41 protein-coding genes, 3 tRNA genes and 1 pseudogene (1 of these 45 running past the window's edge) are annotated in these 57,671 nt (G+C 46.7%); 20 read left to right on the forward strand and 25 right to left on the reverse strand.

Annotation, left to right across the window (positions count from 1 at the left end; all coding sequences use genetic code 11):
* On the reverse strand, window positions 1-267 hold a 267-nt coding region (locus F7D73_RS00425), incomplete at its 3' end, for an Arm DNA-binding domain-containing protein (RefSeq protein WP_262884862.1).
* Window positions 268-1,000: 733 nt separating this feature from the next.
* Window positions 1,001-1,075 (reverse strand) — tRNA-Arg (locus tag F7D73_RS00430).
* A gap of 382 nt (window positions 1,076-1,457) precedes the next feature.
* Here F7D73_RS00430 and F7D73_RS00435 point away from each other — a divergent pair.
* Both F7D73_RS00435 and F7D73_RS00440 read left to right on the forward strand, forming a co-directional pair.
* Entirely contained in the window at window positions 1,458-3,101 is a 1,644-nt protein-coding gene (locus F7D73_RS00435; protein WP_153121782.1) for a Gfo/Idh/MocA family protein, read from the forward strand.
* A gap of 163 nt (window positions 3,102-3,264) precedes the next feature.
* On the forward strand, window positions 3,265-7,152 hold the full coding sequence (locus F7D73_RS00440) for a glycoside hydrolase family 2 TIM barrel-domain containing protein (protein WP_437182271.1): 3,888 nt from the start codon (window positions 3,265-3,267) through the stop codon (window positions 7,150-7,152).
* A gap of 168 nt (window positions 7,153-7,320) precedes the next feature.
* Here F7D73_RS00440 and rpiB read toward each other — a convergent pair whose 3' ends face one another.
* The 16 genes from rpiB to F7D73_RS00520 all read right to left on the reverse strand — a co-directional run bounded on the left by rpiB (window position 7,321) and on the right by F7D73_RS00520 (window position 29,081).
* A complete protein-coding gene (gene rpiB, locus F7D73_RS00445; RefSeq protein ID WP_153121784.1) occupies window positions 7,321-7,764 on the reverse strand; it encodes a ribose 5-phosphate isomerase B in 444 nt (147 codons plus the stop codon).
* A 274-nt stretch (window positions 7,765-8,038) separates the two neighbouring features.
* Window positions 8,039-10,060, reverse strand: coding sequence for a transketolase family protein (locus F7D73_RS00450; protein ID WP_153121785.1), 2,022 nt, complete (start codon window positions 10,058-10,060; stop codon window positions 8,039-8,041).
* Between the two features lie 147 nt (window positions 10,061-10,207).
* Window positions 10,208-11,779 carry an alpha-N-arabinofuranosidase gene (locus tag F7D73_RS00455; RefSeq protein WP_153121786.1) on the reverse strand — a complete coding sequence of 524 codons (1,572 nt, stop codon included), beginning with the start codon at window positions 11,777-11,779 and terminating at the stop codon, window positions 10,208-10,210.
* A gap of 83 nt (window positions 11,780-11,862) precedes the next feature.
* Complete coding sequence (locus F7D73_RS00460) at window positions 11,863-13,455, reverse strand: xylulokinase (protein WP_153121787.1); 1,593 nt, start codon at window positions 13,453-13,455, stop codon at window positions 11,863-11,865.
* 91 nt (window positions 13,456-13,546) lie between these two features.
* Window positions 13,547-15,088 (reverse strand): L-arabinose isomerase, encoded by a 1,542-nt coding sequence (gene araA, locus F7D73_RS00465; protein WP_153121788.1) that lies wholly within the window; start codon window positions 15,086-15,088, stop codon window positions 13,547-13,549.
* Between the two features lie 92 nt (window positions 15,089-15,180).
* On the reverse strand, window positions 15,181-15,879 hold the full coding sequence (locus tag F7D73_RS00470; RefSeq protein WP_153121789.1) for an L-ribulose-5-phosphate 4-epimerase: 699 nt from the start codon (window positions 15,877-15,879) through the stop codon (window positions 15,181-15,183).
* A 68-nt stretch (window positions 15,880-15,947) separates the two neighbouring features.
* Entirely contained in the window at window positions 15,948-16,628 is a 681-nt protein-coding gene (locus F7D73_RS00475) for an NUDIX hydrolase (RefSeq protein ID WP_153121790.1), read from the reverse strand.
* 230 nt (window positions 16,629-16,858) lie between these two features.
* Window positions 16,859-18,583, reverse strand: coding sequence for a sodium:solute symporter (locus tag F7D73_RS00480; protein ID WP_153121791.1), 1,725 nt, complete (start codon window positions 18,581-18,583; stop codon window positions 16,859-16,861).
* Between the two features lie 168 nt (window positions 18,584-18,751).
* Window positions 18,752-19,939, reverse strand: coding sequence for an aldose epimerase family protein (locus F7D73_RS00485; RefSeq protein WP_153121792.1), 1,188 nt, complete (start codon window positions 19,937-19,939; stop codon window positions 18,752-18,754).
* Between the two features lie 211 nt (window positions 19,940-20,150).
* Window positions 20,151-21,311, reverse strand: a complete 1,161-nt coding sequence (gene galK / locus F7D73_RS00490) for a galactokinase (protein ID WP_153121793.1) — start codon at window positions 21,309-21,311, stop codon at window positions 20,151-20,153.
* A 101-nt stretch (window positions 21,312-21,412) separates the two neighbouring features.
* On the reverse strand, window positions 21,413-22,759 hold the full coding sequence (locus tag F7D73_RS00495) for an MFS transporter (RefSeq protein WP_153121794.1): 1,347 nt from the start codon (window positions 22,757-22,759) through the stop codon (window positions 21,413-21,415).
* A gap of 166 nt (window positions 22,760-22,925) precedes the next feature.
* Complete coding sequence (locus F7D73_RS00500; RefSeq protein WP_153121795.1) at window positions 22,926-24,011, reverse strand: aldose epimerase family protein; 1,086 nt, start codon at window positions 24,009-24,011, stop codon at window positions 22,926-22,928.
* A gap of 121 nt (window positions 24,012-24,132) precedes the next feature.
* Window positions 24,133-25,365 carry a bifunctional folylpolyglutamate synthase/dihydrofolate synthase gene (locus F7D73_RS00505; RefSeq protein ID WP_153121796.1) on the reverse strand — a complete coding sequence of 411 codons (1,233 nt, stop codon included), beginning with the start codon at window positions 25,363-25,365 and terminating at the stop codon, window positions 24,133-24,135.
* Window positions 25,366-25,490: 125 nt separating this feature from the next.
* Entirely contained in the window at window positions 25,491-26,651 is a 1,161-nt protein-coding gene (gene dnaJ / locus F7D73_RS00510) for a molecular chaperone DnaJ (protein ID WP_153121797.1), read from the reverse strand.
* A 54-nt stretch (window positions 26,652-26,705) separates the two neighbouring features.
* Window positions 26,706-27,350, reverse strand: a complete 645-nt coding sequence (locus tag F7D73_RS00515; RefSeq protein ID WP_153121798.1) for a nucleotide exchange factor GrpE — start codon at window positions 27,348-27,350, stop codon at window positions 26,706-26,708.
* A 111-nt stretch (window positions 27,351-27,461) separates the two neighbouring features.
* Window positions 27,462-29,081: an ABC-F family ATP-binding cassette domain-containing protein gene (locus tag F7D73_RS00520; protein WP_153121799.1), complete on the reverse strand. Its 1,620-nt coding sequence runs from the start codon at window positions 29,079-29,081 to the stop codon at window positions 27,462-27,464.
* 246 nt (window positions 29,082-29,327) lie between these two features.
* On the opposite strand from F7D73_RS00520, the pseudogene F7D73_RS00525 reads away from it, so the two are divergent.
* Together F7D73_RS00525 and F7D73_RS00530 are read left to right on the forward strand one after the other, a co-directional pair.
* Window positions 29,328-30,263, forward strand: a pseudogene (locus F7D73_RS00525) (RluA family pseudouridine synthase); the annotation flags it as partial.
* 76 nt (window positions 30,264-30,339) lie between these two features.
* Window positions 30,340-30,492, forward strand: a complete 153-nt coding sequence (locus tag F7D73_RS00530) for a sulfate transporter (RefSeq protein ID WP_153121800.1) — start codon at window positions 30,340-30,342, stop codon at window positions 30,490-30,492.
* 508 nt (window positions 30,493-31,000) lie between these two features.
* Here the strand turns inward: F7D73_RS00530 and F7D73_RS00535 are convergent.
* The 7 genes from F7D73_RS00535 to rsmG all read right to left on the reverse strand — a co-directional run bounded on the left by F7D73_RS00535 (window position 31,001) and on the right by rsmG (window position 36,610).
* Window positions 31,001-32,482 carry a tagaturonate reductase gene (locus F7D73_RS00535; RefSeq protein ID WP_153121801.1) on the reverse strand — a complete coding sequence of 494 codons (1,482 nt, stop codon included), beginning with the start codon at window positions 32,480-32,482 and terminating at the stop codon, window positions 31,001-31,003.
* 211 nt (window positions 32,483-32,693) lie between these two features.
* Window positions 32,694-32,764: transfer RNA gene (locus F7D73_RS00540), tRNA-Gly, on the reverse strand.
* Between the two features lie 32 nt (window positions 32,765-32,796).
* Window positions 32,797-32,869: transfer RNA gene (locus tag F7D73_RS00545), tRNA-Thr, on the reverse strand.
* A 200-nt stretch (window positions 32,870-33,069) separates the two neighbouring features.
* On the reverse strand, window positions 33,070-34,554 hold the full coding sequence (locus tag F7D73_RS00550) for an ATP-binding cassette domain-containing protein (protein WP_153121802.1): 1,485 nt from the start codon (window positions 34,552-34,554) through the stop codon (window positions 33,070-33,072).
* Window positions 34,555-34,566: 12 nt separating this feature from the next.
* Window positions 34,567-35,202, reverse strand: a complete 636-nt coding sequence (gene ruvC, locus F7D73_RS00555; RefSeq protein ID WP_194256801.1) for a crossover junction endodeoxyribonuclease RuvC — start codon at window positions 35,200-35,202, stop codon at window positions 34,567-34,569.
* Window positions 35,203-35,223: 21 nt separating this feature from the next.
* Window positions 35,224-35,868, reverse strand: a complete 645-nt coding sequence (locus F7D73_RS00560; RefSeq protein ID WP_153121804.1) for an MBL fold metallo-hydrolase — start codon at window positions 35,866-35,868, stop codon at window positions 35,224-35,226.
* A 118-nt stretch (window positions 35,869-35,986) separates the two neighbouring features.
* Window positions 35,987-36,610 (reverse strand): 16S rRNA (guanine(527)-N(7))-methyltransferase RsmG, encoded by a 624-nt coding sequence (gene rsmG, locus F7D73_RS00565; RefSeq protein ID WP_153121805.1) that lies wholly within the window; start codon window positions 36,608-36,610, stop codon window positions 35,987-35,989.
* A gap of 258 nt (window positions 36,611-36,868) precedes the next feature.
* On the opposite strand from rsmG, the gene F7D73_RS00570 reads away from it, so the two are divergent.
* The 16 genes from F7D73_RS00570 to F7D73_RS00645 form a co-directional block, all read left to right on the forward strand.
* On the forward strand, window positions 36,869-37,555 hold the full coding sequence (locus F7D73_RS00570; RefSeq protein ID WP_153121806.1) for an HAD family hydrolase: 687 nt from the start codon (window positions 36,869-36,871) through the stop codon (window positions 37,553-37,555).
* Between the two features lie 29 nt (window positions 37,556-37,584).
* Entirely contained in the window at window positions 37,585-38,403 is an 819-nt protein-coding gene (panB, locus tag F7D73_RS00575; RefSeq protein ID WP_153121807.1) for a 3-methyl-2-oxobutanoate hydroxymethyltransferase, read from the forward strand.
* Between the two features lie 48 nt (window positions 38,404-38,451).
* Entirely contained in the window at window positions 38,452-39,672 is a 1,221-nt protein-coding gene (locus F7D73_RS00580; protein ID WP_153121808.1) for an MFS transporter, read from the forward strand.
* 254 nt (window positions 39,673-39,926) lie between these two features.
* The gene (locus F7D73_RS00585; RefSeq protein WP_153121809.1) at window positions 39,927-40,922 is read left to right on the forward strand and encodes an AAA family ATPase; all 996 of its coding nucleotides are present in this window, start codon (window positions 39,927-39,929) and stop codon (window positions 40,920-40,922) included.
* A 134-nt stretch (window positions 40,923-41,056) separates the two neighbouring features.
* Window positions 41,057-41,926 (forward strand): DUF58 domain-containing protein, encoded by an 870-nt coding sequence (locus F7D73_RS00590; RefSeq protein ID WP_153121810.1) that lies wholly within the window; start codon window positions 41,057-41,059, stop codon window positions 41,924-41,926.
* 83 nt (window positions 41,927-42,009) lie between these two features.
* On the forward strand, window positions 42,010-43,089 hold the full coding sequence (locus tag F7D73_RS00595; protein WP_153121811.1) for a hypothetical protein: 1,080 nt from the start codon (window positions 42,010-42,012) through the stop codon (window positions 43,087-43,089).
* A gap of 57 nt (window positions 43,090-43,146) precedes the next feature.
* Window positions 43,147-44,145 (forward strand): vWA domain-containing protein, encoded by a 999-nt coding sequence (locus F7D73_RS00600; protein WP_153121812.1) that lies wholly within the window; start codon window positions 43,147-43,149, stop codon window positions 44,143-44,145.
* A gap of 12 nt (window positions 44,146-44,157) precedes the next feature.
* Window positions 44,158-45,189, forward strand: a complete 1,032-nt coding sequence (locus tag F7D73_RS00605; RefSeq protein ID WP_153121813.1) for a VWA domain-containing protein — start codon at window positions 44,158-44,160, stop codon at window positions 45,187-45,189.
* A gap of 8 nt (window positions 45,190-45,197) precedes the next feature.
* Window positions 45,198-45,941: a tetratricopeptide repeat protein gene (locus F7D73_RS00610; RefSeq protein ID WP_153121814.1), complete on the forward strand. Its 744-nt coding sequence runs from the start codon at window positions 45,198-45,200 to the stop codon at window positions 45,939-45,941.
* 62 nt (window positions 45,942-46,003) lie between these two features.
* Window positions 46,004-48,604 carry a BatD family protein gene (locus F7D73_RS00615; RefSeq protein ID WP_153121815.1) on the forward strand — a complete coding sequence of 867 codons (2,601 nt, stop codon included), beginning with the start codon at window positions 46,004-46,006 and terminating at the stop codon, window positions 48,602-48,604.
* Complete coding sequence (locus F7D73_RS00620) at window positions 48,604-49,308, forward strand: phosphatase PAP2 family protein (RefSeq protein ID WP_153121816.1); 705 nt, start codon at window positions 48,604-48,606, stop codon at window positions 49,306-49,308. The genes F7D73_RS00615 and F7D73_RS00620 overlap by 1 nt, the downstream gene beginning before the upstream one ends.
* Before the next feature lie 37 nt (window positions 49,309-49,345).
* A complete protein-coding gene (locus F7D73_RS00625) occupies window positions 49,346-50,620 on the forward strand; it encodes an S-adenosylmethionine:tRNA ribosyltransferase-isomerase (RefSeq protein ID WP_153121817.1) in 1,275 nt (424 codons plus the stop codon).
* A 124-nt stretch (window positions 50,621-50,744) separates the two neighbouring features.
* Window positions 50,745-52,715 carry an ABC-F family ATP-binding cassette domain-containing protein gene (locus F7D73_RS00630; RefSeq protein ID WP_153121818.1) on the forward strand — a complete coding sequence of 657 codons (1,971 nt, stop codon included), beginning with the start codon at window positions 50,745-50,747 and terminating at the stop codon, window positions 52,713-52,715.
* Window positions 52,716-52,741: 26 nt separating this feature from the next.
* The gene (locus F7D73_RS00635; RefSeq protein ID WP_153121819.1) at window positions 52,742-54,775 is read left to right on the forward strand and encodes a M13 family metallopeptidase; all 2,034 of its coding nucleotides are present in this window, start codon (window positions 52,742-52,744) and stop codon (window positions 54,773-54,775) included.
* Window positions 54,776-54,892: 117 nt separating this feature from the next.
* A complete protein-coding gene (gene metA / locus F7D73_RS00640; protein WP_153121820.1) occupies window positions 54,893-55,810 on the forward strand; it encodes a homoserine O-acetyltransferase MetA in 918 nt (305 codons plus the stop codon).
* A gap of 25 nt (window positions 55,811-55,835) precedes the next feature.
* Window positions 55,836-57,671, forward strand: the 5' portion of a protein-coding gene (locus F7D73_RS00645; RefSeq protein ID WP_153121821.1) for a peptidase U32 family protein. 102 nt of this gene lie beyond the right edge of the window; only the first 1,836 of its 1,938 coding nucleotides appear in the window; its start codon is at window positions 55,836-55,838; its stop codon lies beyond the right edge, outside the window.

A 57,671-nucleotide genomic window follows, 5' to 3' on the forward strand; every position in this document is an offset into this window, starting at 1 on the left:
CGTTCTCTTTTCCACAAGCACATCGAAAGCCTTTTGGATGGAAAGCAACAACTGCTCGATGTCCTTGTTGGTTTCCACGGCTTCCTTGCTCTTGCCCTCCAATCGGCTGGCACGAGGATTCCAAAGCGATGGAGTGCAAGACAACTTGCAGGAGAACTGCGCCATAGTCCTGTTCACCGTGATGCGTCCCATGATGGGAGCTTTTCCATTCTTGTCCATTCCGCTCTTTTTTAGGTAGAGCAACACCTTGAATTTTTCGATTTTCATAACGCTTACATTTTGAGTGTGCAAATATAATCATTTTGTAAGCGTTCCTTGATACGCAAAACATTGAGAATCAGCGCAATAAAATCCGTTGATGCACAAAGTCGCCTTTCCGCATTGTTACCTGTTTTGCATAGGTAACTGTGGCTCACGATTTAGTAACTGAACTACTTCAATATTCCTCACTCGCTTGCTTTATGCCGATTTGGCAACTTTGTGCAAATCTACTCATTCCCAACTGTTTACGTTCCAACCTCTCTTATTCTCCTTTGGCTGCTTTAGAGCTTTATGTTAAGAAAACTAACTCTATATTTTATGGGGCGCATCTCTATGTTTTGCGGTATGGAAAACTATGTTTTGTCATATAAATCAGCATATTACAAAGTAATAACCGTTTTCGGGAAACTTATTCAGTATTCAGTTATTCAGTTTTTTTTGCTGTTGTTACCATTCTCTGTATATATAGTATATTATATATATATAAATATATATATATAATATAAAGTAATTACTTACAATTTATAACTACAAAATGGGTAACTATCGCGAAAAAAACTGAATAACTGAATACTGAATAACCCTTTAGGCACCATACGTCCTTTTTCTTCGGCCGTTGAGTGTGAGTAAATGTTCCAGAAGTTGTTTATAAAAAAATACAGCCGCAAGTAATTAAACTTGCGGCTGTAAATAACAACCATGACTCTTCACAGAGTCTCCTAAAAAAACTAAAACTGAGTGATTCCGTTGGGGTTCGAACCCAAGACCCACAGCTTAGAAGGCTGTTGCTCTAATCCAACTGAGCTACGGAACCATTTTCCTTAGTCCTTTTTCTTGTTTGCGGCTGCAAAGGTAATACTTTTTCTTGGAACTACCAAATTTTTTTTCAACTATTTCTTAAAAACTCGTTTTTTATAAAGCTTTTGCCCTTCCATCTTCGACCGGTTGGTCAGCTTTATAAACGTCTACGTTTTTAAAATAATTGCTTTATCACCTATTAATTCATAAAAAATCTATAAAAAAAGTTTGTGGTTTCAGAAATTATTTGTAACTTTGTACTGTCATTCAGATTTTTGCCTTGTCTCTTAATGCGACACAAAGACAGACGGAACATCTGAGATGATAAACTGGGGCTTTCAGATGCTCCGAAACCTAATATAAAATATTGCTAACTAACTGTGTCGCAGAATTTAGGGATGAAAATTAAGAGTTTTTTGATTGCGTCTTTGGCTGCATTTTCTCTGACAGCTGGCGCACAGTCTTTGTCACCAAGTACTAAATGGCATTGGGACAAGGGTACAATCGTAGTTGACACACCTGAGCGTCCTGCCGGACAGGAGAACGTATTAGGCTTGAAGGCTCCAAAGTTGCAGACGGTACGTGTGGGCTTTGTGGGTCTGGGAATGCGTGGTCCATGGGCAGTGATGCGTTTCTGCCACATTCCTGGTGTAGAAATCGTTGCCCTTTGTGATTATGAGGAGGCTAGAGCTGAGAAATCTCAGGAGTATCTCCGCAAGGAGGGATTGAAGCCTGCCGACATCTACAGCGGAGCTAAGGGCTACGAGGAGCTGTGCAAGCGCAAGGACATCGACCTGGTTTACATCGCTGCCGACTGGAATCACCATTTCCCAGTGGCTAAGATGGCGATGGAGAACGGCAAGCATACTGCCATCGAGGTGCCTAGTGCAATGAACCTGGAACAGTGCTGGAGCCTGATTGACCTCAGCGAGAAGACACGTCAGCATTGCTTCATTCTGGAGAACTGCTGCTATGACTATTATGAGATGAACGCCCTGGCTATGGCGCAGGACGGTGTTTTCGGAAACATCATCCGTGCTGAGGGTGCTTACATCCACTGTCTGGAGGACTTCTGGAATGCTTACTGGCAGGATCCTAATGACAATGACAAGGACAATCTGCACTGGCGCATGAAGTACAACATGGAGAACCGTGGTGACGTTTATCCTACTCACGGCTTGGGTCCTGTGGCTCAGTGTCTGAACATCCACCGTGGCGACCGCTTTACTACATTGGTTGCAATGGATACGGAATCATTCGTCGGCAAGGACTGGGTTTCAAAGAAGAGCGGCAAGGAGTGCAAGGAGTTCCGCAATGGCGACCACACTACTACCTTGATGCGTACAGCCAAGGGTAAGGTAGTAGAGATTCAGCACAACGTGATGACTCCTCAGCCATACAACCGATTGTTCAAGTTGACCGGAACCAAGGGTTATGCTACCAAGTATCCTACCGAGGAGTTTGCTCTCTCTGGTGATGCTTTGAAGGGTACAGGTGCTCCTCAGATGGACAACCTCAATGCTCACGGATTCATGAACAAGGAGCAGAAGGAAGCGTTGGTGAAGAAGTATTATCATCCTATCCTGAAGAAGTATGGTGAGCTGGGCCGTCAGATGGGTCACGGCGGTATGGACTTCATCATGGATTCTCGATTGGTTTACTGTCTGCAGAACGGTTTGCCATTGGATATGGACGTTTACGACCTGGCTGAGTGGTGCTCACTGGCAGAGTTGGGAGCCATCTCTATGGACAACAACTGTGCACCCGTAGCCTTCCCAGACTTCACCCGTGGTTTCTGGAACAAGGTGCAGGGTTACAAGCACCAGTATGCTTCTCCTGAGGACGAGGCTGCTACCGAGGCAGCTGCCGCTGCTTACACCAAGGCTCAGAAGGCTGCAACAGCCAAGTATAATCTGTGGAAGCTCTACGACGCCGTAGCTGCTGCCAAGAAGGCAAACAATGTAAAGGCAGTGAAGAGCGCAACAGCCAAGTACAAGAAGGCGGTAGTTGCAGCTAAGAAGGCAATGGTTGCCAAGAAGTAAGGATGATCAAGAAATAAAGATAATCATCAGAAAATAAAAATCATTAGAAAATAAGCATCATCAAGAAAAGTTTGCTTCTTGGAAGTATTTGGCTTCCAAGAAGCAAATTTTATAATAACAACATAACTAAATGAATAGATCTTATTTATTACTATTGGCTGGAATGCTCTGTGCTCCAGCTGCCTGGGCAGATGGCACGCTGGGAGGATATTTCTACCAGCAGCAGGAAGCACCAACGGGATGGGAATGGCAAAGTCCTGATTCCGTGGCAGTTAACAAGCTACAGCCACATGCCTGGTTCTTCTCGTTCAGAAATATTGACGAGGCGAGAAAGGTATTGCCGGAAAACAGTTCCTATTGGAAATCACTCGACGGAATGTGGAAATTCCATTGGGCGCCGAATCCTGATGAACGGCCAAAGGACTTTTTCCGTACAGACTATGACGTTTCGAAATGGGACGACATCAAGGTGCCGATGAACTGGAACATGGCTGGACTGCAGAGAGATGGAAAGAACAAGTACGGAGATCCGCTTTACTCCAACCAGCGCGTCATCTTCCAGCACTCCTGGCAGCCGATGAACGACTGGAAGGGTGGAGTGATGCGTACACCGCCAAAAGACTGGATGACCTACCGTAACCGCAACGAGGTGGGCTCCTATCGCAGAACCTTCACCGTGCCAGCCGACTGGAAGGGACAGGAAATCTATCTCAACTTCGACGGAGTGGATTCCTTCTTCTATCTCTACATCAACGGCAAATACGTAGGATTCTCGAAGAACTCCCGAAATCTGGCTGAATTCAATATTACACCTTATTTAAATAAGGAGGGTGAAGAGAATACGGTGGCAGTAGAGGTTTACCGCCATTCTGACGGTTCGTTCCTCGAAAGCCAGGACATGTTCCGACTGCCAGGTATTTTCCGTACCGTGGCGCTGACGGCAAAGCCTCAGGTGCAGGTGAGAGACTTCAAGGCAATTCCTGACCTGGACGAAACCTACAGCAACGCCAAGCTCCACATCACAGCTCAGCTTCAGAACCTATCGAAGAAGGCTATCAAGGGCTACACTATCCAGTATTCGCTCTATGCCAACCGTCTTTATTCTGACGAGAATACCCTGCTCAACGGTGTAACCGCATCGGCTAAGCTCGCAGGCAAGCTGAATGCCAAGGGAGAAATCAGTCTTGAAGCTACGCTGGATGCTGCCAACAAGGTGAACCTTTGGAGTGCAGAAGCGCCTCATCGCTACACGCTGGTGGGCGAGCTGAAGGACGGAAAGGGCAGAACCGTGCAGACTTTCTCTACCTTCGTTGGTTTCAGAAAGGTGGAAATCAAGGAAACTCCGGCAGAAAAGGACGAGTTCGGACTGGCGGGAAGATACTATTATCTGAACGGTCAGCCTATCAAGTTGAAGGGTGTGAACCGTCATGAGAACAATGTCAAGGCAGGCCACACCGTGAGCCGCGAACAGATGGAGCATGAGGTATTCCTGATGAAGCGTGGCAACATCAACCACGTGCGCAACTGCCACTATCCTGATGCTCCATACTGGTATTATCTCTGCGACAAGTACGGAATCTACCTGGAGGACGAGGCTAACATCGAGAGCCATGAGTATTACTATGGCAAGCAGAGTCTGTCTCACGTTCCTGAGTTCCGCAACGCCCACATCGCAAGAAACATGGAGATGGTTCACGCTACAGTCAATCATCCTTCCGTGGTGATCTGGAGTCTGGGTAACGAGGCTGGTCCGGGCAAGACCTTCGTGGACTGCTACAATGCCATCAAGGCTTATGACACCAGTCGCCCGGTTCAGTATGAGCGCAACAACGACATCGTGGACATGGGTTCCAACCAGTATCCATCCATCGCATGGGTGCAGGGAGCCGTTCAGGGCAAGTACAAGCTGAAGTATCCGTTCCACATCTCAGAATATGCGCATTCCATGGGAAATGCCTGCGGAAACCTCATCGACTACTGGGACGCAATAGAGAGCACCAACTTCTTCATGGGTGGCGCCATCTGGGACTGGGTAGACCAGGCACTGGACAAGCAGGATCCTGCTACAGGCAAGACCTACTGGGCTTACGGCGGTGACTTCGGAAAGGACAACAAGCCTAACGACGGAATGTTCTGCATGAACGGAATCATGCGTCCTGACCTCACTCCAAAGGCTCAGTATTTCGAGGTGAAGAAGGTTTACCAGAACGTAGGCGTCAAGGCAATCGACATGAAGCAGGGACAGATTGAAATCTTCAACAAGAACTACTTCGAGCCTCTGAAGAACTATCAGATAGTATGGTCGCTCTATAAGGACGGAGTCTGCGTGAAGAAGAACCAGCCATTGCAGGGAGCCAAGAACATCGTGGGTCCTCGCGAGAAGGGAATCTACACCTTGCCATACGACTATGCAAGTCTTGATGCTAACAGCGAGTACTTCGTGACCGTCCAGTTCCTTCTGGGCAAGGACATGCCTTGGGCCAAGAAGGGTTATCCTCAGATGGAAGAGCAGCTGAGAGTGAAGGGAGCTGATGTTGCCGCACCTACTATCGCTGCTGTTGCCAAGAACGGCAAGGCGATGAAATATCAGCTGGATAAGGCTGCTAAACGTGCCAGCATCACGGGCGAGAACTTCCAGGTGGCTTTCGACCTGAACACCGGAGCCATCTACAGTCTGAAATATGGCAACCAGGAAATCATCAAGGATGGCAATGGTCCTCAGCTGGATGCTTACCGTGCGCCTACAGACAATGATGCAGGAATCGGTTACCACAACGCATGGTTCAAGAACGGACTCTATGACCTGCAGCACGTAGTGAAGAGCTGGACGTGCACTCCTAACAAGAAGGATGGAACCTACAAGCTCGACTTCACCGTGGAGAGCCAGGGCAAGGAAGGCTGCGACGTGAACTATGGCAACCGTGACCGCGACCCAGAGTCTTGTTACAATTTCGAGAAGAACAAGCACGCCCTGACAGATGCTGACCTGAAGTTCACTTCCCGTCAGATCTACACCATCTACAAGGACGGTTCCATCGAAATGCAGAGCGCCATCGGAGCCAACCGCTCTAAGGTAATCCTGCCTCGCATCGGTTACTCTATGGTATTGCCAAGCGAGCTGAACCAGTATGATTACTACGGCCGTGGACCGGTGAACAACTATAACGACCGCAAAACCAGCCAGTTTATCGGTTGGTACCACAGTCCGGTGGCTGAGCAGGGCATTATGCTTCCTAAGCCTCAGGCACAGGGCAACCGCGAGGAGGTTCGCTGGTGCGCAGTTACCAACAGCCAGCAGCAGGGCGTGGTGTTCATCTCCGACAGTACGATGTCGGCTTCGGCTCTCCCTTGGAGCCAGCAGGAGTTGACCTTGGCTGCTCATCCTTATCAGTTGCCAAAGAGCAGCGGAACTCATCTGCACCTGGATGCAAAGGTTACCGGTCTGGGTGGCGCAAGTTGCGGACAGGGTGGTCCTTTGACTCCTGATCAGGTTCGCAGCACTCCAACCACCTTCGGATTCATCATCCGTCCAGCCGTGAAATCAGAGCTTCCAAATCTCGTGAAGGTTTCAGCTACGGGCAGAAAGATGGTGAAGGACATCATGCAGCAGATGAAGCAGAACCAACAGAACACCGGTTTGCAGATTGCCTTTGCTTCCAGCCAGGAGCCTGATGAGGGCGACGCTTCTTATCTGGTAGACGGTGACCCATCAACCATCTGGCACACGATGTATTCCATCACCTTGGCGAAGTATCCTCACTGGGTTGACTTCGATGCTGGTAAGCAGAAGGTAATCAAGGGCTTCACTTACCTGACCCGTCAGGACGGTTCGCTGAATGGTTGCATCAAGGATTACGAAATCTATGTAAGCAACGACAACAAGACTTGGGGTGAGCCTGTTGCAAAGGGCAGTTTTGAGAAGACCGCCAAGCTGCAGAAGGTAATGTTCGGAAAGCCAGTCAAGGCCCGCTATGTACGTTTGCGTGCACTGAATGAACAGAGCGGTCAGGACTATGCTTCCGGAGCTGAGTTCACTCTTGTAACGGAATAAAAAGCCCACATGCCCAGAACCAACGGTCACCGGCCGAAGGGAAAGGTAAAGGGCAGAAGCTTTAAATTACCCCATATATACAAATCGCCCTGAAATGAGTTGAGTTTCATTTCAGGGCGATATTTTTTTGAAAACCTTTTTTAAAAATCCTTTCAATTCAGACTGGGATTAGTGCTGAACAGGGATTTTCTTAACGCGGCGCTCATGACGACCACCTTCGAATGTGGTGCTGAAGAACTCGTCGAGAATAGTCTCAGCGGTCTTGTTGTCAACGAAACGGCCAGGAAGAACCAAAACATTGGCATCATTATGCTGACGAACAAGATGAGCAATCTCCTTGCACCATGCCAAACCGGCACGCACACCTTGATGCTTGTTCAATGTCATGGCAATACCTTCACCACTGCCACAAATACCAATACCAGGATAAACCTCACCGCTCTCAATGCCTTCAGCAAGAGCGTGACCAAAGTCTGGATAGTCTACACTAGCATCGCTATAAGTACCGTAATCCTTTACAGGATAACCCTTCTTTTCCAAATATTCCAAAACGAACTGCTTCAATGGAAAACCTGCATGGTCGCATGCAATACCAACTGTCTTTACTTCCATAATACTTAAGTTTTTTGATTGAAGAACGAAGAGTGGGGAGTGAAGAATTCAAATCCTTTTTCTCTCGCATACCTGCTTCATCGCTTCACCAGGTTAATAAAATATATAGAGGGATAAGATTCTGTATTCATCTTACATGAAACACGAAACACAACCCTCCTGATAAATATGAAAAGGAGAGTGAAGAGCGAATAGCTGAAGATGATTCAAAAGATTATCCGAAAATAAAAACTATTGAATTCTTCACTCTTCGTTCTTCACTCTTCACTTAACTTTATGCTTCAGCCAAGAAAGCCTTTACCTGCTTGTAAACGTTCTCGCCTGTATAGCCGAGCTTCTCATCAAGTACCTTGTAAGGAGCTGAGAAACCGAAGCTCTCCATACCCCAAACCTTACCGTTGGCGCCTACGAGACCCTGGAGTGTTACAGGAAGACCGGCAGTCATACCGAAGATCTTAGCGTTCTTTGGCAATACGCTCTCCTGATATTCCTTGCTCTGACCGCGGAACAAGCCCTCTGATGGAGCACTTACCACGCGAACCTTGATGCCATCAGCACGCAAAGCCTCGCAACCAGCCTCCAATGTAGAAACCTCAGAACCGCTAGCTACCAGGATAACGTCTGGATTCTCGTCGCTGCCTGCTACGATGTAAGCACCCTTGGCTGCCTGCTCATAGTCTGTTCCCTCTGGCAACTTAGCGATGCCCTGGCGAGAGAAGATCAAAGCTGTAGGAGTCTCAACATTCTCCATAGCGAGCTTCCAGCAAACGGTAGTCTCGTCAGCATCAGCTGGACGGAATACGCGGACGCTGTCCTTACCTGCGTGGTTCTTCAACTTCTCCATCAAGCGGATCTGTGCCTCCTGCTCAACTGGCTCGTGAGTTGGTCCATCCTCACCAACGCGGAATGCATCGTGAGTCCAGATGAACTTCACAGGAACCTGCATCAGGGCTGCGAGACGTACAGCTGGCTTCATATAATCAGAGAATACGAAGAATGTACCCATTGCTGCAACCACACCACCGTGGAGCATCATACCGATACACATATCAGCCATTGTCAACTCAGCAACACCTGCCTGGAAGAAAGCACCTGAGAAATCACCACGAACGATGCTCTTGGTCTTCTTCAAGAAACCATCTGTCTTATCTGAGTTAGAAAGGTCAGCAGATGCACAGATCATGTTAGGAACCTGCTCTGCCAAAACACCGAGACAAGCAGCAGAAGCAGCACGTGTAGCTGAACCAGCCTTCTGCTCAACCTTGCTCCAATCTACCTTAGGAGCCTTGCCGCTGAACCACTCATCCATCTGAGCAGCCTTCTCTGGGTTAGCCTTGCGCCACTCAGCCTCTGCAGCCTTGCGCTCAGCAACGATCTTCTTCAACTCCTCAGCACGCTTTGCGTAGATCTCCTTTACATCGTCGAAGATAACGAATGCATTCTCAGGATCACCACCGAGGTGCTTGATAGTATTTACGTATGCGTCGCCACCGAGAGGAGCACCGTGAGTGTTGATGCAAGCCTCGTAGCTTGTGCCGTCTGCGCGGAGGGCACCCTTACCCATTACAGTCTTACCGATGATGAGGGTAGGGCGATCCTGCTCCTTCTGGGCAGCATCGAGAGCCTCACGAATCTGAGCCACGTCGTTACCGTTGATCTTGATGACATTCCAGCCCCAAGCCTTGTACTTCATCTCTGTATCCTCGTTCATTACAACGCCACACTCTGTAGAGAGCTGGATGTCGTTAGAATCGTAGAACATGATAAGGTTGTTCAAACCGAGGTTACCAGCGATACGACCAACACCCTGAGAGATTTCCTCCTCTACAGCACCATCAGAAATGTATGCGTAAATCTTGTGCTGCATCATAGTAGAACCCAGACGAGCCTCGAGGAACTTCTCAGCAACAGCTGCACCAGCTGCGAGGGCGTGACCCTGACCGAGAGGACCTGATGAGTTTTCAATACCACGCTCAAGGTCGAGCTCTGGGTGACCTGGAGTTACAGAACCCCACTGGCGGAACTGCTTGAGGTCTTCCATAGAGAAGAAACCACGCATAGCCAAACCAGCATAGAGCATTGGGCTCATGTGACCTGGGTCGAGGAAGAAGCGGTCACGACCAGTCCATGTTGGATCTGCTGGATCATAAACCAAGTACTCAGCGAAGAGTACGTTGATGAAATCAGAACCACCCATAGCACCACCTGGGTGACCAGAGTTTGCCTTTTCTACCATTGAAGCAGCCAAAATACGGATATTATCTGCTGCATGATTCATTACTTTAATGTCGTTCATAACACAAATTACTTTATTTTGTTATTATTGATTATTTTCTGCTGAAATATTCCTTTGACAATTCTGTTTCAGAATGTCGAACAGTTTGTTCATCAGCTCCTTATATGAAAAGAGCTGATGAAATTTAGATTTTACCCTACAAATATACTACTTTATTTTCAAAACTACGATAGATTTTGCAGGAATTTTAACCTTGAGGGTATTTTTCTTGACTTTTGCATCCTTGAACACGGCAGGCTTCACTACCTCAGGGTGCTCAAAATCATTATAGTCGGTCACCTTCTTGCAAGATAGAATCTGTCCGTTTACAGCCTTTGGAGCAGCTGCGCCATCCAGTTTGAACTCAACTTCCTGAGCCTTGTCAAGACTTACATTTGCAAGAGAAACCACGATGGTTCCGTCTGCCTTCTTGGCAGCAGATGTAGAAACCAGAGGAATCTTTCTGCCGTCCTTCGCATGGCTGTCACCACGAACGTCCATAGAGTCGCACTTCACGTCCATTGGGAGATAGGTAGCCTCCTGGAAGTCCTTGTACATGTTGAAAACATGATAGGTAGGAGTCAGAACCATGTGACCGGTTCCCTTGGTGTCGGTGAGAATCATAGACTGGAGCACGTTGACCACCTGAGCGATGTTTGCCATCTTGATGCGGTCAGCATGGCGATGGAAGACATTGAGCGAGAGGGCTGCCACGAAAGCATCGCGCATGGAGTTCTGCTGATAGAGGTGGCCCTTGATGGTTCCTGGTTCCTCATCCCACCAGGTTCCCCATTCATCAACGAGCAGACCAATCTGCTTCTTTGGGTCAGCCTTGTCCATGATGGCTTCGTGCTTCTTGATGACATCCTCAATGCCGAGGCACTTGCCCATGGTCCAGTAGTAATCGTCGTTGTCGAACTTGGTAGCCGAACCCTTGCTGCCTTCCCAGCCGGTTACTGTATAATAATGTAAGGAGATTCCGTTGGCACGATGACCAACACGGTCCATCAGCACCTTGGTCCAGTTGTAATCGTAGTCGCTGGCTCCGGAAGCAACCTTGTAGAGTTCGTTGCCATCATAGTTGCGGCAATAAACAGAGTAACGGCGGAAGAGGTCAGAGTAGTATTCTGGGCGCATGTTGCCACCGCAGCCCCAGCTCTCATTACCCACACCGAGGTACTTTACCTTCCAAGCCTTGTCGCGACCGTTCTGTCGGCGGAGCTTAGCCATAGGTGTATCGCCGTCGCTGGTCATGTATTCTACCCACTTGGCAAGTTCCTCAACGGTTCCCGAACCCACGTTTCCGCTGATGTAAGGCTCGCAACCCAACATTTCGCAGAGATTCAGGAACTCATGAGTACCGAAGGAATTGTCTTCGATGGTTCCACCCCAGTTGTTGTTCTGCATCTTAGGACGATTTTCACGTGGGCCGATTCCGTCCATCCAGTGATACTCGTCTGCGAAACATCCTCCAGGCCATCTTAATACAGGCACTTTCAAGTCCTTGAGAGCTTGGAGCACGTCGTTACGGTAACCTTGTGTGTTAGGAATCTTGGAATCAGGACCTACCCAGAGTCCACCATAGATGCAGCTACCGAGATGCTCGGCAAACTGTCCGTAAATCTCTTTATTAATTTTCTGCTTGCCTTGGTTGGCATGAATTGTTCCGGTTACATTCTGAGCCTGTGCGGTGAATGCAACTGCTGCAGAAAGCAATGTGGTTGCGAAAAGTTTCTTCATTATCTTATAAGTTTTATTTTTATTGTTCTTTTATAAGAATACGTTTGTGGAGACTGATTCCCCACAAACGTATTGATATTTTGTTAGTTTTTGTTCTCAACAGCTGCCTTTTCAATGGCAAGACCTGCCTTGTAGGTCTCAATATACTTGTCGAAACCAGCTACGTCTTCTGCAGTAGGCGCGATTTCAACACCAGTATTGCCGGCAAATACCTTCTTGTCGAGGTAATCAGCCAGGCTCAACTTCTCGGCATTGTTTACGAGGTAGCCTGCGAGCAGGGCAATACCCCATGCACCACCTTCGCCTGCTGTCTCCATCACAGAGATAGGGGAGTTGATGGCTGCAGCGAGGATGCGCTGACCTACACCCTTGGTCTTGAACAAACCGCCATGACCGGTGATGCGGTCTACCTGTACCTTCTCGTCCTTGAACAATACATCGTTACCAATCTTCAATACAGCTACTGAAGCATAGAGGTTGGCACGCATGAAGTTGGCGAGGTTGAAGTGGTCGTTGGCTGAACGTACGAACATTGGGCGACCTTCTGCCAAACCGGTTACAGGCTCACCAGAGATATAGTTGTAAGCAATCAAACCACCGCAATCAGCATCGCCTTCGAGAGCGTGGTTGTAGAGTTTGCCGAATACCTCGTTCATATCCACAGGTACACCGAGCAACTCCTGGTACTGCTTGAACAAACCAACCCATGCATTGAGGTCAGAAGTACAGTTGTTGCAGTGAACCATGGCAACAGGACTACCATCTGGAGTTGTCACCATATCAATGACTTCGTAAGGTTGGCTCAAGGCTTTCTCCAATACGATCATAGAGAAAGAAGAAGTACCTGCACTTACGTTACCGGTGCGCTGACGGACAGCGTTGGTAGCCACCATACCTGTGCCAGCATCACCCTCTGGAGGACAGAGAGGAACACCAGCCTGGAGAGTGCCTGATGGGTCGAGCTTCTTAGCACCTTCCTCGGTCAGGGCGCCAGCGTCTTCGCCTGCGTTCAAGACCTCAGGGAGAATGTCGAGAATCTTCCAGCCCAGGTTCTTAGGCTCGATGAGCTTATCGAACTTAGCCACCATCTCTGCATCGTAGTTGTTGGTGTTGGAATCGATAGGGAGCATACCTGATGCGTCGCCTACGCCCAAAACCTTCTTGCCTGTGAGCTGCCAGTGGATATAACCGGCGAGAGTGGTAAGGAAGTCAATCTTGTTGATGTGGTCCTCACCATTCAGGATAGCCTGATATACGTGAGAGATACTCCAACGCAATGGGATGTTGAAGTGGAAGAGCTCTGAAAGTTCAGCTGCAGCCTTGGCTGTATTGGTGTTACGCCATGTGCGGAAAGGAACGAGAATGTTCTCATCCTTACCGAAAGCCATGTAGCCGTGCATCATCGCAGAAATACCGATGGCAGCCAACTGCTTAATTTCACAGTCGTACTCAGCCTTCACGTTCTTGCGGAGGTCGGCATAACAATCCTGCAAACCTTTCCAGATTGTGTCGATGCTGTAAGTCCAGAGACCATCAACCAACTGGTTTTCCCACTCAAAGCTACCCTGTGCGATAGGGTTGTTGTCGGTGTCAATCAAGACAGCCTTGATTCGGGTAGAGCCAAACTCAATACCGAGAATTGCCTTACCTGATTCTATAATAGTTTTTGCGCTCATTATACTTTCATTCTTTAATGTAAAGAACAAAGGGTAAAGTCTTGAAAATCATTCGAATTCTTCACTCTTCGTTCTTCACTATTCACTTAAATTATCTCAACGCCTTGTTGAGCATGTAATAAATCTCGTTGTTGCGGAGCTGCTGCTTGAAGCTGCTGATAGTTGTGTTCTTGTCGATGTTGACGAACTCAATACCCAGGATCTCGCAGAAGTCCTCCCAGTACTCAGCAGTGATGTCGTAAGAGAATGCACTGTGGTGAGTACCACCAGCGAGGATCCAAGCACCTGCACCAATCTCGAAGGTTGGCTGTGGAACCCAGAGAGCTGAAGCTACAGGGAGCTTAGGCATTGCCTTTGGCTCGATGCACTCTACCTCACTTGCGATGAGACGGAAACGGTTGCCGAGGTCAACTACAGTTGCCTTAACACCCTTACCTGTCTTAGAAGTGAACACGAGGCGAGCAGTCTGCTGCTTGCGGATACCGATGCCGAGGAAGTGAACCTCAAGCTTTGGCTTATCTGAAGCGATCAATGGGCAAACCTCGAGCATGTGGCTCTGGAGGCTAGATGTGCGGTCGGCAGCGAAGTTGAGTGTATAGTCCTCGAGGAATGAGCAACCCTTCTCCAAGCCCTGGTTCATTACCCAGAGTGTGCGGTAGAGGCAAGCTGTCTTCCAGTCACCCTCAGCACCGAAACCATAACCCTCTGCCATCAGGCGCTGTGAAGCCAAACCAGGAATCTGGTCGAAACCGCAGAAGTTTGGATCGTCGATGTCAGCATCGCCGAGGTCATCGAAGTTGGTTGTGAATGCTACTGCGTTCTCATCCTTCAATACGCGACGGAGAGCGATCTCAGCCTTAGCAGCGTTCTTCACCTTCTCCCAGTAAACTTCCTCGCCAGACTCATCGATCTTGATGGTGTATTCCTTCTTGTACTCCTCAACGAGAGCATCTGCCTCAGCATCAGTTACCTTCTTGTAGTACTCCATGAGTGAAGATACTGGGTAGTAATCTACATGGTAACCCAAGCGCTGCTCGAACTCTACGCGGTCGCCATCTGTAACGGCTACGTTGTTCATGTTCATACCGAACATCAAGCAGCGTACGTTGTGAGCATCAGCAACACCTGCAGCTACGCGAGCCCATGTAGCAATCTGCTTCTGAGCCTCTTCGCTCTTCCAGTAACCTACAACTACCTTTCTAGGGATGCGCATACGGGTGCAGATGTGACCGAACTCGATGTCGCCGTGAGCTGACTGGTTGAGGTTCATGAAGTCCATATCGATAGAATCCCAAGGGAGTTCTGCGTTGTACTGAGTATGGAAATGGAGGAGAGGCTTCTCGAGAGCCTGCAAGCCCTTGATCCACATCTTAGCTGGAGAGAAGGTGTGCATCCATGTGATGATACCTACGCACTTCTCATCGTTGTTGGCAGCCTTCATGACAGCCTCTACTTCTGCAGAAGAGTTAGCTGTGCCCTTGTAAACTACCTTGATTGGGATGATGCCACTGTTGTTCAGACCATCTACCATGTCCTTTGAGTGACCATCTACTATCTTAACTGTCTCGCCTCCGTAAAGAAGCTGTGCACCAGTTACAAACCATACCTCTAAATTCTCAAATGCCTTGATCATGATTGTTTTTTTGTTAAATTGTTATTGTTGTTTGAATTTTGAAAATCTTATTTCTTGCACCAATGAATCATTAAGCTTGATTGCCTCTTCAATTAGTGCTTCTTCTGTCCGTAGTAAGCGTTAGGACCGTGCTTGCGGTTGAAGTGCTTCTCTACGAGCAATGGATTCATGGTGGTGTTTGGATTCACGCTGAATGAAATGAACGCCATCTTTGCCACCTGCTCGGCTACCACTGCGTGATAAACAGCTTGGTCAGCATCCTTACCCCATGTGAAAGGACCGTGATTCTTGACCAATACGCCTGGAGTGTGAACCGGGTTGATGTTGTCCTTCTTGAAGCGGTCAACGATAACCACACCTGTGTTGTACTCATACTCAGCCATCATATCCTCTGTCATTGCATCAGTGCAAGGAATGCAGTCGTGGAAATAGTCTGCGTGGGTTGTACCGATGTTAGGGATGTCCAAACCTGCCTGAGCCCAGGCTGTAGCATAAGTAGAATGAGTATGAACTACGCCACCCAACTCAGGGAATGCACGGTAGAGCACCAGGTGGGTAGGAGTGTCTGAAGATGGATTCAAGTCACCCTCAACTACCTTACCTGTTTCCAAGTCAACTACTACCATGTCGCTAGCCTTCATGGTGTCGTAATCTACGCCAGATGGCTTGATGACAACCAGACCCTTCTCGCGGTCGATTCCGCTTACATTTCCCCATGTGAAGAGCACGAGGTTGTGCTTCACCAGGTCAAGGTTTGCCTTGAACACTTTTTCTTTTAATTCTTCTAACATAATATCTTGAGTTTTAAGTTATTCTCTTTATTATCTATTGGCTCTCCCATGAAGAGCCTGCTTTTGTTCTATTTCAAGTTGAACGATGGGTCTTCCTCGTATGCTTTCTTGTTGAAGCGATAGAGGGCTGCACCTCGTTTCGATGTGACCTTATCGATGAGTTCTGTCTTTTCGATGAAGTCAATATCCTTCACGCGCTTGCGGAAGTTGCGCTTGTCAATCTCTTCTCCCATTACCGCCTCGAACACATGCTGAAGCTGTGTCAGCGTAAAGAGATCAGGGAGGAGCTTGAAGCTCAGTGGTTCATGATTGATGCGACGGCGAATCTGACAGATGGCGTCGTGAATCATGATTCTGTGGTCTGAATAGAGAGCTGGAAGTTCATTCAGGCTGACCCATTCCAAACCATGCTCAATACGGAGACTGTCGTCGTAGTCTACCACATTGATGAGGGCGCAGTAGGCGATGGAAATAACTCGCTCACCTGGGTCACGGTCGATGCGGCCGAATGCACCCACTTGTCTTATATAGAGGTTCTTCATTCCAGTAAGCTCCAGGATGACTCGATTGGCTGCATCTTCCAGATTTTCTGTTGCGCCAACGAAACCTCCATAGAGTGACCATTCGCCACGTCCTGGGTCCATTTGGCGTTTTCCAATCAAAACTTGCAAGTTGCTACCGTCGAATCCGAAGATAATACAATCCACGGATACTAAAACCTTGGAGTATTCGTTATAAAACTGCGTCATGGTCTTTTGTTGAGTTTATGTTAAGATTCAAAGAATGTTTATTTCGTTATTGTTATTTCATCAGGTCGCTCCTTGGAGCGTTTGAATATTGAGAAAAGTTGGGAGTCGGAAGGAGAAGAAAGGAAGAATGTCATCCATAGGAGATTTCTCTAAAAGATCCAGTCCAAAGGAAAACTTCCTGTTCCTAACTTCCAACTCCTAACTTTTATATATTTACCGGTAACTGAATATTACCAGAAGTATGCGTAGAATGCAGCGCAGAGACCGATTACTACGAGTGTACCAATGATGTCGAAGGCACTCCAGCTTTCACGGATTGACTTCTTGAAGTCGGATGTGAAGGTGATTGCCTCTACCTGCTCCTTGCTTGGAGCTGGAGTGAAGCAGCTCACTACTACCATGAAGATGATGAGGAAGACGAGCAACCAGCACTCGAATACCAACCAGTTGGTCTGCCAGAACCATGCGGTGTAATCCCAGAATGCACCATCCATTGTTGCCTTACCTGTATCAGTAATGACATTGGTAACGAGACGGAGCATACCGATGAGGAAACCGGTAATCATGGTGTATTCACCAGCCTTTGGAGTAATCTTCTTGAAGAAAATACCCATCGCAAATACGGCTACCATGGCTGGAGCGAGGAGTGACTGAATACCCTGGAGATAATTGTACAATGTATCCATCTTCATCATGATTGGTAACCATGCGAAACCGAGAACAACAACTACTACGGTAGCGATACGGCCAACGAGTACGTAGTGAGCCTCAGACATTCCCTTCTTCAATGGCTTATAGAAGTCCTCGGTGAAGAGGGTAGCACAGCTGTTGAAGAATGCTGCCAATGAAGCAACCAATGCACAGATGAAACCGATGGTTACGATTCCCTTGATACCTGCAGGAAGCACGGTCTTTACCATGATGGCGAAGGCTGCGTCAGTCTCGTTCATCTGAATAGCGCCCTTCTGAGCCAAGGCTGCTGCAATCATACCTGGAATGAGGAACATGAAGCAAGGGAGAACCTTGAAGAAACCGGCTGCGATAGTACCGCGGCGAGCACGCTTCATAACCTCTACGTTGCTTTCGCCAGGAACCTGACCGAGTACACGCTGAACGATATGCTGGTCAGTACACCAGTACCAGAAACCAATGATGGTTGCACCGATGAATACTACGAAACCTGGATACTCCTGATACATAGAGTCACCTGCCTCCCAGTGGAACATGTGAGTAGTACCATAACCGTTGTTCAACTTGCCGCAGTAGTCCATCATGTCAGCCCAACCTGCAGAAATGCTTCCACCGCCGAGGGTAGAGAGACCGAGGAAGAGTACGAGGAATGAACCGATGACGAGGATAGGAGTCTGGATGGTAGACAAGGTCATCACACCCTTCATACCGCCGAATACGGTAAAGATGGTAGTGAGGATGATCAAGCCGATAGCACCTACCCAGAAGTTCAAGCCCCAGAGATACTCGAAGAAAATACCACCGGTAAGAGCGGTAACGCTCACCTTGGTGAGGATGTAAGCAACGAGGGTGATGATAGAGAGCCATGAACCTGTACGCTGTGTGTAGCGGAACTTCAGGAAGTCAGGCATGGTAATAATCTTACCCATCTTGTTGATGAGCAACTGATAGAATGGTACGAACAACCAACCCAGGATGAGGATCATCCAACCCTGCATCTCCCAGTGAGCCATACCTACACCACTCTTGGCACCAGTACCAGCCAAACCGACGAGGTGCTCAGAACCAATATTGGCAGCAAAGATAGCCATACCGATTACATACCATGGCTCACCCTTACCGAAGAGGTAAGCTGAAGAGTCTTCGCCCTTCTGTGCCTTTCTGTCTTTCACGATCGCATGCCAGACAGCCCAGATAACGCCGATAACACCAATGGCGAGTACTGCCCAATCAAGCCATACGAATTCTGTTGAATTCCAATTCATAATTACTATAAGATTGTTTGTTTATTATTTGTTTGTTTATTCTTTCTTTTATTGGATGCTTTATCCTTGTTATGGGATACTTTATCCTTTTCGGATGCTTTATCCCGTATGCGTTCCGGCAGATTTGCAATCCGCCGGCAAGCAAGTTGTCAATAGTTTGACCTTTCCTTACTTCTTTACGCTGAACTTGTAGACGAGGTGAGAGTAATACTTCTCTCCTGGCTTCAAGGTTGCATCAGTCCAGTCCTTCACGCCCTGAGCAATCTTGGTAGGAGAGTCTGGATACTTCTGGCTCTCGAAGCAGACGCTCACGTGCTTAGGATATTTGATTCCGTGCTTGCAGGCAATACCTGTTCCCTGGAAGTTACCGGTGTAAACCTGGATTCCTGGCTCGTTGGTGAATACTTCGAGGAGGATTCCGCTCTTAGGAGAGTAGAGGCTGGCGCAAACAGTCTTGTCATCGCCCTTGCCATCCTTATAGGTGTTCAAGCACCAGTTATGGTCGTAACCAGTAGCGTTCTTAATCTGGTCGAAGCTGTAATCTACCTTCTTGCCAATCTCTGTTGGAGTACGGAAATCCATTGGAGTTCCTTCTACGTCCTTAATCTCTCCTGTTGGAATGTAAAGAGAATCTGCAGGTGTGAACTTATCAGCATTGATGTACATAACCTGGTCGAAACCTTCCTTAGATGGGTCGCCATTCAGGTTGAAGTAGCTATGGTTTGTCATGTTGACCACAGTCTCCTTATCGGTAGTTGCACCAAACTCAATGTCAAGCGTATTGTCGCTCTTTACTGTATATTTAGCAGTAGCAGTTACGTTGCCTGGGAAACCATTCTCACCATCCTTCGCATTGATGGTAAAGGTTACAGAAGAATCGTTCTTCTCAGTAATGTCGTATACCTGGTTCAACCAACCGGTAGCACCACCACCGTGCAGGCAGTTGCCATTGTCATTTGCCTTCAACTGATAGGTAGAACCTGCAAGTGAAAGCTTGGCATCCTTGATGCGGTTAGCGTAACGACCTACTGATGAACCATAATCAGAAGGAGAGTTAAGCGTATCTGCATACTGATGGATATTGTCATAACCAAGAACTACATCAGTTGGCTTGCCGTCCTTGTCTGGGACAGAGATTGAAACCACACGTCCACCATAGTTGGTGAGACATACCTCCATGCCGTTGGCATTCTTGAGGGTTACTAACTCAGTCTTCTTTCCCAATACGGTTGAATCGAAATCTGCAGGATTCAAACCAGACTGTGTAAGACTAGCGTTGTTGCTTGATGAACAAGCAGAGAGGGTAGCGATTGCCGCAAAACCTACTCCCATGAAAAGGGTCTTAAATGTACTCATTTTTAGGCTGTTTTTAATTGTTTACTTTATTTTGGGTGTAAAATTACAATTTTATTTCGAAACGGCAATAGTTTTCCCTAACTTTTTTCATTCTAAAGTGTGTTTTTAACACTATTTGCATGATTACGCCTGCTTTTGGCTAAATTGGGGCAAAAAAAACTGCAGCTAGCCAACACTAACTGCAGTTCCTTTATATTATATAATATGTATATTAGCAAACCTTGTGAGAACCCTCAGAGATAACTACTGGGTAAATCTCAGGAGCATGACCATACTTAGCTGTGAACTTAGCTGTAACATCCTCTACGAACTTGTCATAGATGTCGTCCTTAACCAAGTTGATGGTGCAGCCACCGAAGCCACCACCCATGATACGGCTACCAGTAACACCGTTCTCTTTGGCAACATCGTTCAAGAAGTCGAGCTCCTCGCAGCTTACCTCGTATTCCTTGCTCAAACCGTGGTGGGTCTCATACATCTTCTGACCTACAGTTTCGTAGTCACCCTTCTCAAGAGCATCGCAGACTGCCAATACGCGGTCCTTCTCGCCCAATACGAAGTGAGCGCGGCTGTAATCCTCTTCGCCTACCTCAGCGCGAACCTCTTCCAACTGCTCCCATGTGCAATCGCGGAGAGTCTCGAACTTTGCCTCTGGGTGCTTGGCAGCGATGTGCTTAACCACGTTCTCGCAAGAGTTGCGGCGGTCGTTGTATGGAGAACCAGCCAACTCGTGCTTAACCTTAGAGTTAACCAGACAGAGCTTGTAGCCCTTAGGCTCGAATGGGAAGTACTCAAACTCACGGCTGTTGCAGTCGAGACGCATCAACTTGCCTTCCTTGCCGAATACAGAAGCAAACTGGTCCATAATACCGCAGTTTACACCTACGTACTTGTGCTCAGTAGCCTGACCAGCGAGAACGAGATCCCACTTAGAAACCTTGTTGTCACCGAAGAGGTCGTTCAAGGCGAAAGCGAAGCAGCTCTCAAGAGCAGCTGAAGAAGACATACCTGCACCGAGAGGCACGTCGCCATAGAATGCAGCATTGAAGCCCTTTACATCAACACCCAGCGCCTTCATCTCCTGGCAGATACCGTAGATGTAGCGTGCCCAAGATGCGCGAGGACCCTCTGGGTCGTTTACCTTGAACTCTACACGGTCCTTCAAGTCGATAGAATAGAGCATCACTGTCTCTGTTCCGTTAGGACGGATCTCAGCCATAATACCCTTATCTACTGCACCAGGGAATACGAATCCACCATTATAATCTGTGTGCTCGCCAATCAGGTTAATACGACCTGGTGACATATAGATGTTACCTGTTTTGCCATCAAAGTGCTTGATGAAACGGCTTCTTACTTTTTCGATATCCATAATTGTTGTTGTTTAAAAGTTATTATTAAAGATTTGATTATAAACTAGTTATTCCCGGATAAATCAAGTTTTGCTTCACCCGGGAATAAGATGTTTCATTATTACTCTACTGGAATGTCCTTGTTTACATTCTTGCAACCAACGAGGGCGTAGAAGAGAATGTATGCAATCATGGCGATGATAACCCAATAAGATGCGATAGGACCAGCAGCCTTAGCAACAGCGTCCTGGATGAGAGGCATTACGCCACCACCAACTACCATCATCATGAAGATACCTGATGCCTGAGCTGTGTATTTGCCGAGACCCTCAACAGCAAGGTTGAAGATTCCACCCCACATGATAGAAGTACACAAACCGCAGATAGCGATGAGTACGCACTTGGTAGGGATAGTAAATGCTACAAGACCAGTACCGTGGTCGTCGAGCTTGAGAAGGTTTGCAATCTCAGAATCACCAGCCAAAGAGAAGTTCAATGTGTTGGTTTCTGGCAAGAAGATGGCTGTGAGCAACAGGAGGATAGCTACTGTTGATACTATTGTCATCTGTGTCTTGGTAGAAACGGCACCGCTGATAAATGAGCTGAGGAATCGGCCGCACATCATGAGCAACCAGTAAACTGCTGCGAAAGCACCACCTACAGAAGCAGCACCTGTGAAGTCCATGCTACTGATGTAGAAAATAAGCTGAGCAGGAATACCAATCTCAACACCAACATAGAAGAAAATACCGATGACACCGAGTACGCAGTGACGGAATGACCAAGGACTGTGATCGTACTGTACGTTCTCCTTCTTGATGTTTGGCTCAGGAATAGCAACAAACCAGATGATGAAGAAGGCTGCAATGAACACCGCCATACCGATGAAGAGGAGAGGAGCAACGTCGCTCATACTTGTGTTAGCTGTAACTGTACCTACGAGTACACCTGCCAACAATGGGGTAAGAGTACCACTCAAAGAGTTCAATGTACCACCAATCTGAATGAGCTGGTTACCGCGGTTACCACCACCACCGAGCAAGTTCAACATTGGGTTTACCACGGTGTTAAGCATACATACGCAGAAACCGCAGATGAAAGCACCCAACAGATAAATGATAAGGTTGAGGCAAACGGCACCAGAGCTGAGGTTAAATACTGGAATGTCGTCACCGAAGATACTTGACAAGTACTGAATCATCAAACCGATTGTACCGACAGCGAGTGCGATCAATGCTGTCTTCTTGTAACCCTTGCTTTCAATCATCTTGCCGGCAGGAATACCCATGAAGAGGTAAGCGGCAAAGTTCATGAAGTTACCCATCATGGCTGCCCAAGAGTACTTGAAGCCCCAGATGTTGCCAAAAGGCGCTCCCATGTTAGTTACAAACGAGATCATTGCAAAGATAAAACACATCGTGATGATGGCAATGACACGACCGTTGTTATTTACACTTTTTTGTTCCATTGTTTAATCTTGATAGTTGATATTTGTTATTGTTATATTCGTTATTTGCTTGTATTGCTGGTTGTTACCACATGATTGTTCACTGGCTAGTTTAACCGCAAAAAGGAGCAGCTGCCCCTGCATTGTGCACTTAGAGGCAGCAACTCCTATATTGTTTAATCTGATTTTATTTGTCTACGCCAAACTTATAGATTGTCTTCTGTGTGTATGTCTCACCAGGGTTCAATCTGCAACTTGGGAAGTATGGATGATTTGGTGTGTCTGGGAACTTCTGTGCCTCGAAGCAAACTGCGCTGCGGCGTGGGAATGTTGCACCATGCTGACCCTTGATGCCTGCCAGGAAGTTACCTGTATACATCTGCAAACCTGGTTCTGTGGTATAAACCTCCATGGTACGGCAGCTAACAGGGTCCTTGATGCGGGCAGCAAAGCTCAACTCGCCCTCTTCCTTCTTGTTTAATACATAGTTGTGATCGTAACCCTGACCATTCTTGATCTGCTCGTTGTCGGCATCGATGTCCTGGCCGATTGGCTTTGGAGTGCGGAAATCGAATGGTGTACCCTCTACCTTCAGAATTTCACCTGTTGGGATAGACTCCTTATCGATAGGGAGGTAGTAGTCTGCGTTCACCTCACAGATGATGTTGTCAATAGTTGGGGTAGGATTTGCAATACCCTGGATTGCGAAGAATGCGTGATGAGTCAAGTTGCAGATGGTCATCTTGTTAGTTGTAGCCTGATACTTGATGACGAACTCATTGTCGTCTGTCAAGGTGTAAGCTACCCAAACAGTCAATTCTCCAGAGAAGCCTTCCTCGCCGTATGGGCTGGTGTACTTCAAGACAACTGCATTATCACTCATACGGGTTGCATCCCAAACGTGGGCGTGGAATCCAGTAGGACCTCCATGCAAATGGTTCTTTCCATCGTTGCATGCCAACTGATACTCCTTGCCATGAAGGGTAAATCTACCCTCCTTGATGCGATTTCCGTAACGACCGATGAGGACGCTCAAGAAAGGCTCAGGTGAGTTGATGACATCCTGTATGTTGTCGTGACCCTCGATGAGGTTAGCATAGTTGCCGTCCTTATCTGGCATCATGATGGCAACAACAGCACCACCGTAGTTGGTCACTGCAATCTCATTGCCCTGATTGTTTCTCAACACGAAGAGATCAGTCTTCTTTCCATTTACTGTGGTCTGAAAATCTTCTCTTTTCAAACCACACTTGTTAACTGGTTCTGTATTCATAATATATCATTTTTTAGTTACTCTACTTTATGTTCTAAAGTAATCTACTGCAAAGTAACTAAAAAAAAATGAATATGACAAAATATTTAGCAATTATTTGATTTAAAAAAACTAAAAATTTTTAGGAGAGCAAATCAGCAACTACGTAACTTGAACCTCCAACGAAGACAAAATCATCATTTTTTGCATTTGCTTTCGCTGTCATATATGCTTCTTTTACAGAATGATACATCTCACCATGCAAGTTATACTTTAATGCAGTTTCTCGCAATTTCTCCACAGGAATGGCTCTTTTAGTAGAAGGCTGCGTCCAATAGAATTTTACCCCATATTTGAGCTTATCCCTCAAAAGTTGTAATACGTGCTCAACATCTTTGTCGTCCACCATTCCAAAAACGATGTGCTTGACCTGAGCGTCAACATCATTAATCTGTGTGGCAAGATACTTCCATCCCGCAAGATTGTGACCCGTATCACAGATGACAAGCGGTGCTTCTCCCAGCTTCTCCCATCTACCTCGCAACCCTGTCAGCTCACATACATGTCCGAAACCGTTTCTGATTGCTTCGTCGCTGATGGTCATCGTCTGTCGCAAGACTTTGAGTGCTGCAAGAATGGTCTTTCTGTTACGTTCCTGATAGGAACCTTTCAGTTCCATATCTACATTCATAGATATGTCTTCATCCTGTGCAAAGAGGATAGGAGAGTGGCGTTCTTCTGCAACCTTCTCAAAAACAGGACGGGTCTCTTCGATGTATTCACCGATGACTACAGGCACGTCAGGCTTTATGATTCCTGCCTTCTCGCCAGCTATCTCTGCCAGGGTGTTGCCCAGAAATTGGGTATGGTCAAAACTGATATTGGTAATGACAGAAAGAACCGGAGTGATGATATTGGTACAGTCAAGTCTTCCTCCAAGTCCTACTTCGATTACCGCATAGTCTACTTTCTGCTCGGCAAAGTACTTGAATGCCATGGCCGTGGTCAGCTCGAAGAAAGACGGATGAAGAGGTTCGAAGAAAGCACGGTTCTCTTCTACAAAGTCGATGACATACTGTTCCGGCAGGCATTCTCCGTTCACACGGATGCGCTCGCGGAAATCAACAAGATGAGGAGATGTGTATAATCCCACCTTGTAACCCTGGCTTTGAAGGATGGCTGCTATCGTATGAGAGCAGGAACCTTTGCCGTTGGTGCCGGCAATATGTATAGTCTTGTACTGACGATGAGGATGACCGAAGTGCTCGTCCAGCTCATGGGTAGTCTGCAGACCAGGCTTATATGCCTTGGCACCAATTTTTTCAAACACCGGAGTACTATTGAAGAGATATTCTGTCGTTTCTTGATAATTCATTTCTTATATATTATAAATGTGTAGGTACAAAAAGTGGCAATCCCAATACTGGCATTGAGCCAATAATCAGGATTGCCTGTTACTTTTATCTTTTATGAGATTTCTTCCATGGAATTTCAAGGAATCTATTTATTGAACAGATTCTTGATGCTGTCAAAGATTGACTTCTTGGTGGCATTGTCTGCCTGGAAGTTCTCGCATTCCTTGAACTTCTTCACCAATTCCTTCTCTTCCTTGTTGAGGGTTTTAGGAATGTAGACGGTAATGTTCACGATGATGTCGCCTCGTCCATAACCATATCCCTTGATGGCAGGCATACCTTTACCACGCAGACGAACCTGCTTACCTGGCTGGGTTCCTGGTTCTATCTTGATGGTAGTCTTTCCCTCCAATGTAGGGATTTCCACTTCACCGCCAAGAACAGCTGTAGAGAAGTCGAGTACGAGATTATAGTAGAGGTCCTTGTCTTTACGTTCAAAGACATCGCTCTTTTCTACGCGTACGATAACCTGAAGGTCGCCGTTGACGCCATTGTGCTTACCGGCGCCTCCCTTACCTGGTACGGTAACGACCATTCCGTCATCCACACCTGCAGGAATATTGATTTCTACAACTTCTTCGCCAGCAACAATGCCGTCACCACCACAAGCCTTACACTTGTTCTTGATGACGTGACCCTCGCCGCCACATGTAGGACATGCAGCCTGAGTCTGCATGGTTCCAAACATAGAGCGCACGGTACGGACTGTGTAACCCGTACCATGACAGGTAGGACAAGTCTCCGGCTGTGAGCCGCCTTCGCATCCTGTGCCATGGCAAGCAGAACATGTTACGTCTTTACGAATCTTGAACTTCTTGGTGCAACCCGCAAAAGCCTCTTCCAATGTAAGCTTTGCCTGTACTCGCAAATCTCTTCCCTGGTACTGCTGTGGCTGGGCACTGCCGCCAAAACCGCCGAATCCGCCACCGAATCCACCGTGACCTCCAAAGATATCGCCGAACATAGAGAAGATGTCATTCATATCCATGCTGGCTCCACCACCGAATCCACCGAAACCGCCTTGCGGACCGTCGAATCCGAACTGATCATACTGCTGACGCTTCTGAGGATCATGAAGAACCTCGTATGCTTCTGCAGCCTCCTTGAACTTTTCTTCAGCCTCCTTGTTTCCAGGGTTGCGGTCTGGATGATATTTGATGGCTATCTTGCGGTAAGCCTTCTTTATTTCGTCTTCAGATGCCTGCTTATCAACGCCAAGCACCTCGTAATAGTCTCTCTTTGCCATTTGTTAAATATGGATTTTTATTTCTTTATTCCTGATCGTAATTCTTCATTAGACTTATTGTCCTACAGCAACCTTAGCGTGACGTATTACCTTGTCGTTGAGGGTATAACCGGTCTGCACGCAGTCGATAACCTTGCCCTTCTTGTCGTCACCCATTCCTGGCACCATAGCGATTGCCTCATGGAAATCAACGTCGAAATCCTTGTCAGCAGTCTCAATCTTCTTTACTCCGAGACCTTCAAGAGTCTTGATGAACTTGTTGAAAATCATCTGAACACCTTCCTTGATAGCCTTAGGATCCTCGCTCTTGTCAGCGATGGCACGCTCGAAGTCATCAAGAATTGGAAGAATGGCAGCAATAGTCTTCTCGCCACCGTTGAGAATCAAATCAGCCTTCTCTTTCAGGGTGCGCTTGCGGTAATTCTCAAATTCTGCAGTCTTATAGAGCAGTTGCTTTTTCAATTCTTCTACTTCCTGCTGAGCCTTTGCCAATGGATCTGCTTCTTCAGATTCTGCCGCATTGTCAGTATTGTCAGTCTTACTGTCAGCATCTGCCGCCTTATTGTCAGCATCCTCTGTATTTGTCTCTTCAGCCTTAGGCTCTGCATTATTCTGAGTATCGTTCTGCTCAGCATTCTCGTTGAGAACCTGTTCCTTAGCGTTACCGTCCTCTATATTAATCTTCTTTTCTTTTGACATAGTCTTAAATTTTTTAAACATGATTATTCCTTTTTATGGTTGTTTTGACAAAAAGCGTGCCAACTCGACTCTCATCGAATTGGCACTTATCTCATTTAGGTGTATTTTCTATTACTGCAGACCGTACATCTTAGCTTTTTGCTCCTTGATAGCCTCATCATAGATGTACTCATCGTAAGACATCAGCTTATCGATGGTTCCTGATGGGGTGAGCTCGATAATACGGTTAGCCACGGTATTGATGAACTCATGGTCGTGGCTGGCAAAAAGGATATTGCCCTTGAAACCTACCAGGTTGTTGTTGAATGCCTGGATACTCTCCAAGTCCAAGTGGTTGGTTGGGGTATCGAGAATCAGACAGTTTGCATTCTGCAACTGCATGCGGGCAATCATACATCTCATCTTCTCACCTCCGGAGAGTACGTTTACCTTCTTCAGTACTTCCTCGCCGCTGAAGAGCATTCTTCCCAAATAACCCTTCATTGCCACCTCGTTGCCAGGACCATACTGGCTCAACCAGTCTACGAGGTTCATGTCGCTCTGGAAGAACTCGGTGTTGTCGAGTGGGAGATAAGCTGTTGTGATGGTAATGCCCCACTTGTAATCACCTGCGTCAGCCTTGCGGTTGCCGTTGATAATCTCGAAGAGAGCGGTCATCGCCTTAGGGTTGTGAGAAAGGAATACCACCTTCTCGCCCTTCTCGATGTTGAAGTTTACATTGTCGAAGAGAACTGTTCCGTCCTCATCGCAAGCCTTCAGGCCTTCAACCTCCAGAATCTGGTTACCTGGTTCACGATCCATCTGGAAGATGATTCCTGGATACTTACGGCTAGAAGGACGAATCTCCTCTACGTTCAGCTTCTCCAGCATCTTCTTGCGGGATGTGGTCTGCTTACTCTTAGCTACATTGGCAGAGAATCGGCGGATGAACTCCTCCAACTGTTTCTTCTTCTCCTCAGCCTTCATCTTCTGGTTTTGAGCCTGACGGAGAGCCAACTGAGAACTCTCGTACCAGAAAGAGTAGTTGCCGGCAAACATAGTTACCTTACCGAAGTCGATATCCACGGTCTGTGTGCTGACAGCATCGAGGAAGTGACGGTCGTGAGAAACCACGAGAACTGTCTGCTCGATGTTGCTGAGATATTCCTCCAACCACTCTACGGTGTCGAGGTCGAGGTCGTTGGTAGGCTCATCGAGGAGGAGGTTGTCAGGATTACCGAAGAGAGCCTTCGCCAGCATCACGCGTACCTTCTCTGTATTAGAAAGCTCACCAACGAGCTTATCGTGACGATCTTCCTTCACGCCGAGGTTCTGAAGCAACTGGGCAGCATTACTCTCAGCTTCCCAACCGTTCATCTCAGCGAACTTAAGTTCCAGCTCAGCAGCGAGGTTACCATCCTCTTCTGTCATCTCTGGTTTTGCATAGAGGCGCTCGCGCTCCTTCATGTTCTCCCACAATGGCTGATGACCCATCAGAACGGTGTCCATCACGCGGAACTCGTCATACTTGAAGTGGTCCTGCTCCAAAACGGAAAGACGCTCGCCTGGTCCCATTTCTACTGTACCCTTGTTTGGCTCCAAATCGCCACTGATGGCACGGAGGAGGGTAGACTTACCAGCACCGTTGGCACCGATTACACCATAAATATTACCATGTGTGAACTTGAGGTTTACATCTTTGTAAAGCACTCGCTTACCGAATTGAATTGCAAGATTTGTTACTGTTATCATTCTTGTTTACTAAATATCTTTTTCTGAATTTATCTTTAATTTGTGTGCAAAGTTACGAAAAAATATTTGTATATCAATGATTTATTGGTAAAAGTTGCTTTTTTTTAGTTAAAAACACAGCTCTTCTTTGTCATTTTGCAGAAAAGTCTTACTTTTGCATGCTAAAAGGCATCAACGGTATCCCAATACCGTTGAATATGTGTTACGAACAAATAGATATAAATAACACGAAACAGCAAATTGAAAATGAAACAACAAAATAATAAGGGCTATTTTAATAAGCATACCAACAATGCTTACGGCTATGGCAATCCGAATGAATATGACCACTACAAGGTGGAGAAGCCGGCGCAGTTGTTGGAATGGCTGATGGAGAACGTAAAGGGTCCCAGCAAGACCAAGGTGAAGCAGACGTTGCAGGGTAGAGGAATCAAGGTGGATGGCAAGACCATCACCCAGTTCGACTATGCTCTGAAACCTGGCATGAAGGTGAGCGTAAGCAAGACCAAGAAGAACCAGGAGGTTTTCAAGAGCAGATACATCAAGATTGTTTATGAAGACCGCTACGTCATCGTGGTTGAAAAGAACGTGGGCATCCTCAGTATGGCTGCCGGACATTCTACGCTCAACGTAAAGACCGTACTGGATGATTACTTCCACAAGACCCGACAGAACTGTCAGGCTCACGTAGTTCACCGTCTTGACCGTGACACTTCGGGATTGATGATTTACGCCAAGGACAAGCAGACCGAGCTTGCGCTGGAGGATGACTGGCACCACAACGTATACGACCGCCGATACGTTGCCTTGGTTTCCGGAGAGATGGAGGAAGACGAGGGGACCGTTGCCAACTGGTTGAAGGACAACAAGGCATATATTACTTATGCCAGCGAAACAGACAATGGCGGCAAATATGCAGTAACCCACTTTCATACATTGCAGCGCACTACCGAGCATTCCCTGGTAGAATATAAGCTGGAGACGGGTAGAAAGAACCAGATTCGTGTACATACAGCAGATATGGGCCATCCTATCTGTGGCGACATCAAGTACGGAAACGGTGATGACCCATGCGGCCGTCTTTGCCTGCATGCTTATGTGCTCTGCTTCTATCATCCGGTGACTCATCAGCCAATGGAGTTTGAAACTCCAATTCCTAATGAGTTCATCAGAGCAATGAAGGAAGACAATAAGCCTTATGATGCTGGCAATAAGCCAAATCATGCAAACCGCAAACCATTCAGAAAGGAGGGACGCAATGGATAATTTCCTTTATTATGCTTTTGCGCTAGTAGTCCTGGTGGTAGGCCTGTTTATTCTGAAAAAGGTAGCCACCTGCATGATTAAAATGGCAGTAGGCGTCATCATGATTGCCGTTCTCTTTGCTATTTACTGGCTTTATCTGTCGTAAAGCAACGGGTGTTTCATGCCTTGTCCAACAGCATGGAGAGATAGACAAAAATACGTCCCGACGTACCAATCACTGCGTCCCGACGTAGCAACCTCTACGTCCCGACGTAGTTCCGGCTGCGTCGCCACGTATTTTCAGCTCCATCGGCAGCTGGCAGATGAGCAGTATCCTTCTTCCACAAAAAGTGATAAAGTCACTCGTCACTCGTCACTTTTTGTTTTTTTTCTCTTTTTCCAAAAGTAGGTTGATAAGCCTTAAGAATAAAAGATTATAATAATTATATATTTATTAATGTTCGCGCGTACATTATTATATAAGAAATATAATATATATATATTAATATGATATCTTCTTTTTAACAATAAGACAATATCTCAAAAAATAAAAAGTGACGAGTGACGAGTGACTTTTTCACCTTCAACAAAATAAGTCCGGCAAGAATGAAGCATCACTTCACCTTACCGGACTCTTTTACATATCTTTTTACCCTATATTTATCAATTGAAGATTAGAGGATAGTCTTCACAGCCTCCAACATACCCTTCTCCTGGATGAGGTCGAGGTCCTTCTTAACCAACTCTGTCAAGCCTGGAACTGTCTCGTTCAGGTTCTCATGCCAGATGTAGTCGAAGCCGAGTACGCCTTCTGCTACCTTCTGGGTGTCGCCAGTAGCCCAAAGCTCTGTGAGCTTGTCCATGATCTTCTGGTCATCGTTTGGCTGGATAGGAGCACCGTCCTCACGAACACCACCCTTATAGTAAGTGATGATGGCAGCAAGACCGAATACCAATCCCTGTGGCAACTCACCCTTACGCTCCAAATAGATCTTCACGCCTGGGAGGTCGCGAGTCTCGAACTTAGGGAATGAGTTCAGCATGATGCTGGTTACCTGGTGGTCAACGAATGGGTTCTCGAAGCGCTCCAATACGTCAGAAGCGAACTTCTGAAGCTCGTCCATAGGGAGGTTCAATGTCTGCATCAACTCTTCGAACTGTACCTTGTGGATGTACTTGCCCAAAACTGGGTGCTCACAAGCATCGCGAACGATGTTCACACCGCTGAGGTATGTAACAGGGCTCAATACTGTGTGAGGGCCATTCAGGAGAGTAACCTTACGCTCGTGGTATGGCTTCTCGTTGTCTGTGATGAGAACGTGGAGACCAGCCTTGTGAGCAGGGAACTCTTCCTGCATCTGCTCTACAGTCATGTTCTCAGCCTTCTCGATTACCCAGAGGTGGAAGCTCTCAGCCTTTACTACGAGGTTATCCTTGTAGCAAACCTTCTGCTGGATTTCCTTGATGGTATCGCGTGGGAAGCCAGGAACGATACGGTCTACGAGTGTAGCGCAAACATAGCAGTGGTTGGTGAACCACTCCTTGAAGCCCTCGTAGTCAGCACCCATGTCTTCCTTCCAAAGTTCGATATACTGATAGATGCACTCCTTCAAGTGGTGACCGTTCAAGAAGATCAGCTCGCAAGGCATCAGGATCATACCCTTAGTTGGGTCACCCTCGAAGAACTTGTAGCGGTGGAACAGCAACTGAACCAACTTACCTGGGTAAGAAGCAGCTGGAGCATCTGTGAACTTGCAGGAATCATCGAATGCAATACCAGCCTCAGTTGTGTTAGAGATGATGAAACGCATCTCTGGCTGCTCAGCCAAAGCCATGAAAGCCTGGTTCTGAGAATATGGGTTCAATGCACGGCTGATAACGTCGATACGCTCCAATGTGTTGACAGCCTGACCGTTCTCCTTGCCCTGAAGGTTCACGTGATAGAGACAATCCTGACCGTTCAACCAGTCTACCATACCGCCAGGTAATGGCTGAACGACAACAACAGAACCGTTGAAGTCAGTTTTCTTATTCATATTCCATACAATCCAATCAACGAATGCACGGAGGAAGTTACCTTCACCAAACTGAATAATTTTCTCTGGAGCGACGCTCTTAGGAGCAGTGCGCTTGTTTAATGCTTTAAGCTCTTTCATGATTTGTTATTATGTTTGTTATTCGTTTTACTATTAGTTCCATCCCAGATGTCATATCTATTTCTTTAATCGATATTGTTATCTTTCTGAAATCTGATGCAAAGGTATAAAAAAAATCGGTACATTATATCGGAAATGTTGAAAAAACGTGCGTAAAGGTTTACGAAACTTTACAAAAAAAATCTTTCCATAACTTCTGGAAAGATGAACGAGCGAGATACGGGAGTCGAACCCGCCTCACAGGCTTGGGAAGCCCGTGCACTACCGATGTGCTAATCTCGCTTGAATTAGCTTATCGTACATAATGACAAGAGAGCCACGAGCGGGACTCGAACCCGCGACCCACGCATTACGAATGCGTTGCTCTACCAACTGAGCCATCATGGCATAACTCTTTTCTTAATTATCTGCAAAGGTAATGAATATTTTCCGAACATAGAAAAATATTACCGAATACTTTTTTGAAGTTAACTTTCATTAACGGAAAGAACCCCGTTTATTAATATAATAAGGTGTAATGCCAAGTCCTCATTATATGCCTTCTGCGCTCTTACCCGTATAGGCAAGAGTACAGAAGTGGATATTCATCATGCATGACGCATGAGGAAAATGCTATGGTCGATGCATGCAGGAAGTTCTTCCTTGTAATGCGTAACCATGATCATGGTCTTATTGTTTCGCTTGCAAAAAGCCTCGATGACGTCCTTTACCAGACGGCGATTGTAATTATCAAGACCATGCAAAGGTTCGTCGAGGATAAGAAGTTCCGGATCTTTCACGAAGGCACGAGCCAGAAGAACCAGACGCTGCTCACCGCTTGAGAGTTTCAGGAAGCCACGCTCCTCCAATCCTTCCAATCCAAACACCTTCATCCAGAAGCGGCACTTATCCATATCTTCTTCCTTCGGCTTTACATAAAGTCCTACGGAATCCATCAAACCGCTTGCCACGATTCTGATGGCAGGGAGATCGCGCTGGTATGAACGGTGAAGCTCAGGAGAAACATAACCGATATGCTTCTTGATGTCCCAGATACTCTCGCCGCTGCCACGAGGATTACCGAAGAGGGCGATGTCGCAGGCATAACTCTGAGGGTTGTCTGCACATACCAGACTCAGCAAGGTACTCTTTCCGGCTCCGTTTTGTCCGCTCAACGCCCAGCGTTCACCGTTGTTAACGGTCCAGTCCAGATCCTTCAAGATGATGCGCTCGCCATATTGAATGCGAACCTTGTTCATCTTGACCACTTCCTGGCTCTTATACTCACGGTCACTATAAGGCAAATTGATGATTTTCTGTTCTAGCTCATCACTCAACATCCGGCTTGGGACTGGAGTGCGCTGAGCCAGATACTCTTCCTTGACCAACTTCGGCATAACCTTCATGTCCTTTACTTCCACTACGTGGGTGATAAAGTCAGGAATGTCGTCGCTCTTGCTCAATACGAGGATAATCTGCAGGGCATGCTCCTGTGCCAAAGTCTTGAGGAGTTCCTTCAGCTGGTCGCGGGTATCGGCATCGAGTCCGATGAACGGATTGTCCATGATGAGGACACGTGGTTCTGAGAAGAGGGTAGAAGCCAGCTTGAACTTGCGCAGCTCGCCGCTGCTCAACAGGATGGTGTACTTGTCGAGCAGATGCTCCATGTGGAAGAGTTCATAAATATGCTTCTGCAAATTGCGTCGTTCCAGGGTATCTTCGCCTGCCATATTGTAGGCCTCTTCCAACTTATCCTTCACTATCGGAGTGTTCTCATCAATTTCGAGCTGGTTCCATCTCTGCTGAAGGAAATAAGTGCGGTCGTTGTCACCACCATAGGTATCACGGAAGGTGATATACTTGATGTTATCGCTCACCATCTTCTTGGTGCTAGGTGAGAAATCATAATCAGGGTCGTGCATTAACAGAGGGTGTCTGCCGACAATAATGTCAACAAACATCGACTTTCCACCACCATTTGGTCCAACGATGGCGATATGTTCACCTTCGCAGGACTCAAAGTTTACAGGCTCGGCCATACGCCATTCCGGCATACGAGTCACGCCATCTTTAATGCTAATAATCTTTTGCATCTCTCTTATAATTTATTTATGTGTTGTGCGATTGATGGCAGCCAGAAGTTTGGCTTGCGGCCCAGTCATGCCGTTGGTGCCGCCAATGCGTGACTGGTTTTTCTGTGCAAAGTCCTTCCAGCTGCTATAATGCTTGTCGCTGATCTCCGGTCTGCCCATTTGCAGGAAATGGCAGTAGGCAGCGCCCAGTGCATCGGTAGCATCCATGAACTTCGGCATTTCATCCTCCTTGATGTTGAGCATGCGTTGCAGCATCGCAGCCACCTGTTCCTTGGAAGCCTGTCCCTGCCCGGTAATTGCCATCTTGATTTTCAGAGGAGCATATTCATGGATGGGCACATCGTGATGGATGGCAGCAGCGATGGCAACTCCCTGAGCTCTACCCAGTTTGAGCATCGACTGCACGTTCTTTCCAAAAAAGGGAGCCTCAATCGCCATCTCGTCAGGGAGATAAGAATCGATGATGCCCGTAACCCGCTCGAATATCTTGCCGAGTCGCAGATAGGGATCCTTCTCCTTGCGCATGTCGATGACACCCATCACCACCAACTCCGCCTTATTGCCCATGATGCGTATCACACCATAGCCCATCACGTTGGTTCCCGGGTCAATTCCAAGAATGATCTTCTCTGTATTATTCTTTTTCAATTTCAGATTCTCTGGTTAAAATTATCGGTCCATGTAAGGATTGTGCGCCAGTTCCTCGCCAATGCTGGTAGCATCGCCATGACCAGGAAGCACCTTGGTTTCATCAGGGAGCATACCCAGATGGCGCAGGCTGTTGATGATTCGGAACATACTGCCACCAGGGAAATCGGTACGGCCGATAGAACTCTTGAAGAGGGTATCGCCGGTAAACGCAACATGCTCAGCCTCGCAATAGAAAGTGACGGAACCGTTGCTGTGACCAGGAGTCTCAATAACCTTGAACTCATGGCTGCCGAACTTGATGATTTCGTCTTCCTCGAAGAAATGACCGATAGGAGGGAACTTCGTATCCAGCTGCATCTGATAGAAGGTCTCTGCCTGATGGGCCAGCCCCTTCATCAGCTTTTCATCGCCCTGAGCCACTTCCGGCTTCAAGCCAAACTCCTTGTAGATGGTGTCGTTGCCGAAGTTGTGATCAAGATGGCCATGGGTAACGAGCAGATGAACCGGCTTCAGCTCGTTTTTACGGATATATTGGGTGATGGCATTGCGCTCTTCAGGATAGAACGCTCCACAGTCGATGATGACGCATTCCTTGGTCTCATCACTTACAACATAGCAGTTCTCCTGCAACATGTTGACCTGGAATCTTTCGATATGTAACATTTTTACTTTGAACTTTGAATATTGAACATATTACTTTGAACTTTGAATATTGAACTTTGAACTTTATGATTAGTAAAGCAAATGAATTCTTCGTTCTTCACTCTTCGTTCTTCACTTTTCACGCTGGAACATAGATGAGCTGCTTGTCTTGCTTGAACCATTCTTCCTCGAAGAAGGTGCTGAGCGGTGTGATTTCTGCCACGTTGCGGTAATCCTTGAGCTCTTCCTGCAGATTGCCGCCCTTCAGGCAAATCAAGCCATTAGGCAGAGCGTTCTGCCCCTTCTTCTTGAAATTCTTCTTGATGATTTTCATCAGGTCAGGCAACTGCATCACAGCACGGCTTACCACGAAATCATACTTTCCTTTCTCATCCTCACCACGCAAGTGCTCAGCCACAAGATTCTTCAAGCCGATGGCAGAAGCCACCTCATTGCACACGCGAATCTTCTTGCCGGTTCCATCGATGAGCTTGAATTGGCATTCTGGGAAGAGGATGGCAAGCGGAATACCCGGGAACCCGCCACCACATCCGAAGTCAAGAATCTCTGTACCAGGACGGAAATTGATGGCCTTGGCTATTGCCATGGAATGAAGCACATGGTGCTCATAAAGGTTGTCAATATCCTTACGGCTGATGACATTGATCTTGTTGTTCCAGTCGCGATACAGCTCATCGAGCGCTGCTATCTGCTTTTTCTGCTCATCAGTAAGATGGGTGAAATATTTCTCTATGATGTTCATCCTTCTATTATCTTTCGTTTATATTACTTATTTAAGTGAATCTTTTAATATATTAAGGTGCAAAGTTAACGCAATTAGTGGACAAAACAAAATTATATAGCTTTTTTTATATATTTATTTAGATTTTGGTCCCAACTTATTAAAAAAATGTGTACCTTTGCACCCGAAAAAAGATGTTGTAGAGCAGAAAAATGCATAAAACTGCTTGTTCGACTCAATTAGATTGTAAAACATAACAGATATTATAGAATAGTTAATATGATAAAGGCTGCATTATTTGACCTGGATGGCGTAGTGTTCGAAACCGAATCACAGTATTCCATCTTCTGGGGTATGATTGGACGTGAATATCATCCGGAAATCCCAGATTTCGAGTACCGCATCAAAGGACAGACATTAGTACAGATTTATGATAAGTACTTCTCTGAAGATTCTGTTTTTGCTCATATCAAAGGTTATACCGATGTGAAGTCAGAACAGGATAAGATTACTACTCGTCTCAATGAATTTGAGAAGAATATGTCGTACCCTTACATCACTGGCTTCGAAGACTTCATCAAAGACTTGAAGCAGAATGGTGTAAAGTGCGCTGTAGTAACGAGTAGCAACGTCCAGAAGATGCAGAATGTCTACAGACAGCACCCAGAATTCAAAGGCTACTTTGACCGTGTATTGACCAGCGAAGACTTCGCCAAGAGCAAACCGGATCCGGACTGCTACCTGAAGGGCGCAGCATGCTTTGATGCCAAGCCGGAAGAGTGCGTAGGACTGGAAGACAGCTTCAACGGTTTGAAGGCAGTACGTGCTGCAGGTGCATTCACCCTCGGACTTTCCACTACCAATTCCAAGGAGTCGATTGAGCCATATAGCGACTATGTAATTGCCGATTACTCTAGCTTTACATTTGCCGACTTAGTGAAAGTTGTAGAAGAAAACAAGAAGTAATAAATACAGAAAAAGATAATATAATAATCATGGGATATTTATCTACTGACAAAAAGAAAATTACAACCAAGACGTTTGCTGAAATGAAAGCAGCAGGCGAGAAGGTTACAATGCTTACAGCTTACGACTTTACAACTGCAGGCATTCTGGATGCCGCTGGCATCGACAGCATCCTGATTGGCGATTCTGCCAGCAATGTAATGGCTGGAAATGCAGATACTTTGCCAATTACTGTTGACCAGATGATTTACCATGCCCGCAGCGTGGCTCGTGCCTGCAAGCATGCCTTCGTGGTATGCGATATGCCTTTCGGCAGCTATCAGATCAGCAAGGAAGAGGCTCTTCGCAATGCTTGCCGCATGATGAAGGAAACAGGAGTAGACGCACTCAAGCTGGAGGGCGGCATCGAAATCGCTGATACTGTCAAGGCTCTGGTAGACGCCGGCATTCCTGTGCATGGTCATTTGGGACTCACTCCACAGAGCGTCAACAAGTTTGGCGGTTATGGTATCCGTGCCAAGGATGAGGCTGAGGCTCAGAAGCTCATCAGCGATGCTATCGCTCTTGATAAGGCTGGCGTATTCGCCATTGTTCTGGAAAAGGTTCCAGCTAAATTGGCGGCTGAAGTAACACGACAGGTGAAAGCCGTAACTATCGGTATCGGAGCCGGCAACGGTTGCGACGGACAGGTTCTGGTCTATGCTGATGCTCTTGGTATGACCCAAGGCTTCAAGCCAAAGTTTCTGCGCCACTTCGCCCAGGTAGGCGAGGAGATGCAGAAGGGTGTGAAGGCATACATCGACGCCGTTAAGAGTACAGAATATCCAAGCATAGAGGAGAGCTATTAAGCCTCCTCTCTACATTTTAGCGTCATATAGTTCATAAAGTTTTTGGTTATGGATACACAAAACACGCCCATACATATTAAATTATGGCATCGGGACTTCTGGAGACTCTGTTTTGCCAACCTGCTTCTGATGACGAGTGTCTGCATGCTCATCATCGGCATACCTTATTTTATGACCATTGAAGGTTATCGTTACTGGCAGATAGGAGTTGTAGTAGGTGCTTACGGATTTGGTTTATTCCTTCTGGGTGGCTTCTGTTCCTATCTCCTGCAACGCTATCGCCGTAACAGAGTATGTCTGGTTTCTATCTGTTGCGTGGCAATCAGTCTCGTTGCACTCTATTATCTGGAGACCTTCTGGAACATCAAGTTCGGCTTTGGAGTTCTTGTAGCAACACGAGTAGTACAGGGCGCATTCTTAGGACTCGCACAAATGGCCCTGACCAGCACGTTGGTAATTGACACTTGCGAGTCTTTCCAGCGCACCGAAGCGAATTATATCACCTCCTGGTTCGCCCGACTATCTATTGCCACGGGACCAATTATAGTTTGGCTTGTTGATGATTTTTCAGACATGCACCTTATCTTCCCGGTAGCTTCCCTGTTGGCCCTTGGAGCTTTCGTACTTGTATCGCTGGTAAAGTTCCCCTTCAAGGCTCCCTCTGAGCACTTGCCGCTTTTCAGTTACGACCGTTTCTTCCTGCCACAAGGCATCCCGCTGTTCATCAACATTGTACTCATATTGATAGGCGCAGGAATGTATTTTGCCATTCCTCATAACCTGACGGTTTACCTGATGTTTCTGTCTGGACTGCTGATGGCTATTGTTGCAGAGAAATATGTCTTTGCTGATGCCGACTTGAAGAGTCAGGCTCTCGTGGGCTTGGTATTAATGGGAGCAGCCGAGTTCGTTTCATTAAACGACCAGGACTTTGCCGTAGAGGTGCTTGTGCCTTTGCTGCTAGGTATGGGAATAGGTGTGATCGGTAGCAGATTTCTGCTTTTCTACATCAAGCTGGCCAAGCATTGTCAGCGCGGCACCAGTACCAGTTCCTTCTTTCTGGCATGGGAATTTGGGTTATCATTAGGTATTGCGATAGGTTTTATGTTTTTGGAAAATGCTTACAAGCAAGTTCCGGGCGTCAATAACGTCATCTTCAACCCAACCGTTCACGAAGTGCTTATTCCAGGCATGATATTTACAGGTCTGTCACTTGTCCTGTATAATTTCGTCGTACATCCCTGGTATATGAAACATCGTAATCGCTAAGGTTACTTATATCATCCAGCCCTTCCTAAATATGACATTTTATTGAAAGAAAGATTCCATATATAGGAAGGGTTTCATTAAAAGTTTCTAAAAATAGCTTTTGTGAAACATTTTTAATATTATTTAGTTAGCATTATTCGCTTTTGTCCCCATAATTCAGTACTTTTGCGTTTGATTTAAGAGGGAGGGTGTAAATACACACCCTAATTCATCGTAAAAAGTAGAATAAAACGTAAAATAATATTATAAGAATTATGGCAGAAGCTATTGATATCCGTGAGTTGAACATCCGGATTGAACAACAGAGTCAGTTTGTTACCAATTTGGTAATGGGCATGAACAAGGTCATCGTAGGTCAGAAACACCTTGTTGACTGTCTTCTCATCGGTCTTCTCTCTGACGGCCACATCTTGCTTGAAGGTGTGCCTGGTTTGGCGAAGACTCTCGCAATCAAAACATTGTCACAGTTAGTAAGTGCAGACTATAGCCGCATACAGTTTACACCAGATTTGTTGCCAGCCGACGTGGTGGGAACACAGATCTATTCTCAGAAAGACGAAGCCTTCCATGTAAAGCGTGGTCCGGTGTTCGCCAACTTCGTTCTGGCAGATGAAATCAACCGTGCTCCAGCCAAGGTACAGAGTGCTTTGCTCGAAGCGATGCAGGAACATCAGGTTACCATCGGCGAACAGACATTTAAATTGCCAAATCCGTTCCTGGTAATGGCAACACAGAACCCGGTAGAACAGGAGGGAACCTATCAGCTTCCTGAAGCTCAGGTGGACCGTTTCCTTCTCAAGGTCATCATTGACTATCCTACTATCGAGGAAGAAAAGCTCATCATCCGTGAGAATATCCAGGGCGGTCTGCCAACGGTTACTCCAGTAACTACAGCAGAAGAAATCCTGAAGGCCCGCAGCATCGTGAACGAGGTGTATATCGATGAGAAGATTGAGCAGTATATAGCCGACATCGTCTTCGCTACCCGTTATCCTGACCGTTATGGTTTGGGCGACCTGAAGGACATGATTACCTTCGGCGGTAGTCCTCGTGCCAGCATTTCTCTTGCCAAGGCTGCCCGCGCCTATGCTTTCATCAAGCACCGTGGTTACGTGATTCCTGAAGATGTCCGTGCTGTGGCTCACGATGTGCTCCGCCATCGTATCGGTCTCTCCTACGAGGCTGAGGCTAGCGAAGTGACCAGCGAGGAAATCGTAAGCCGCATCATCAACAAGGTGGAAGTGCCTTGATGAAGTAAGTGAAGAGTGAAGAACGAAGAGTGAAGAATTCATTTGCTTAGCTAATCATAAAGTTCAAAGTTCAAAGTTCAAAGCTCAATGTAAAGGAGTTCAAAGTTCAAAGTAAATAAGTTCAAAGTAATAAGTTGGATACACAAGATATCTTAAAGAAAGTTCGGAAGATTGAGATCAAGACTCGCGGATTGAGCCAGAACATCTTTGCCGGTCAGTACCATTCTGCCTTCAAGGGTAGGGGTATGGCCTTTGCCGAGGTGCGCGAATACCAGTATGGTGACGACGTGAGAGACATCGACTGGAATGTCACGGCACGTTTTCATCGTCCTTTCGTCAAGGTGTTCGAAGAGGAACGAGAGCTTACCGTGATGTTGATGGTGGATGTGAGTGGCTCGCTCGACTTTGGTACGATGCGCCAGATGAAGCGCGACCTGGCAACCGAGATAGCTGCCACTTTGGCTTTCAGTGCCATTCAGAACAACGACAAGATAGGTGTCATCTTCTTTTCCGACAGAATAGAGAAATATATTCCACCTAAAAAGGGTAGAAAGCATATTCTTTATATCATCAGAGAAATGCTCGACTTCCACCCTCAGAGCCAGCGTACCAACATTGGCTGTGCCTTGGAATACTTCACACGCGTGATGAAACGCCACTGTACTGCTTTCCTCATCAGCGACTTTTACGACCAGAAGGATTATCAGCATGCCTTGCAGATTGCCAACCAGAAACATGATGTGGTGGGCATTCAGGTATATGACCCGAGAGCCAAACAGTTGCCTGACGTAGGATTGCTGAAAGTAATGGATGCAGAGACAGGGCATGAGATGTATATTGACACCAGTTCCAGGAAGTTGAGAGTGGCTCATGCACAGAACTGGTTCCGACGCCAGGACAACTTGCGCCAGCTCTTTGCCAAAAGCAAGGTAGACTGGACTTCGATAGCGACCAACGAGGATTTCTCCAAGTCGCTCCTGGCACTGTTCAAACAAAGAGGATAAATTGAGTGAAGAGTGAAGAATTCTACGGCTTTACTAATCATAAAGTTCAAAGTTCAAAGCTCAAAGTTCAAAGTAAAGCAACAATGTTGAAAATTAAGAATATCATATTGACAATGGCTCTGATGGGCTGTTCTGGTTTGGCTTTCAGCCAGACAGTGGAACAGCGCATCGATTCTTTGCAGATGCTTATCGGACAGCAGACCATCCTGCACCTCAAGGCTACAGCCCGAAAGGGAGCCAAGGTGGTGATGCCATCCTTCAAGCCTCAGACCCAGATAGTTCCAGGCGTTGAGGTGGTGGAGCAGAGCAAGGGCGACACCATGCATGTAGGTGACAACCAGATGGTGGTAAGCCGCGACTATACCATCACATCTTTTGATGAGAAGGTGTATGCTATCCCGGCACTCAATGTGAAGATAGACGGTAAGAACTGCCACGGCAACCCATTGGCGCTGAAGGTGCTCACAGTACCCGTGGATACGGTTCATCCCAATCAGTTCTATCCTCCCAAGACGGTGCAGGAGAATCCCTTCCTCTGGAGTGAGTGGAGCTTCGCCTTTTGGTTGAGCTTTCTGCTGTTAATCGTCTGTGGAGCAATGCTCTATCTGCGCAACCGATTGAAGAAGAATAAGCCTATCATTGCCCGCATCCGTATCATCAAACGTGTGCCTGCCCATGAGAAGGCATTGAAAGAGATTAACGACATCAAACAGCATCACAGTACATCGAACCAGGAAACACAGAAGGAGTACTATACTCACCTTACCAATGCGCTGCGTGAATATATAGTAAACCGGTTTGGTTTCAATGCCATGGAGATGACCAGTACTGAAATCATTGAGAACCTGCGTGCTTCTGGCGATCAGAAGATGATAGACGAATTGAGAATGCTCTTCTCAACAGCCGACCTCGTCAAGTTCGCCAAATACGAGATTCCGATGAATGAAAATGATGCCAACCTGGTAAATGCAATTAACTTCATCGACCAGACGAAGACCAATGAGCTGCCTAAGGAAGAGAAAATTGTGCCTACGCTCAGCAGCGAGGACCAGAAGTCTCAGCAGCAACGCCGCCTCATCAAAACGCTGCTTTGGATAGGAGGCTTCAGCGCTGTTGCTATCTTAGGCTATATCATCTATCAAGTTGTCATGCTGTTGATGTAAAACCATCACTGATAGACAAAATCATCAGAGTGATGCAAACTATAAATGTTATAAGAAATGGAATTTGCAAGTAAAGCATATTTTCTGCTACTCCTGTTGCTGATACCTTATATCTTATGGTATTTTCTTGGGAGAAAGAAAAGTGAGCCAACTATGCGCATGAGCGATACCCGAATGTATCAGTATGCGCCAAAGAGTCTTCGAGTGCGACTCATCCATCTGCCTATGGTACTGAGATGCATCGCCTTCGTGCTCATTGTGTGTGCCATGGCTCGCCCACAGACTCATCATTCTTGGGACAACAAGACTGTGGAGGGAATTGACATCATGCTTGCTATGGACGTATCAACCTCCATGCTTGCTGAAGACCTGAAGCCAAACCGAATGGAAGCGGCTAAGGATGTGGCAAATGAGTTTATCTCTGGTCGTCCTACCGACAATATCGGCTTGACCATCTTTGCAGGTGAAGCATTCACCCAATGTCCAATGACTACCGATCATGCCAGTCTGCTGCGCCTGTTGCAAGATACAAGAACTGACATTGCCGCACGCGGACTCATCGATGATGGTACTGCTGTAGGTATGGGTTTGGCAAATGCAGTAAGCCGATTGAAGGATTCAAAGTCAAAGAGCAAGGTGGTGATTCTCTTGACGGATGGCAGTAACAACATGGGCGACATATCGCCTATGACAGCTGCAGAAATAGCCAAGAGCTATGGCATCCGTGTTTATACCATCGGCGTGGGAACCAACAAGGTGGCTCCATACCCAATGCCAGTAGCTGGTGGTGTGCAATATGTCAATATTCCAGTAGAAATTGACACGCAGACCCTGCGCGACATTGCGCAAACCACAGACGGTAACTTCTATCGTGCTACCAACAATGCGGAGTTGAAGAAGATTTATCAAGATATCGACAAACTGGAGAAGTCAAAATTCAATGTGAAGCATTATGCCAAACGCTATGAGGCTTATCAGCCTTTTGCCTTGGCAGCACTCCTGGTATTGCTCCTGGAGATTTTGCTGCGCATTACTTGGCTCAGAAGAATACCATAAATATATAGAACAATGTTAAGATTTGAAGATCCTATATTTCTCTGGCTTCTATGGATAATCCCGGTACTCATACTGGTACGCTTTATCGGTTGGAGAAAAAGAAGGGCGAAACTGAGAAGACTGGGAGACCCTGAGTTGCTCAAACAGTTGATGCCCGACATATCCAAATACCGCCCAACGGTGAAATTTGTGCTGATGCTTGCAGCCCTGGCATTACTTATCGTGATGGTGGCGCGTCCGCAGATGGGTAGCAAGGTTTCTCACGACAAGCGCAACGGAATTGAGACTATGATCTGTCTGGATATTTCCAATTCCATGCTGGCAGAAGATGTGGCACCATCCCGTCTCGACAAGAGCAAGATGCTGATAGAGAATCTGGTAGATAACTTCAGCAACGACAAGATTGGTCTTATCGTCTTTGCTGGCGATGCCTTCGTGCAGTTGCCTATCACCAGCGACTATGTTTCTGCCAAGATGTTCCTGCAGAACATTTCGCCAAGCTTGATACAAACTCAAGGCACCAACATAGCCCAGGCTATCAGTCTTGCCTCAAAGAGTTTCACCCAGCAGGAAAATATCGGTAGGGCTATCATCGTGATAACTGATGGTGAGAACCATGAGGTGGGTGCTCAGGATGCAGCCCAGATGGCCAACAAGAAAGGCATCAACGTGTTTATCCTGGGTATTGGTAACGCCAAGGGTGCTCCAATCCCTATGGGAGACGGCTCTTATCTGACAGATAATGCCGGCAATACGGTAATGACCGCCTTGAATGAGCAGATGTGCCGCGAATTGGCACAGGCTGGCAAAGGACAGTATATCCATGTAGATAATACTAGCGATGCAGAAAAAGCGCTCAACGATGACTTGGCTAAATTGCAGAAAGGGGATATGACCAGTGTCATCTACAGTGCTTATGACGAACAGTTCCAGGCTGTAGGAATCTTGATTATTCTCTTGCTCCTCGTTGAGGTCTGCATGATGGAAGTGAAGAATCCGATGCTCAGGAACATCAAGTTCTTTAAGAAAGATTTGAAGAAATGATATAAGATATGAACTATATACATTATATAATAGTAACGGTAGCTTTTCTGTTGGTAGGTGGGACAAACGCTGTCGCACAAACCGACCGCAACTTGATACGCCAGGGAAACAGGGCTTTCAAGTCCCAGAAGTGGGCAGCTGCTGAGACCCAATATCGTAAGGCTATCTTCAAGAATCAGAAGAATCCGCAGGCGATATATAACCTTGGCTGCGCCTTGCTGGCTCAGCAGAAAGATTCACTGGCAATGGTTCAGTTTGGTAATGCTGCACAATTGGAGAGCAATATCTTCCGCCGCTCCAAGAGCTATCACAATATGGGAGTGGTGATGCAAAACCACCGGGAATATGCACAGGCCATCGAGTATTACAAGATGGCTTTAAGATGCAACCCTCAAGACAATGAGACTCGTTATAATCTTGCCCTCTGCAAAAAGTTGCTCAAGAACAACCAGCAGAATCAAAATAACAAGAACAATAAGGACAAGAATAAAAACGATAAAAACAAGGACAAGAAGAACGACAAGAACAAAAATAAGGACGGGCAAAATAAGAACGACCAAAACAAAGATAAGCAAAACAAGAATCAGAACAAGAATAATTCTGACAAGAACAAGCAGAATCAGGAAAAAATGAGTCGCGACAATGCCGAACAGCTCTTGAACGCTGCTATCCAGCAAGAGAAAGCTACGAAGCGCAAGATGCAGAAGGCAATGAGCCAGCCACGCCGAAAGGTATATGACAAAAACTGGTAGCTCTGTCTCTTTAGATATTCATTTGTAAGATAAAGAATATAATTTGTAATTAGATAATAAATATGAAACATATAGGTAGGTTTACTATCATCTTGATGATACTGATGAGCGTCAGCATAAATGCTGTTGCCCAACACCTGAAAGTATCGGCTCCATCCCATGTAGCGGCAGGTGAAAACTTCCGTGTTGCGTATACCATCAATGCACGCGACGTGGAGGAATTCCGCATGGGAAACGTGCCGAACGGGCTGGAGGTCATTGCAGGTCCATATACATCGCAACAGTCCAGTTATCAGATGATAAACGGACATACATCATCATCTTCTTCCGTAACGATTACTTATACGCTTTATGCAGCCAAGAATGGTGTTTTCACCATCGGTTCTTCCCAGGTCCTTGTAGGGGGAAAAAAACTGGCATCCCGCGCTGTTAAGATTAATGTTACCGGACAGGCTGCCCATAATCCTAATGGTTCTACCAAGATGCATGGCAGAAATGATAATGATGAACCTCATATGCGACAGGCTGGTTCCAGCATTTCTGGCAGCGACCTCTTCATCAAGGTTTCTGCCAACAAGAAACATGTCACAGAACAAGAACCTATCTTGCTGACTTATAAGGTTTATACTCTGGTTGAACTTACCCAACTGGAGGGTAAGATGCCTGATTTGAAAGGTTTTCATACTCAGGAAGTTCCGCTTCCTCAACAGAAGCAGTTCCATACAGAGATGGTCAACGGCCGACCATACAAATGCGTGACCTGGAGTCAATACGTCATGTATCCACAGATGACAGGAAAGCTGGAAATACCTTCCATCAATTTCAAGGGAATCGTTGTCCAGCAAAACCGCAATGTCGACCCTATGGAAGCTTTCTTTAATGGAGGTTCCGGCTATGTTGAGGTCCACAAGGATATCAAGGCTCCGGGTATTACCATTTCGGTTGACCCATTACCTCAACGTCCTGCTGATTTCTCAGGCGGAGTAGGTAAGTTTAATATTTCTGCCACTATCGACAAGAAAGAAGTAAAAGCCGGCGAACCTATCAATATACGTGTGGTTGTAGGAGGTATCGGAAACCTGAAGCTGCTGAAACAGCCTATTATCGAATTCCCGAAAGACTTCGATCAGTATGATGCAAAAATAACAGACAAAACCCGACTTACTTCCAATGGTCTGGAGGGCAATATGATTTACGACTTCCTTGCGGTACCTCGCAATCAAGGTCAGTATACCATACCAGCCATCGAATTTACCTATTATGATACATCATCATCCAGGTATAAGACCATCAAGACTCAACCATTCACCATCAAGGTTGATAAGGGTGACGGCTCAAGCAGCAGCAATGAAGGTGCTGATTTCAACAAAGACAAGGACATTCATACCCTGAAGCTCGGCAAAGACTGTCACCAGAACATCAACGACTTGTTTTATGGCAGCGCAAGCTATTGGATCTGTCTGTTGATTCCTCTGCTTGCTTTCATCGCATTGATTATCATCTTCCATCGCAGAGCTATGGAAAATGCCGACATCGTCAAGATGCGCTCCAACAAGGCAAAGAAGATGGCAACCAAGCGCTTGAAGAAAGCTCATCTCTTGATGGTAAAGCACAAACAGGGAGAGTTTTATGATGAAGTATTACGTGCTTTATGGGGATATATCAGTTACAAACTGAATATACCTGTAGAAAAGCTGAATCGTGAGAACATCCGCGAGAAAATGATTTCTCACAACGTAGACGAAGATACCATCAAGAAGTTTACTACTGCTATTGATGAGTGTGAATTCGAGCGTTATGCACCAGGCGATTCAGTGGGTAATATGAATCATACATTCAATGCTGCAATAACAGGAATCATGGAAATAGAGAATGCAATCAATATGGCACGTAAGAAGCGCAAGACCAATCGCAACGGATATTCCCTCATCATGCTTCTGGCAATGATGCTTGGCTTCACTCTTGAGGCTGGTGCCATCACCAAACAGAATGCAGATACAGAGTATCAGAAAGGCAATTATCAGCAAGCGATTCGTGACTACGAGGAGATATTGAAGACCAGGGCATCTGCTGCCATCTATTATAATCTCGGCAATGCTTATTTCCGTACAGACAATATCACGAAGGCTGTGCTCAACTATGAGCGTGCTCACTTATACGCCCCAGGAGATGAGGACATCAATTTCAACCTCCAGTTTGCAAGAAGCAAGACCATTGACAAGATTACACCGGCATCAGAAATGTTCTTCGTCACATGGTACAGGATGCTTGTCAACTACACGAGTGTAGACAATTGGGCAAAGATTGGAATCTTCAGTATCATCATGGCGTTGATACTCGTATTGGTTTATCTCTTTGGACCTCAGCTCTTCATGCGTAAGATAGGATTTTTCGGAGGCTTGTTCTTCCTGATTTCCTTCCTGATAAGTAATCTGTTTGCCTATCAGCAAAAACAGGTTCAGATAAACAGGACGGGTGCCATCATTATGGAACCATCGGTAAATATCAAGAAGACACCTGCCAAACAAAGTGCTGACTTGTTTGTCCTGCATGAAGGAACCCGAGTGGATATTACCGACAAGACAATAAATGGATGGCGAGGCATTCGTGTTGCTGATGGCAGAGAAGGTTGGATAGAAACCAAACATATAGAGGAAATATAATGGATTTCAGTAAAATACAAGACATGGACATGCAGGTGTTGAGCCTTTTCAATGGTAGCGACAACATCATGCTTGACCAGATGGTACAGATATTAACATCGGGCCTGACGTGGATACCACTCTACGTCATGCTCTTTTTTGTTGTTATGCGCAACAATGAGACGATGGGGCAGATAGCCCTGGTGGTGGGAAGCGCAATCTTCTGCGTTCTATTTGCTGATGGACTGGTTGACGGCATCATCAAACAGCTGGCTGAGAGATGGAGACCTTCAAATGATCCTACATTCAAGTATATGGTTCAGGTTGTGGACGATATCCGTCTGAAAGGTTATAGCTTCTGCTCTGCACATGCTGCCAATACGATGTCGCTGGCTGTTTTCTTCTCCTTACTTATCCGTAGTAAAATGCTCACGATAACACTGGTAATATGGTCTCTCATAAACTGTTGGACGCGATTGTATCTGGGTGTACATTACCCTTCAGATATTCTTTGCGGCATGATTATCGGTATCATCGTTGGCATTCTGGTCTATCTGCTTTATTATAAGATTTATCGTCGGATCTCTCCAAAGATTAATTATATCTCCAACCAGTATACAAGTACAGGATATGATCATGACGATATCGATAAGGCAATGGTCATTTTAATGCTCACATTAGTATATGTAGTGACAAGAAGTGTTGTCATGACTGGTTTCGTTTAATAAACTCTACATAAAAGAATACAATAAATAAAACATAATGGATACAAAACATATTAAGATAAGCGATTATAATTACGATTTGCCAGATGAGCGCATCGCCAAGTTTCCTATCTCACAGCGCGACCACAGTAAACTGCTGGTCTATAAGCATGGCGAGGTGAGTGACGATGTGTTCTTCCATCTTCCGGAATATCTGCCAAAGGGTGCCATGATGGTATTCAATAATACCAAGGTAATCCAGGCGCGCATGCATTTCCGCAAGGAGACGGGAGCACTCATCGAGGTGTTCCTGATGGAGCCTGCTGCACCTACCGACTATGAGCTGATGTTCCAGACATCGGGTCACTGCTCATGGCTCTGTATGATTGGTAACCTGAAGAAATGGAAAGAGGGAAGCCTGAAGCGCGACTTCGAAATCAAGGGTCATCAGCTTACTCTCTCTGCTACCATGCGCCGTGGAGATGCCCTCAGTGTAGAGGCTTCAGAGATGGTAGCCAAGGGTGGCGGCACCAACTATTGGGTGGATTTCGACTGGGACAACGAGCATGTTTCCTTTGCCGAGATTCTCGAAGCAGTGGGAGAGTTGCCTATCCCTCCTTATCTGAACCGCAAGACAGAAGAAAGTGACAAGACCACTTATCAGACCGTATATTCCAAGATCAAGGGTAGCGTGGCTGCCCCAACAGCCGGTCTGCATTTCACCGATGCGGTGCTCCAGGACCTGGATGCGCATGGCATCGACCGTGAAGAGGTAACCCTTCATGTAGGAGCGGGAACCTTCAAGCCGGTGAAGAGTCTTGAGATAGAAGGTCATCAGATGCATACCGAATATATCGTGGTTCATCGTCGCAGTCTGGAGAAGCTCATCAAGCACGAGTGCCAGGTCATCGCCGTGGGAACCACCAGTGTGCGCACCATCGAGAGTCTCTACTATATGGGTGTGCATCTCATCAAGCATCCTGAGGCAAGTGAAGAGGACCTGCATGTAAAACAGTGGGATCCATACGAGCTGTCGGCAGATGGCAATCTGGTGGATGGCATCACTCCGGTGAAGGCTATCCAGGCAATCGTCGATTATCTCGACCGCAACGGATTGGAAGCCTTGCATTCCAGCACACAGATCATCATCGCTCCGGGTTATACCTATAAGATTGTGAAGATGCTGGTAACCAATTTCCATCAGCCTCAGAGCACCCTCCTTCTCCTGGTGAGTGCCTTCCTGCATGGTGATTGGAAGAAGGTATATGATTATGCCCTCTCTCATGATTTCCGCTTCCTGAGCTATGGAGATTCCTCCCTGCTCATTCCGTAGAAAAAGTGAAGAGTGAAGAACGAAGAGTGAAAAGTGAAGAGTGAAGAACGAAGAGTGAAGAATTCATTTGCTTTGCTAATCATAAAGTTCAAAGTTCAAAATTCAAAGTTCAAAGTAAAATAATATGATTTCAGTAGAAGGACTGAAAGTAGAGTTTGGCGTAAAGCCACTTTTCAATGATGTAAGCTTCGTTATCAACGACCGCGACCGCATTGCCCTGGTAGGTAAGAACGGTGCCGGCAAATCTACGATGCTGAAGATTCTCTGTGGCTTGCAGAAGCCAACCTCCGGCGTGGTGGCTATCCCAAACGAAACCACTATCGGCTACCTGCCTCAGGTGATGAAACTGCAGGATGATACCACCGTAAAGCAGGAAACCCGAAAGGCTTTCGCCCACAATACCGAGATGAAGGAGCGCCTCGACAAGATGCAGCAGGAAATGGCTGACCGCACCGACTATGAGAGCGAGAGCTATGCCCAGCTGGTGGAGAAGTTCACCCAGGAGCACGAGCGCTACATGATGATGGGCGGTGAAAACTACGAGGCGGAGATAGAGCGCACGCTGAGCGGTCTGGGTTTCACCCGTGAAGACTTCGACCGTCCTACCCGGGAGTTCTCTGGTGGATGGCGTATGCGTATCGAGCTGGCAAAGATCCTGCTCCAGAAGCCGGATGTGCTCCTCCTCGATGAGCCTACCAACCACCTCGATATCGAGAGTATCCAGTGGCTGGAGCAGTTCCTGGCGCAGAGTGCCAAGGCGGTGGTGCTGGTAAGTCACGACCGTGCCTTTATCAATAATGTAACCAATCGCACCCTGGAGATTACCTGCGGAAGGGTAGAGGATTACAAGGTGAAATACGATGAGTATGTGGTACTTCGTGCCGAGCGCCGCGAGCAGCAGCTCCGTGCCTACGAGAACCAGCAGAAGGAAATAGCCGATATCAAGGACTTCATCGAGCGATTCCGCTATAAGCCAACCAAGGCTGTACAGGTGCAGAGCCGCATCAAGCAGCTGGAGAAAATCGTTCCTATCGAGGTGGATGAGGTGGATACCAAGCAGATGCATCTCAAGTTCCCTCCTTGTCTCCGTAGCGGCGATTATCCGGTCATCTGCGATGAGGTGAGAAAGGATTATGGCGATCATACCGTCTTCGACCATGTGACCCTTACCATCAAGCGTGGCGAGAAGGTGGCGTTCGTAGGTAAGAACGGTGAGGGTAAATCTACCCTGGTGAAGTGTATCATGGGCGAGATTCCTTTTACGGGCAATCTCAAGATAGGTCATAACGTGCAGATAGGTTATTTCGCACAGAACCAGGCACAGCTCCTCGATGAGAATCTTACCATTTTCCAGACCATCGACAATGTGGCTACCGGCGAGATGCGCCTCAAGGTGAACGATCTCTTGGGTGCCTTTATGTTTGGTGGCGAGACATCAGAAAAGTATGTCAAGGTGTTGAGTGGAGGAGAGCGCAGCCGTCTGGCGATGATCAAGCTCCTGCTCGAACCGGTGAATCTCCTGATTCTCGATGAGCCTACCAACCATCTCGACATGCAGTCGAAGGATGTGTTGAAGGAAGCCATCAAGGCATTCGACGGCACCGCCATTATCGTGAGCCACGACCGTGAGTTCCTCGACGGACTGGTAGATAAGGTATATGAGTTTGCCGGTGGCAAGGTACGTGAGCATCTGGGCGGTATCTACGATTATCTCCGTGCCCACAATGCCGAGAGCATCAGTCAGGCGCTCGCCAGTCAGGGCGTAAGTCAGAATATGTCATCTGCCGGCTCTCCATCTTCTTCTTCATCATCTGCAGATTCTTCCGAGGCATCCTCCGGCAAGCTCAGCTATGCCGAGCACAAGGAGCAGCAGAAGAAGATACGCAAGGCTGAGAAGGCGGTGAAGGAATGCGAGACGAAGATTGAAAAGCTCGAAACCCGCAAGGCAGAGATTGATGCCCTCCTGATGAAGCCTGAGAACGCTACGAATATGGAACTCGTTACCGAATATACCGAGCTGATGAAGAGCCTGGATGAGGAAAACGAGAACTGGATGATGCTCTCAGAAGAGCTGGAGGAAATCAAGAATTCATAGTTAAAACAATAATAAATAACGAGAAAATGAAAATGAAGTTTATCCTTCCGATGATGATGCTCGCAGCCATGCCTTTGGCTGCTGATGCTCAGAACAAGTCGGGACTTGTCTTGAGCAATCTTGACAAGACAGCAAAGCCTGCTGATGATTTCTATCAGTTTGCTACCGGTGGCTGGCAGAAGAACAATCCGCTTCCTGCTGCCTACAGCCGTTATGGTAGTTTCGATCAGTTGGCTGAGAACAGCAACAAGCGTATCAACTCTATCCTTGATGAACTCAAGAAGAAGACCTACAAGGCTGGAACCATTGAGCAGAAGCTTTCCGACTTCTACAAGTTGGCGCTCGATATCGACCGTCGCAACAAGGAGGGCATTGCTCCCGTAAAGCCTCTCCTCGACGAGATTGCTGCTGCCAAGACCAAGGCTGAGCTCCAGAACTTGCAGGTGAAGTATGCCATGCAGGGCTTGGGCGTAGGTTTCGGTACCGGTTTCGGTGCTGACGAGAAGAACGTTACCATGAACATCTACAATGTGATGCAGGGTGGCTTGACTCTCGGTTCCAAGGATTATTACCTCAACAACGATGCTGCTACCGTAGCCATCCGTGAGGCATTCAAGACCTACGTGTCAAAGATGTTCCAGCTCTATGGCTTCTCTGCTGCCGATGCTGCCAAGAAGGCACAGAAGGTATTCCTCCACGAGACCAGTCTTGCTACTATCTCCAAGAGCCGTACCGAGCTCCGTGACCCACAGGCTAACTACAACAAGATGAGCCTGAAGCAGTTCAAGGAGAATTATCCAAACATTCCTCTCGAGGCATTGGCTAACGGCGAGGGCATCAAGAGCGAACATATCCAGGAGATGATTGTGGGTCAGCCTGCATTCATGGCTGGTTACGACAAGATTACTGCTGCAGAGGATGCTGAGACCTTGAAGGCATTGATGGAGTGGAGTGTCATCGGCAGCTCTTCTGCTTATCTCACCGATGAGATCCGTGAGGCAAACTTCGATTTCTTCGGCAAGACCATGAGCGGCAGAAAGGAAGACCATCCATTGTGGAAGCGTGCTACTTCTCAGGTAGATGCTCAGATGGGTGAGGCGCTCGGCAGAATCTACTGCAAGAAGTTCTTCCCTGAGTCATCCAAGAAGATGATGGAGACTTTGGTCAAGAATCTCCAGGTGAGTCTCGGTCAGCGTATCGATGCTCAGAAGTGGATGAGTGCAGAGACCAAGGCTGCAGCCCACAATAAGCTCGATAAGTTCTATGTCAAGATTGGTTATCCTAACCAGTGGACCGACTATAGCAAGCTTACCATCGACCCATCTAAGAGTTTCTATGAGAACGTGATGGCTTGCCGTCAGTTCCGTAACAATAAGGAGATTGCTGAGAAGGCTGGTAAGCCAGTCAACAGAGATGAGTGGTATATGACTCCACAGACTGTGAATGCATACTATAATCCTACCACCAATGAGATCTGCTTCCCAGCAGGTATCCTTCAGTATCCATTCTTTGATGCCAAGGCAGACGCGGCATTCAACTATGGTGCTATCGGTGTGGTGATTGGTCATGAGATGACTCACGGTTTCGACGATCAGGGTCGCCAGTATGATGCCAGCGGTAACCTGAAGGATTGGTGGACTGCTGCTGATGCTGAGGGCTTCAACAAGCGTGCAGATATGTATGCTGATTTCTTCAGCAACATCAAGGTTTTGCCTGATCTGAATGCCAACGGTCGCTTTACATTGGGTGAGAACCTTGCCGACCACGGTGGTTTGATGGTATCTTTCAATGCATTCAAGAATGCGACAGCCAAGAAGCCTTTGAAGAACAAGGATGGCTTTACTGCTGATCAGCGCTTCTTCCTTGCTTACGCAGGTGTATGGGGTCAGAATATCACCGAGAAGGAAATCCGCAACCGTGTGAAGAACGATCCTCATGCGCTTGGCAAGTGGCGTGTAGATGGTGCTCTTCCTCACATTGATGCCTGGTATGAGGCATTCGGTGTAAAGCAGGGCGACAAGATGTTCATTCCTAAGAATGAGCGTCTGGAGCTTTGGTAAAATGAATAAATCGTAATTAATTAAAGGATGCTAAAGAAAATTAGCATCCTTTTTTTGTTTAAATCGCCTAAAATTAGTAACTTTGCACCAAATTAAAAAGAAAGGGAAAAACAGAATATGCCATTAAGACTACCGGATAAGCTTCCTGCAATAGAATTGCTGAAGCATGAAAATATTTTTGTCATGGATGAAAGCCGTGCTCATAGCCAGGAAATTCGTCCATTGAAGATTTGTGTGCTCAATTTGATGCCACTTAAGATTACAACGGAAACAGACCTTGTGCGTCTGCTCTCCAATACGCCACTCCAGTTGGAAGTTTATTTCATGAAACTGAAGAGTCATACTCCAAAGAATACACCTATAGAACACATGATGATGTTTTATAAGGACTTCCCGGAATTGTCTAAACAGAAGTTTGATGGCATGATTGTAACTGGTGCTCCTATCGAGACCATGGAGTATGAAGATGTGCAGTATTGGAAGGAAATCACGGAAATATTCGATTGGGCACGCACCCACGTTACATCAACATTGTATATCTGTTGGGGTGCTCAGGCTGGATTATACCATTTCTATGGAGTTCCAAAATATCAGCTGGATAAAAAGATGTTTGGTATATTTCCACAGAAGCCGCTTGATTCTACTCTTCCTATTTTCCGCGGATTCGATGATTATTTCAATATGCCGCATAGTCGCCATACTGAAGTACGCCGTGAGGATATCATCAAGGTTCCGGGACTCGACATTATTGCCGAATCGCAGGAAAGTGGAGTCAGTATCGTGATGGCACGAGGTGGAAGAGAGTTTTTTGTTACCGGTCATCTGGAATATGCCCCAAATACGCTTGACAAGGAGTATAAACGGGATATGGGAAAACGTGATGATGTTGACTTGCCGAAGAATTATTATTACAATGATGACCCTATGCAGGCACCATTGGTGACATGGCGTGCCCATGCCAATCTCTTTTACAGCAATTGGATCAACTATTACGTTTACCAGGAGACACCATACAATATTGATGATATCAAGTAAGCTAAAGTTTAAGAAGATATAGATAATGAGAACACTCGAACTTTTGGCACCAGCCAAGAATCTTGAATGTGGAATTGCAGCCATTGACCATGGTGCAGATGCAGTTTATATAGGTGCACCAAGATTTGGCGCACGTGCTGCAGCCGGCAATTCTCTGGATGATATCAGGCAGCTATGCCGCTATGCCCATCAATATCAGGCAAAGGTGCATGTTACTGTCAATACCATCATTTATGATTCTGAGCTCAATGATACGCTGGATATGATCCATGACTTGCAGGAGGCTGGCGTTGATGCTCTCCTGTTGCAAGACATGGGAGTATTGTATGCTTTGCAGGGTAAGGGTCCTTCAGCTGTAGACTTCACCTGGACAAGGGAATTACACTCAAGTACGCAATGCGATACGCGAAGTGCTGAAAAGGTAAAATGGCTTCAGACTTTGGGATTCAACCGTGCAGTCCTGGCAAGAGAACTGTCTGTTAAGGAAATCTCAGACATCCATCAGGCTGTTCCGGATATGGACCTCGAGGTGTTTGTCCACGGTGCATTATGCGTAAGCTATTCCGGCGTATGCTATGCTTCCGAGAGATGCTTTGGCCGCTCTGCCAACCGTGGCGAATGCGCCCAGTTCTGCCGCATGAAATTCAACTTGCTGGATTCGGACAACAAGGAAATAGAACATCAGCGTCATCTCCTTTCCTTAAAGGATATGTGCCAGATAGACAATCTGGAGGCTTTGGCTGATGCGGGTGCCTGTTCATTCAAGATAGAAGGAAGATTGAAGGATGCAGGTTATGTCAAGAACGTTGTTTCAGCCTATAGCCAGCGCCTTGATGAAATCTGCAGGAAACATCCCCAGAAGTATGCACGCCCGTCTTTTGGACGTCCACGATATGAATTTGAAGCCAATTTAAAGAAGACATTCAATCGTGGTTTTACAAACTATTTCCTGAAAGGACGCCAGCCGGATATTGCAAGTTTCGATACTCCGAAGGCAATCGGCGAGTTTGTAGGCAAGGTCAAGGAAATCCGTGGCAACAGCTTCAATGTTGCCAGTATCGCCAGTTTTACCAATGGTGATGGCTTGTGCTTCATCAATGATGAGCATGAATTGGAAGGCTTCCGTGTGAACCGTGCGCAGGGCAACCGTTTGTTCCCATTGAAAATGCCGATGAACTTACGCCCGGGAATGGGCTTGTACCGTAACAATGACCAGGCTTTTGAAAAGATTCTCGCAGGCAAAACGGCAGAAAGGAAGATTCCTGTCAGGATTACGTTCGGTCTGAATGATGAGGGATTCTCTGCCGAAGCGCAATATGTCAGTGAACAGGGAATAGGATGGGGTTCTGATGATTCCAACTATCTGGGCAAGGGTATTGTGGCTTTTGAACACAATCCGGCTCAAAAGCCTCAGCATGATAATATCGTCAGACAGCTCAGCAAGCTTGGCGGTACCATCTATGAGTGCAGGGAAGTGGAGATAAAGAACCAGGCTGACAACTATTTCATTCCGAGCAGCGTACTGACTGAGTTGCGCAGAAATCTGATGGAAGACATCGAAAAGAATGCTGATATTTCATCAGAAGCAAAGGCTGTTTCCAACCATCTGAGTAATGCGGAAGGAGATAACAGAGTGAAAGTCTGGCAGCGGGAATATGGCAAATATGGTTATCTCTACAACATTGCCAACAAGAGTGCACATGAGTTTTACAAGCTGCATGGGATGAATCATACGGAGAACGCCTTTGAATTAGGCAAGACCTCCATTCAAGGCACGAAGACTGACGATTGCCTCATCATGCAGTGTCGCCATTGCATCCGCTACTCCCTTGGCTATTGCGTAAAGCGTGGTGGCAAGAAG

It is taken from the genome of Segatella copri, assembly GCF_009494395.1.
GTDB lineage: Bacteria > Bacteroidota > Bacteroidia > Bacteroidales > Bacteroidaceae > Prevotella.

What these genes read in the sequence shown, in the direction of transcription:
- F7D73_RS00440 (WP_437182271.1), top strand. Translation starts at nt 3,265, where the DNA reads ATGCTCTGTGCTCCAGCTGCCTGGGCAGATGGCACGCTGGGAGGATAT.
- F7D73_RS00500 (WP_153121795.1), bottom strand. Translation starts at nt 24,011, where the DNA reads ATGAATACAGAACCAGTTAACAAGTGTGGTTTGAAAAGAGAAGATTTT.
- F7D73_RS00495 (WP_153121794.1), bottom strand. Translation starts at nt 22,759, where the DNA reads ATGGAACAAAAAAGTGTAAATAACAACGGTCGTGTCATTGCCATCATC.
- F7D73_RS00450 (WP_153121785.1), bottom strand. Translation starts at nt 10,060, where the DNA reads ATGAACGACATTAAAGTAATGAATCATGCAGCAGATAATATCCGTATT.
- F7D73_RS00600 (WP_153121812.1), top strand. Translation starts at nt 43,147, where the DNA reads ATGGAATTTGCAAGTAAAGCATATTTTCTGCTACTCCTGTTGCTGATA.
- F7D73_RS00520 (WP_153121799.1), bottom strand. Translation starts at nt 29,081, where the DNA reads ATGATAACAGTAACAAATCTTGCAATTCAATTCGGTAAGCGAGTGCTT.
- rsmG (WP_153121805.1), bottom strand. Translation starts at nt 36,610, where the DNA reads ATGAACATCATAGAGAAATATTTCACCCATCTTACTGATGAGCAGAAA.
- F7D73_RS00535 (WP_153121801.1), bottom strand. Translation starts at nt 32,482, where the DNA reads ATGAAAGAGCTTAAAGCATTAAACAAGCGCACTGCTCCTAAGAGCGTC.
- metA (WP_153121820.1), top strand. Translation starts at nt 54,893, where the DNA reads ATGCCATTAAGACTACCGGATAAGCTTCCTGCAATAGAATTGCTGAAG.
- F7D73_RS00620 (WP_153121816.1), top strand. Translation starts at nt 48,604, where the DNA reads ATGGATTTCAGTAAAATACAAGACATGGACATGCAGGTGTTGAGCCTT.
- dnaJ (WP_153121797.1), bottom strand. Translation starts at nt 26,651, where the DNA reads ATGGCAAAGAGAGACTATTACGAGGTGCTTGGCGTTGATAAGCAGGCA.
- F7D73_RS00605 (WP_153121813.1), top strand. Translation starts at nt 44,158, where the DNA reads ATGTTAAGATTTGAAGATCCTATATTTCTCTGGCTTCTATGGATAATC.
- F7D73_RS00635 (WP_153121819.1), top strand. Translation starts at nt 52,742, where the DNA reads ATGAAAATGAAGTTTATCCTTCCGATGATGATGCTCGCAGCCATGCCT.
- F7D73_RS00515 (WP_153121798.1), bottom strand. Translation starts at nt 27,350, where the DNA reads ATGTCAAAAGAAAAGAAGATTAATATAGAGGACGGTAACGCTAAGGAA.
- F7D73_RS00435 (WP_153121782.1), top strand. Translation starts at nt 1,458, where the DNA reads ATGAAAATTAAGAGTTTTTTGATTGCGTCTTTGGCTGCATTTTCTCTG.
- F7D73_RS00480 (WP_153121791.1), bottom strand. Translation starts at nt 18,583, where the DNA reads ATGAATTGGAATTCAACAGAATTCGTATGGCTTGATTGGGCAGTACTC.
- F7D73_RS00625 (WP_153121817.1), top strand. Translation starts at nt 49,346, where the DNA reads ATGGATACAAAACATATTAAGATAAGCGATTATAATTACGATTTGCCA.
- F7D73_RS00595 (WP_153121811.1), top strand. Translation starts at nt 42,010, where the DNA reads ATGTTGAAAATTAAGAATATCATATTGACAATGGCTCTGATGGGCTGT.
- F7D73_RS00505 (WP_153121796.1), bottom strand. Translation starts at nt 25,365, where the DNA reads ATGAATTATCAAGAAACGACAGAATATCTCTTCAATAGTACTCCGGTG.
- F7D73_RS00615 (WP_153121815.1), top strand. Translation starts at nt 46,004, where the DNA reads ATGAAACATATAGGTAGGTTTACTATCATCTTGATGATACTGATGAGC.
- F7D73_RS00560 (WP_153121804.1), bottom strand. Translation starts at nt 35,868, where the DNA reads ATGTTACATATCGAAAGATTCCAGGTCAACATGTTGCAGGAGAACTGC.
- F7D73_RS00455 (WP_153121786.1), bottom strand. Translation starts at nt 11,779, where the DNA reads ATGAAGAAACTTTTCGCAACCACATTGCTTTCTGCAGCAGTTGCATTC.
- rpiB (WP_153121784.1), bottom strand. Translation starts at nt 7,764, where the DNA reads ATGGAAGTAAAGACAGTTGGTATTGCATGCGACCATGCAGGTTTTCCA.
- F7D73_RS00570 (WP_153121806.1), top strand. Translation starts at nt 36,869, where the DNA reads ATGATAAAGGCTGCATTATTTGACCTGGATGGCGTAGTGTTCGAAACC.
- F7D73_RS00610 (WP_153121814.1), top strand. Translation starts at nt 45,198, where the DNA reads ATGAACTATATACATTATATAATAGTAACGGTAGCTTTTCTGTTGGTA.
- F7D73_RS00475 (WP_153121790.1), bottom strand. Translation starts at nt 16,628, where the DNA reads ATGACGCAGTTTTATAACGAATACTCCAAGGTTTTAGTATCCGTGGAT.
- panB (WP_153121807.1), top strand. Translation starts at nt 37,585, where the DNA reads ATGGGATATTTATCTACTGACAAAAAGAAAATTACAACCAAGACGTTT.
- F7D73_RS00485 (WP_153121792.1), bottom strand. Translation starts at nt 19,939, where the DNA reads ATGAGTACATTTAAGACCCTTTTCATGGGAGTAGGTTTTGCGGCAATC.
- galK (WP_153121793.1), bottom strand. Translation starts at nt 21,311, where the DNA reads ATGGATATCGAAAAAGTAAGAAGCCGTTTCATCAAGCACTTTGATGGC.
- F7D73_RS00530 (WP_153121800.1), top strand. Translation starts at nt 30,340, where the DNA reads ATGGATAATTTCCTTTATTATGCTTTTGCGCTAGTAGTCCTGGTGGTA.
- F7D73_RS00460 (WP_153121787.1), bottom strand. Translation starts at nt 13,455, where the DNA reads ATGAGCGCAAAAACTATTATAGAATCAGGTAAGGCAATTCTCGGTATT.
- F7D73_RS00630 (WP_153121818.1), top strand. Translation starts at nt 50,745, where the DNA reads ATGATTTCAGTAGAAGGACTGAAAGTAGAGTTTGGCGTAAAGCCACTT.
- F7D73_RS00580 (WP_153121808.1), top strand. Translation starts at nt 38,452, where the DNA reads ATGGATACACAAAACACGCCCATACATATTAAATTATGGCATCGGGAC.
- F7D73_RS00470 (WP_153121789.1), bottom strand. Translation starts at nt 15,879, where the DNA reads ATGTTAGAAGAATTAAAAGAAAAAGTGTTCAAGGCAAACCTTGACCTG.
- F7D73_RS00550 (WP_153121802.1), bottom strand. Translation starts at nt 34,554, where the DNA reads ATGCAAAAGATTATTAGCATTAAAGATGGCGTGACTCGTATGCCGGAA.
- F7D73_RS00585 (WP_153121809.1), top strand. Translation starts at nt 39,927, where the DNA reads ATGGCAGAAGCTATTGATATCCGTGAGTTGAACATCCGGATTGAACAA.
- araA (WP_153121788.1), bottom strand. Translation starts at nt 15,088, where the DNA reads ATGATCAAGGCATTTGAGAATTTAGAGGTATGGTTTGTAACTGGTGCA.